The organism is Pseudonocardia sp. NPDC049635, from assembly GCF_040659795.1.
GTDB lineage: Bacteria > Actinomycetota > Actinomycetes > Mycobacteriales > Pseudonocardiaceae > Pseudonocardia.
Genome location: NZ_JBFAON010000012.1, coordinates 139,839 through 184,288, shown reverse-complemented (window position 1 = coordinate 184,288; position 44,450 = coordinate 139,839). Strand labels below are relative to the sequence as shown.

Here is a 44,450-nt window from a genome sequence, read left to right as displayed (position 1 = left end):
ATCGCCTGCACCACGGCGACCGTGATCGCGGCGTCGCTGGGCATCTCGACGCTCGACGACATCACCCCGGAGCCGACGGGACGCCCGGAGGCTGTGGCCCCCCTCGCCGCGGCAGGCCGCCGGGGTCCTGCGGGTGCCCGGCCGCGCGGCCGACGGGCGCCGGGCCGCTCGGCCGCTGCCCGGAGGTCGCACCGGGCAGCGGCTGGTGCCCACCCGCCGCGGCGCCACCCTGGGCCGGCGCGGCGCCATCCTGCGCGGCGCCACCCTGCGCGGCGCCACCCTGCGCGGCGCCACTCTGGGCCTGCGCGGCGCCACCCGGCGCGGCGCCGTCCTGGGCCGGGGCAGCCGGCCCGGGGCCGCCCGGTGCTACGGCGCCACGTGGACCGGACGCGGACACCGCGCCGCCGCCCTGAGGACCGGTGGCGGAGACCTCCGCCGACCGGCCCGGCCGGGTCCCCTCCGCCGCGGCGTCCGTACCGGTGCCGACACCGGGTGCCGGATCCGCCGGGGGCCGCCCCGGGACGTCGCGGCCGCCGGACGCCGGGGTGCCCACCGGCGGAGTGCTGTTGTCCTGCGGCACACCGTTCGGTGGGGTCGCGACCGGCTCGTCGGCGTGGCCTGCCCCGTCCTGGCCGGTGCCGGGACCGGACCGGGCCTGCCCGGAGCCCGGGCCCCCGGACGCCGCCGCGGCCCGGCCGGACGCTCCGGGACCCGGGACACCGGGCACCTGCGAACCGCGCTGACCGGGTCCGGGCTGGTCGGGTCCGGGACGCTCGGGGCCCCGCGGACGCGGGCCGGCCGGCGTGAACAGCCCACCGGGCGGCATCGCACCGGGTGGCATCGGCCCGCGGGGCCCGGCGTCGCCGCGTGGCGGGCGCCCGCCGTCCTGGCGCACCGGTTCGTCGGACCGGGAGGCCCCGTTGCGCGCAGCACCGTTGCGCGGGACCCCGTTCGGCCGGTCGCCCGGCGCGGGCCGGAACGGTGACCTGGTGCCGTGGGTGCGGGGGTCCCAACCGGTCGAGGGCAACCGGTCGGGGCCGCGGCCGCCCGGCGTCGTCTCCCGCGGCTCCGTCGCCGGCCCGTCCCCCGGCGCCCGGTCGGTGGGCACCTGCCCGTCCGGGCCGTCGGCGACGGGCCCGGACGGTGCCGGATCCCGGTCGTGTTCCACCGCGGCGGGGTCGCCGACCGGGGCCGGCTCCTCCTCCGCGCCGTCCGCGGTCCCCGGGGCGGGGGCCTCGGGGCGGACCCCGGTCTCCTGGACGACCGGGGTGTCCGGCGCCGCACGCCCGTCCGCCGGGGCGACCGGGGAGTCCGGGGTGTCCGGGACGGCGGTCGCCGGGTCGTCCGGAGCGGCCGAACCGGCCGGGGTGCCGGCCTCCCCCGCACCCCGGTCGGTGTCCTCCCCCGGCCCGGACCCGGCGCCACGCGCCGCCTCCGGGACGATCGCGAACGCCGTCGTCGGCCCGGCGGCAGGTTCCGGACCGCCGTGCGCGGCGGCGGTGTCCGGTGCGTCCGGCACGTCCGGCGCGTCCGGCGCGTCCGGGACCTCCGGCGCCGCGGCGCCGCCGGCCAGCTCGGGGCCGGACACCTCCAGTCGCACCGTCCGCCGCTCGCCCGGCGAGGGACGGACGGTGTCGTGCGGTCCCGCCCGGCCGGTCTCGCCGGGGTCACCCGTGCCGCCGGGGGGCCCGGCGACCGCACCGCCCGGTCCGCTCGGCCCGGCCTGTGCCGGACGCCCCATCGGCGGTCGCCGAAGCCGGCCGTCGGTGCCACCCGGGGCGGCCGGGTCGGCGCCGTGGCCGTCCCGGCCCGCGCCGGACCCGCCGGTGCCGCGGTTACCGCCGGTCTGATCCGTGCCCGTCACGCTCTCGTGCCCCTCGCATCGTCCGACTTCATCTGCTCCCGGCCCGCAGGAGCGTCCTCATCGTGCCCACCGGGACGACGGTCCCGGCGCCCGGTAGGGCTGGGGCAGCGGCAGCCGTAGCAGCTTCGCCACCCGGCCCTGTCCGTCCTTGCGCAGCGCGGCCACGGCCTCCGGCTCGTGCCGGGCGGCGTTGGTGAGCAGCCCGAACAGGAACATCGTCACCACCAACGAGGTCCCGCCGGAGGAGATCAACGGCAGCTGCAGCCCGGTCACCGGGAGCAGCCCCACGACGTATCCGATGTTGATCGCGGCCTGGACCACCAGGCCGGTGGTCGAGGTCGCCACGACGATCCGCAACCACGGGTCGGTGTTGCGGGCCGCGATCCGCATCCCGGTGTAGGCGAGCGTCGCGAACAGCGCCAGCACCGCGAACGCGCCGACCAGCCCGAGCTCCTCGCCGATGATCGCGAAGATGAAGTCGTTGTGCGCGTTCGGCAGGTAGTCCCACTTCGCGCGGCCCTGGCCGAGCCCGACACCGAGCAGCCCGCCGTCGGCGAGGGCGTAGAGCGCCTGCGTCGCCTGGTAGGCGGGCCCCAGCGGATCGGCGGTGGCCGGCGAGAGGAACGCGGTGATCCGGCTCGCCCGGTAGCCCGCCGTCAGGCCCAGGACGATCGCACCGACCAGCCCACCGCCCGCGATCAGCGCGAGCAGCTTCACCGGGGCGCCGCCGAAGTACAGCAGCGCCAGCATCACGACGCCGATCGAGATCGTCATGCCGAGATCGGGCTGCAGCACGAGCAGCGTGAAGATCACCAGGGTGACCGGGACGACCGGGTTCAGCGCATGCTTCCAGCGGTGGATCACCGCCCGCCGCGCGACCAGCACGTGCGCGCCCCACAGCGTCAGCGCGACCTTGATGGCCTCGGAAGGCTGCAGCGACACCGGCCCGACCGCGAACCAGGAGCGGGCGCCGCCGCGGACCACGCCGACCCCGGGGATCAGCACCGCGACCAGCGCGACGATGCCCACGATCAACAACACCGGGGCCGCGGATCGCAGCCTGGCCGGCCGGACCCGCAACCCGACGTAGAACAGCACCAGGCCGACCGCGCAGAACATGAGCTGGCGGGTGAACACCGAGTAGGACGAGCCGCCCGCCGACACCGCGGACGCCGAGAGCACCATGACCAGGCCGAACAGCGTCAGCAGGCCGAACACGCCGAGGATCAGGTGCAACGAGGTCAGCGGGCGGCGCAGCCACCGCCGCAGCCGGCGTGCTCCGCCACGGACACCGGTGACCAGTGCCGCGCCCGCCGTGCGGCGCGACCCGCGCTCCGCGACGGACGGGCTCACCGGCCACCGCCCAGCGCGGCGACGGCGGCGGCGAACGCCTCACCGCGGTGCGCGTAGTCGCGGAACTGGTCCATCGACGCGGCCGCCGGGGCGAGCAGCACGACGTCCCCCGGACGGGCGAGGCGGGCCGCCCGCCGGACCGCTTCGGGCATGGGATCGCGCTGGTCGGAGAGCACCATCGCACCATCGTGACCCTGCCCCACCTCCTCGACCGGGAGATCGGGGGTGTGTCGCGACAGGGTTTCCAGCAGGGGCGCCCGGTCCGTCCCGATCACGACGATCCCGGCCAGTCGCTCCGCGTGCGCGGCGGCCAGCTCGCCCAGCGCGTCCGGTGCGACCCCCTTGAGCAGCCCGCCGATCACCCACACCACGCGCGCGTCCGGGCGGCGGGCGGCGATCGCGGCCAGCGCGGCGGCGGCCGCGTGCGGGTTGGTGGCCTTCGAGTCGTCGAGGTAGTCGACACCGGCGTGCGTCCCGGCCGGCGCGCTGCGGTGCGGACCGGGGGTGAACGACGTCAACGCCACCCCGATCCGCTCGGCGTCGACCCCGTAGGCCCTGGCCAGCGCGGCCGCGGCGAGCGCGTCGGTGATCCCGGGCGGCCCCGGCGGGACGACCGCGTCGGCGCTCAGCAGCTCCCCGCCGCCGAACGCGCGGTCGACCAGCATCCCGCCGGACACACCCAGCTCGTCCGGTCCCGGTTCGTCCAGGGTCACCCCGACCCGGCGCGGCGCGGGCGCTGCGGCCAGCAGCCGGGCGGCGACCGGGTCGTCCACGCCGGCGACGGCCACGTCCCCGACCAGCGCGGCGGCCTTCGCGGCGGCGTAACCGTCGGCCCCGCCGTGCCAGTCGAGGTGGTCCTCGGCGACGTTCAGCACCACCCCGGCGAACGGGCGCACCGAGGGTGACCAGTGCAGCTGGAAGCTGGACAGCTCGACCGCGAGCACCTGATGCCCGGCCGTGACGGCGCTGACCACGGGATGGCCGATGTTGCCGCAGGCCACCGCGTCCAGCCCGGCGCCGTGCAGGATCGCCGCCAGCATCTCGGTCGTGGTCGTCTTGCCGTTGGTGCCGGTGACCACCAGCCAGGCCGGGGGTCTCCCGCTCAGCTCGCCGAGCCGCCAGGCCAGCTCCGGCTCACCGATCACCTCGGCACCGGCCGCGGCCGCCTCGGCGACCAGCGGATGGTCCGGACGCCGCCCGGGCGAGGTGACGACCGTGGCCACCCCGGCCGGCAGGCCGGGCCCGGTCCAGGCCAGCACGCCCTCTGGCAGCGCGGTCAGCGCCTCGGGTCGGTCGTCGGAGACGAACACGGTGGCCCCGCTGTCGCGCAACGCGAGGGCCGCGGCCGATCCGGAGACACCGGCCCCGGCGACGAGCACCGGACCTCCGGCCGCCGGCCCGCTCACGCCGAACCCGACGCCGCGAGCCACTCGCTGTAGAAGATGCCCAGACCCATCGCCGCGCAGATCGCGGCGAGCAGCCAGAACCGGATGATGACCGTCGTCTCGGCCCAGCCGGCCAGCTCGAAGTGGTGGTGGAACGGCGCCATCCGGAACAGCCGGCGGCGGGACGTGCGGAAGACCAGGATCTGCAGCGACACCGACAGCGCCTCGACCACGAACACACCACCGATGACGACCAGCAGCAGCTCGGTCCTGGTCACCATCGACAACCCGGCGAGCAGCCCGCCCAGTGCCAGCGACCCGGTGTCGCCCATGAAGATCCGGGCGGGCGCGGCGTTCCACCAGAGGAAGCCGATGCAGCCGCCCATCGCGGCGGCCGCGACCAGGCCGACGTCGAGCGGGTCGCGCACCTCGTAGCAGCCCGCGGACGCGGCGATCGCGCAGCTGTTGCGGAACTGCCAGAAGGCGATGATCACGTAGGTGCCGAGCACCATCGCCGCGGTGCCGGCGGCCAGGCCGTCCAACCCGTCGGTCAGGTTCACCGCGTTCGACCAGGCGGCGACGATCAGGTTGCACAGCAGCACGAACCCCACGACCCCGAAACTGAGGATCGTGATGTCCCGGACGAACGACAGGCTCTCCGAGGCCGGGGTGAGGTTGCGCTCGTTGGCGAACCGCACGGCCAGGACACCGAAGATCGTCGCGGTGAGGACCTGGCCGACGATCTTGGACGTCTTGTTCAGGCCCAGGTTGCGCTGGCGGCGGAGCTTGAGGAAATCGTCGATGAACCCGACCACGCCCAGCGCCGTGGTCAGGAACAGCACGAGCAGCGCGGAGGCGGTGATCGGTTCCCGGGTGAAGGCGTGCGAGCCCAGGTAACCGACCCAGATGGCGATCAGGATCGCCACGCCACCCATCGTCGGGGTGCCGCGCTTGGACTGGTGACTCTGCGGGCCGTCCTCGCGGATCTCCTGACCGAATCCCTGCTTGGCGAAGAACCGGATCAGGTACGGCGTGAGCAGGATGGACACCGCGAGCGCGAGGCCCGCGGCCAGGAAGACGCCCCTCACCGGCGCACCAGCCGGTCGGTCGACAGCAGGCCGGCGGCGACCCGCTCCAGCCCGGCGCTGCGGGAGGCCTTCACCAGCACCACGTCGCCCGGTTCGATCTCGGCGCGCAGCAGGGCCAGCGCGGCGTCGACGTCGTCGACGTGCTCGGCGTCCGGGCCGTAGTCGGGGGCGCCGACGGCGACCACCCGGTGCACGCCGGCCGCACGGGCCTGCCCGGCCGCACCCGCGTGCGCCTGCGCGGCACCGTCGCCGATCTCGGCCATCGGGCCGAGCACCGCCCAGGCCCTGCGGTCGGTCCCGGCGAGCGAGGACAGCGCGGAGATCGCGGCGGCCATCGCCTCCGGGTTGGCGTTGTAGGCGTCGTTGACGACGGTCACGCCGTCCTCCCGGTCGGTGACCTCCATCCGCCAGCGCGAGGCCGGGGTGGCCGCGGACAGCGCGGCGGCCACCTGCTCGGGGGTGCCGCCCAGCTCGAGTGCGACGGCGGCCGCGGCCAGCGCGTTGCCGACCTGGTGCTCCCCGACCAGCTGCAACCGGACTCCCGCCGAACCGGCCGGTGTGACCAGCCGGAACGACGCGCGCCCCGCGTCCAGGACCACCTGCTCGGCCCGCACGTCGGCGTCGGCGGAGCGGCCGAAGCGCACCACCCGGGCCGAGGTGCGCTCGGCCATCGCGGCGACCGCGTCGTCGTCGGCGTTGAGGACGGCGACGCCACCGCGGTGGCCGGGCAGGTCGCCCGGCGGCAGCGCCTCGACCAGCTCGCCCTTGGCGGCGGCGATCCCGGCGCGCGAGCCGAACTCGCCCAGGTGCGCCGAGCCCACGTTGAGCACCACACCGATCCGGGGCGGGGCGACCGCGCAGAGCGCGGCGATGTGCCCGATCCCGCGGGCGGAGAACTCCAGCACCAGGTGCCGGGTCGCGGCGTCGGCGCGCAGCGCCGTCCACGGGGTGCCGAGCTCGTTGTTGAACGACTCCGGCGGGGCGACGGTGCGGCCCAGCGGCGCCAGCACCGCCGCGAGCAGGTCCTTGGTGGAGGTCTTCCCGGCGCTGCCGGTGACCCCGACGACGGCGAGTCCGGGCAGCGCGCCCAGCACGTGCCGGGCGAGCCTGCCCAGCGCGGCGAGCACCGCAGCGCCGTGCCCGTCCGCGTCCACCGAACCCAGGTAGGTCTGCGCGTCACGGGCCCCGGCCGGGGGCACTACGACGGCGGGGGCGTCGACCTCGCGCCCGGCGAGGACGCTCGCGCCCCGGGCCGCCGCGGCCGCGGCGAAGTCGTGGCCGTCGGCCCGTTCCCCGGGCAGGGCCAGGAACAACCCGCCCGGCCCGACCGCCCGGGAGTCGAACTCGACCGCGTTCACCTCGGTCGCGGCGGCCTCCGCCTCGGTCAGCCGGTGCAGCCTGCCGCCGGTCACCGCGGCGACCTCGGCCAGCGTCATCTCGATCATCGCCCGCTCGCCTCCACCGGCTCGGTCCGTCCTCCTGTCGTGGCGCCCGGCGTCCTCATGTGGCCGCCCGGATCGCGGCGACCAGCTCGTCCGCGTCGTCGAACGGGTACTTGACCCCGTGCACCTCCTGCCCGGTCTCGTGCCCCTTGCCTGCGATCACCACCGCATCACCGGGACGGGCCGAGCGCACGGCGTAGACGATCGCACTCCGCCGGTCACCGATCTCGATCACGTCCCCTCTGGCGGGTTCGTGGTTGGCGCCCTCGAGCATCGCCTTCCGGATCGCGGCCGGGTCCTCGCTGCGCGGGTTGTCGTCGGTGATCACCAGCAGATCGGACCGGATGGCCGCAGCGGCCCCCATCAGCGGTCGCTTCCCGGTGTCCCGGTCGCCTCCGCAGCCGAGCACCGTCAGCACCCGGGCGTGCGGCTTGATCTGGGCGCGCAGCGCGTCGAGCAGCGCCGCGACGGCCGCCGGTTTGTGTGCGTAGTCGACCACCGCCAGCCACGGCTGCCCGGCGTCGACGCGCTGCATCCGGCCGGGCACCGACAGCTGGGCGAAACCCTCCGCGGTGATCTGCGGCGGGATCCCGTCGGCGTCCAGGCAGGCCAGCGCCACCAGCGCGTTCGCCACGTTGTAGCGGCCGGGCAGGGCGAGGGTCACCGGCTGCGCGAGACCGCCGGGCCCGATCGCGGTGAAGGTCTGCGTGCCGTCCGGGTGGGCGGCCAGGTCACGCACCGTCCAGGTGGCGTGCGGGCCGTCGGGGCCGGAGCTCACGGTCACCGCGTCCGGCCGCCGGGCGGCCAGCCGGCGCCCCCACTCGTCGTCGACGCAGACGACGCCGTGCCGGGCCGGCTCCACCCCGGCGCCGCCGCCGCCGAACAACCGGACCTTCGCCTCGAAGTAGTCGCTCATCGTCGGATGGAAGTCCAGGTGGTCCTGGGAGAGGTTGGTGAAGGCACCGGCGGCGAACCGGGTCCCGCCGACGCGTCCGAGCGCCAGCGCGTGGCTGGACACCTCCATCGCGACGTCGGTGACGCCCGCCTCGACCATCACCGCGAACAGGGCCTGCAGGTCGGGGGCCTCCGGGGTGGTGAAGGCGCTGGGCAGCGCCCGTGGCTCGTGCCCGGGCACCCGCACCCTGGTCCGGACGGTGCCGAGCAGCCCGCTCGCCCGCCCCGCAGCGGCCAGGCCGGCCTCCAGCAGGTGGCCGACGGTCGTCTTGCCCGAGGTCCCGGTGACCCCCAGCACCCGCAGCCGCGCGGTCGGCTCGCCGTACACCGCGGCCGAGACGGGGCCGAGCACCTCCCGCGGGTCCGGGTGCACCAGCACCGGCAGCCGGGAGTGCCGGATCTCGGCGCGGTCGGCACCGGCCGGGTCGGTCAGGACGGCGGCCGCACCCGCCGCGATCGCCTGCGCGGCGAAGTCGGCACCGTGCACCCGCGCGCCCGGCAGTGCCGCGAACAGGTCCCCGGGCCGGACGGAACCCGCGCGCAGGGTGACTCCGGTGACGGTGTGCGGACCGGCCGCGGCGTCGAGCAGCGGGCCGGGGCCCGCGCCCGCGGTGCGCGGGTTGAGCTCGGCCCCGGCGAGCCGCCCGAGCAGGGCGACGTCGACCGGCCGGACCCGCTCGGGACGGTCCGGGAGCGCACCGGGGTGCCCGGTCATCGTCGGGGCTCCGGTGTCGACGTTCCCGGCCGGGGAGGCGTACGCAGCGTGGACGTCGGGCACAGCGCGGGAGGTTACCGACCCTCGGGGGCCGCCCTCCGGCCGGATCCGCAGGCCGTGACCGCTCACGGGCCGGGCCGCGCCGGACGGTGGGCCGAGCGCCGCGGCACGTCCGTACGGCCCGCCGGGCACCTCCGTCCGGCGCAGCCATCCGGCCGGTCGACGGGCCACGCGCCGCTCATCCGGCGGCGACCGCCGGCCCCCGGAGGGGTGCACGGCCACCGGGACCGCCGGGCGCCGCCGGCCGGGCACCGGTCGCGCCGGGCGGTGCTCACGGGAGCTGCAGGGTCTGCACGCGCGGGGGCTCGGTCTGCACCGGGATCCGGTCCCGCTGGGCCAGGTAGGAGGCGATGTCGTGGAACAGCGGCGCCGCGCTGGTCCCGCCGCGGGGGGCGTCGAGCATGATCCCGATCACGAACCGGGGGTCCTGGGCGGGGAGCATCCCGGCGAAGGTGATCCAGTACTGGGACCGCGAGTAGGCACCCGTCTCCGGGTCGACCTGCTGGGCGGTGCCGGTCTTGCCCGCCACCTCGTACCCGGGGACGGCGGCGGCCGGGCCGGTCCCGGCCTGCCCGCGCTCGTTCTGGGTGACGGCGGTGAGCATCGTGCGCAGGGTCTGCGCGGTCTCCGGCGACATCACCCGGACCGGTTCGGCCGGCTCGGCCGGCACCCGCACGCCGTCCGGCCCCTCGGTGGCGGAGACCACCCGCGGGGGTATCCGCACGCCGTCGTTCGCGATGGCCTGGTACATGCCGGCCATCTGCAGCACCGTCATCGACAGACCCTGTCCGATCGGGAGGTTGCCGAACGTGGAGCCGGACCAGGTCGCCCGCGGCGGCACCGAGCCCGCGCTCTCACCAGGCAGCCCGACGCCGGTCCGCTGGCCGACACCCATCCTGGTCAGCATGTCGGAGAACGCGTCCTCACCGACCTTCTGGGCGGTCATCAGGGTGCCGACGTTCGAGGACTTCGCCAGCACGCCGGTGAGGGTGTAGCGGTCCACGCCGTGCGCCCAGGCGTCCCGGATCGTGCGGTCGGCGACCTTGATCTGGCCCGGGACCTCCAGCACGTCGTCGGGACGCACGACGCCGGCCTCCAGCGCGGCCGCCATCGCGACCACCTTGTTGACCGAGCCGGGTTCGAACGGCGTGGTGACGCCCTTGTTGCCCAGGGTCGCCGGATCGGCCTCCAGCAGGTTCCCCGGATCGAACGAGGTGTTGTCGGCCAGCGCCAGCACCTCGCCCGTCTCCCGGTCCAGGACGACCGCGGAACCGCTGCGGGCGCCGGACTCGGCGGCGTAGCCCGCGAGCATCCGCTGGACCTGGAACTGCAGGTCGGAGTCGATCGTCAGCTGCACGTCCGAACCGGAGACCGCAGGTTGCTCGGAGCGCACGCTGCCGGGGATCACGGTACGGCTGCCCTCGGCGGTGTCGGCGATCTGGAAGCCGTCCTGCCCGGCCAGCAGGTCGTCGTCGGCGGACTCCAGACCGATCCGGCCCACCAGCTTCTGGGCGTCGGCGCTCCAGGTCGCCGCGCCGATGATGTTCGACGCCAGGGTCCCGCCGGGATACTGGCGGGCCTCCCGGCTCTCCTCCGCGATCTCCGGGAAGCGCTCGCGCAGATCGCGCGCCGGGGCCGGGTCGACCGCGGTGGCGAGCACGACGTAGCCGCGGTCGCGGGCCAGCGCCCGCTTGAGCTCCTCCGGGTCGCCACCGGTGACCCCGGCGACCGCGTCGGCCATCGCGTTCTTGTAGTCGTGCGCCTCGGCGCCCCGGGTCCGGTCGATCAGCCTCGGGTTGGTGACGAGCGCCTTGGACTCGGTGGAGAACGCGAGCACGTTGCCGTCCCGGTCGGTGATCGAGCCGCGCTCGGCGGGGATCACGATCCGGCTCGCGCGCTGCTTCTCCGCGTCCGCCGTCAGCGACCCGGCCTGGACCGTCTGCACCACCACCAGCTTCGCGCCGGAGACGAGCAGCAGCGCGGCGAGCAGCACCCAGGCCAGACGGAGCCGGAAGCGCGGATCGTCGGCGGGCGACCGCCTGCGACGCGGTGGGCCTCCCCGGGGCGGCCCACCGCCGTACCCGGGGCGACGGCCCCGGGGTGGTGCGTAGGTCATCAGTCCTGACCGCCCGCCGCACGGGCGTCGGCCGGGACCTCGCGCTCGGCTCCCTCCTGCTGGTCGGCCTCCGCGCCCGCCTCGGCGCCGGCCGCTGCCGCGGCATCGCCGCCCTCGGCCTGCGGGTCGGAGGTACCACCGCCGGGCACCGCCGGGGGCTGCTGCGGGTCGGCCGCGTCGGCGTCGGCCGGTGCGGCCGGATCGGCCGCCGGCGGGGCGGGAGGCGCGGCGGGCACGGCGGCCCGTGGCTCACCGACCACCTCGACCTGCCCGTCCGGGCCGACGACCAGCCGGGCCGGGTCGGTGACGGGGACCATGCCCTGGGCCGACGCCCGCTCCGCCAGCGAACCGGGGCTCTGCAGCACCGTGACCTCCTTGCGGAGCGCCTCGGACCGCTCGGTCAGCGCCGCGGTCTGCTGACGGGCCTCCTGCAGCCGGTACGAGTCGGCGGCCGCGGCCGTGGACAGCCACAGCGTGGCGATCAGGCCCACCGCCAGCAGCACCATCACGACCAGCACGAACTTCGCGCGGCCGGTGTTCTCCCTGGTCGCGGCGCGGGTACGCCGCTGTTCCTGGACACGCCGGCTCTCACCGGGGCCGCGCTGTGCCGGGATCCGGGGCGGTGCCGCCGCCCGGCGGGTCTGCGGACGCGGCCGGGTGCCCGTCGTCCCCGGGCGCTCGATGACGGGTGTGCTCATCGGTTCCTGCCTCTCCGCCGTGTCCTGCCGCTGGTGGTGCCCGTCCTGCCGGTGGTCATGACGCCACCCGTTCCGCCGCCCGCAGCCGCACCGGGGCGGCCCTCGGGTTGCGTGCGATCTCGGCGTCGGTCGCCGTCTCCGAGCCGCGGGTCAGCAGGCGGAACTCCGGTTCGTGCCCGGGCAGCTCGACCGGCAGGTCGAGCGGCGTGCGCGACCGGGTCCGCTCGGCGAGCGCCCGCTTCGTCATCCGGTCCTCCAGCGAGTGGTAAGACAGGACGACGAGCCGCCCACCCGGTGCGAGCGCGTCGAGGGCTGCGGGGAGCGCGCCGCGCAGCGCCTCGAGCTCGCCGTTCACCTCGATCCGCAACGCCTGGAACGTCCGCTTCGCCGGATGCCCGCCGGTTCTGCGGGACGCGGCCGGGACGACCCCGTACAGCAGCTCGACCAGCTCGGCGCTGCGGGTGAACGGCGTCGTCGCCCGGTTCCGGACGATCGCGTTCGCGATCGGCCCGGCGAACCGTTCCTCGCCGTACTCGCGCAGGATCCGGCGCAGCTCGGGGGCCGGATAGGAGTTGAGGACATCGGCGGCGGTCGGCCCGGTCGTCGGGTCCATCCGCATGTCGAGATCCGCGTCGCGGGAGTAGGAGAAGCCGCGGGCGGTCTCATCGAGCTGCAGGGAGGAGACCCCGAGATCGAACAGGATGCCCTGCACGCCGCCGATCCCGAGCTCGGCGAGCACCTCACCGAGCTGGTCGTAGACGGCGTGCACGGGACGGAACCGGTCGGAGTAGGCGGTGAGCCTGCGGCCCGCGATCTCCAGGGCCTGCGGGTCCCGGTCGAGCCCGACCAGCGTGAGCTGCGGGTGCGCGGCGAGCAGTGCCGCAGCGTGGCCGCCCATGCCGAGGGTGGCGTCCACGTGGACCGCGCCGGGCCCGTCCAGGGCCGGGCCGAGCAGCTCGCTGACCCGGTCGAGGAGGACCGGGACGTGCCGCTCACCGGGTGCCCGGTCGGCACTGTCGGCCTCCGGGCCGGTGGCACCGGCGTGGAAGCCGTCGTCGGGAGTCCCTGCCACGTCCCACCCCCGAGTCGTGCCTGCCGTCCGTCCCCGCGATCGTCCGGTCTGCCGTCCGGTTCCGGCCCGTTCGGGCCGGAACCGGTCGGACGAGTCCCTGGGTGCACCGCTCGCACCGGTTCCCACAACCGGACCGCGATGCTCCTGTGGACCACGGCCGCCATCACGCCACCCGAACTCCCCAGTCGGGGTGGACCCGGCGCCGTCCCCACCCGGGGGCCGTGCCGGTGAGGACCTGGCACCGGGGAAGGTGTGCCAGGGCCGCCGATCACGGCACCCGGGTCGGGACGGCGACGGTGATGCCGTCCGTCGTGTTGCTTGTGACGCCGTTCCTCGTCCCGCCCGCCAGCGGGGGTCAGAACAGCCCCGGCAGAACCTCCTCCTGCGCCTTCGCGAACTCGTTCTCGTGCTGCTCCTGGTACTCCTGCCAGGCCTGCGCGTCCCAGATCTCGGCACGGGTGAACGCGCCGATCACCACGCAGTCCTTGGTCAGTCCGGCATACCGGCGCAGTTCGGACGTGATCGCGATCCGGCCCTGGCCGTCGGGGTTCTGCTCGTCGGTGCCCGAGAAGAGGTTCCGCTGGAAGACCCGTGCCGACTCGTTGGTCAGCGGAGCCGCGGCGATCTTGCGCGCCATCTCGGTGAAGGCCTCACGGGTGAACACGTAGAGGCAGTGGTCCTGCCCTTTCGTGATCATGCAGCCGCCTCGCAACTCGTCGCGGAATTTCGCAGGCAGCGTGAGCCGCCCTTTGTCGTCCAGCTTCGGGGTGTAGGTGCCGAGGAACACCGGCCCCACCTCCACCTGGAGCACCTGTTTGCCCCAGCGATCACCACACTACCCCACAACCACCCACCGTCAACCCGAGCTGACTCCCGCATCTCCTGTTCGTCGAACGTTTTCGCAGGTGAGAGGTGGTGGGGCGGAGTGGGGTGCCACCCGGTAGCGCGACGTTGCCACGGTTGCCGCGGCCGTCGGCACCCCGATCGGCCCCACCGCGCCCCGAGGGGGCATCACCGCAGGTCGGAGCCCCTTCTCCGGCCGCACCGGGCGCGCCCGGTGGGTTCGAGTGGGGGCCGGTGGGGAGCCCGGTGGGGAGCAGGCGCCGAGCCAGGTGGGGGCCCGTGGGCCGGGCCGGGCCGGGCGGTGGAACCCGGCATGCAGGCCGGGGAGCTCGTGGAGACCGACCGGGACGGCCCCGGCCCGCCGTCCGGAGCACGACCGCGCCCTGTCGGACACGACCGTCCGGCCCTCTCCTGTGGGCCGGACGGCGGTGGCCGATCACGATCGGGCGACGTTTGACAGACTGGCCGTGCCCCGTCATCCCACGAGGAGGCCCGTTGTCCTCGAGCGCACCCTCTGCGCCGTCCGTGCCGCCACCGCCGTCCCCGCAGCCCGGGTCACCGGGCCGGCACCCGGAACCGGTCGGCGGCGCCCCCGGGTACGGCGCGGACCAGCTCGACGTCGGCGGGGTCGCCGAGGTCGCAGGCCGGATCGCGGGAGCGGTCGGCCGGGTGATCGTCGGCAAGTCCGAGGCCATCCGGCTCGCGCTGGTCGCGATGCTCGCCGAGGGCCACCTGCTCGTCGAGGACGTGCCCGGCGTCGGCAAGACCTCCCTGGCCAAGGCGCTCGCGCGGTCGGTCGACGGCGCGGTCAGCCGTATCCAGTTCACCCCGGACCTGCTGCCCGGCGACATCACCGGCACCTCCGTCTACAACCGGCAGACCTCGGAGTTCGAGTTCCGACCCGGCCCGGTGTTCGCGAACGTGGTGATCGCCGACGAGATCAACCGCGCCTCACCGAAGACCCAGTCCGCGCTGCTGGAGTGCATGGCCGAGCATCAGGTGACCGTCGACGGCGGCACCTACCCCCTCGGCGACCCGTTCATGGTCGTCGCCACCCAGAACCCGGTCGAGATGGACGGCACCTACCCGCTGCCCGAGGCCCAGCGCGACCGGTTCACCATCCGGATCAGCGTCGGCTATCCCGACCCGGCCGCGGAGCTCGCCATGCTCGACGAGCACGGCACCGACCAGCCGCTGGAGCGGATGCGGGCGGTCACCGACCTGCACACGCTGCGTTCGATGGTCGCCACCACCCGCGCCCTGCACACCGCCGCCGAGGTGCGCCGGTACTGCGTGGAGATCGTCGGGGCGACCCGGCGGCTCCCCGAGGTCCGGCTCGGGGCCTCGCCCCGCGCGACCCTGCACCTGCTGCGCGCGGCCAGGGCGTGGGCGGCCACCGCCGGCCGTGGCTACGTCATCCCGGACGACGTCCGGGCCGTCGCCGTGCCGGTGCTGGCCCACCGCCTGGTCCTCGGACCGGAAGGGGTCGCCGCCCGCCGGTCGACCGCCGAGCTGGTGCGCAGCGCGGTGGGCCGGATCGCCGTGCCGTCCCCACCGCGGAACTGACGTGCCGGTCTCCCCCGGGGCCGCCCGGCCCACCGGTGGTGCCGCGCCCGCGCGCCCGCCGATGGGCTCGGTTCCCGTCCCCGCCGCCCGCGACGGGGCGGACACCCCCGCGGGTCCGCTCTCCGACGACGCAGGCGGCCCCACCCGCACGGAACGCCCGGCCGGGCTGACCGTGCGTGGACGCAGCCTGCTCGCCGGCGGGCTGGCGATGGTCGTGTGCGCCGTCGTCCTGGACGAACGCGACCTGGTACGGGTCGGGGCGTTCGTCGTGTTGCTCCCGCTGCTCGCGCTGCTCGTCGCGCTGCGCTCGCGGCGCACCCTGCTGGTCGGCCGGTCCCTGGAGCCGGTCCGGGGCCAGGCGGGCGAGCCGGGCACGGTGGTGCTCCGGATCGCCGGCGGATCCCTGCTCGGTTCGCTGCGGATCGCCGACACCGTCCCGGACGCCGCGGGCCCGTCGGACCGCAGTCCGCCGCGCTTCACGGTGCACCGGCTCGGCCGCCGCGGCGCCCGGGTCGGCTACCCGTTGCACCCTGCCGTCCGGGGCGCCTACCGGATCGGTCCGCTGCGCGCCCGCGGCACCGACGCACTCGGTCTCGCGGAGTTCCGGCACGACGTGCTCGCCGCCGACCGCTGGCTGGTGCTGCCCCGGGTCACCCCGCTCACCGGGCGCCCGACGCTGAGCTCCACCGCGGCGGGACGCGGCGCCGAGGGCGGCAGCAGACCCGGCCCCGGCACCCCGGACGTCCTCATCCGGCCCTACCGCCAGGGTGACGAGCTGCGCCGGGTGCACTGGCGCTCCAGCGCCCGGCGCGACGAGCTGATGGTCCGGCTCGACGACCGGCCCGACCCGGCCGGCGTCACCCTGCTGCTCGACCGGCGCGCCGCCGCGCACCGGGGGCACGGCGCGGACTCCAGCCTGGAGTGGGCGGTCGAGTTCGCCGCCAGCGTCACCGTGCACCTGCTGCGCCGGGGCGAGGCCGTCGTCCTGGTCGACGAGTCGGGGCGGCGGTTCGACGACGGCGGCGTCATGGACCCGGTCTCCGGGGAGGACGCCGTACCGCAGCGGCTCGAGACGCTGGCCGTGCTCCGGCCGTCGGCGACCGCCGCGCTGGGCGCCGCCGATCCGGGGCCCGGAACGCCCGCGGGGGTACTGGCCGTGCTCGGCGCGACCGCCCCGCGTGACGTCACCGCCCTGGTCACGGCGTGGCCGTCGGGCGGGCACGCGATCCTGCTCGACGTCGACGACTGGTCCGCGGGCACCTCCCCCGGACGAACCGCGGCGCACGCCGCCGCGGCGTTGCGCCGGGCCGGCTGGCAGAGCACGGTCGTGTCCGGCGGCACGAGCGTGCACCGGGCCTGGGCCGACGCCTGTGGCGCACCGGCCGCCCCGGGAGGGGCCCGGTGAGCGCTCCGACGACGCTCCCACCGGCGCCGGCCACCTCGGCATCCGCCGGGCCACCCGTCCCAGCGGGAAGCGCCCTGCTGGGCCCGGTGGCCTCCGCGCTGGCGGTCCTGCTCGCCGGGTCCGCGACCGGAGCGGTCGTGCAGGGGCTCGGCTGGCTCGGGTACGCCGCACTCGCCGTCGCGGTGACCGCTGCCACCGGTGGCCTGCTGCTGGCGGTCCGGCCGTGGCTCGCCGCACCGGGCCAGCTGCTCGCGCTGGTGCTGCTCGGTACCGGTCTGTTCACCGACAGCGGGGTGTTCGGCGTGCTGCCGGGGCCGGCGGCGCTGCGCGAGCTGTCCGCGCTGCTCGGCGGCGCGGGCGCCCAGATCGACACCGGGCTCCCTCCGGTCGCTGCGACGCCGGAGATCCTGCTGCTGGTCACGCTCGGGTTCGGCGCGCTCACGATCGCGGTGTTCGGACTCGCGGTGACCATCGGCGCCCCCGCCGCCGCCGGGGTACCGCTGCTCGTCGTGTTCGCGGTCCCCGTCGCGCTGGAGTCCGAGCTGCTGCCCTGGTGGTCGCTGGTCGCGGCCGCGGCCGGGTTCGGTGTGCTGCTGCTCCTGCGGCCCGACCGGCTGCGGCAGGCCCCGGCCGGGGCGGCCGTCGTCGCCGTCGCGGTCGCCGGAGCGCTGCTGGCCGGGTCCGCCGCGACCGCCGTCGGCACCGCAGGCCGGTTCGACGCGAGCGGAGGCGCCGCCGGCGGTGGTGCCGACGGGTCGATCGGGTTGAGCCCGTTCACGTCGCTGCGCGGCCAGCTGACCCGCAGCGAGCCGCGGCCGCTGTTCGAGGTGCGGGGCATGACCGATCCCGCCTACCTGCGTGCGCTGACCCTGCAGACCTACGTACCGCAGGAGGGCTGGACCGCAGGACGGCCGCAGCCCGGCGTCCCGCTGACCGGCCCGCTCCCGCCGTCCACCACCGGACCGGCGACCGAGCAGACCGTCCAGGTCGAGAACCTGGGCTTCCGCGACTACTGGCTGCCCGTGTTCGGTGACCCGACGGCGATCGACGCCGGCCCGGACGGCTGGGCCTACGACGCGGCCGGCGGCATCGTCTACAGCGAACGCCCGCGCGAGGAGGACGGGTGGTCGCAGTCGATGCGCCTGCCCGACCCCTCCGCCGACCAGTTGCGGGCAGCGTCCGGCCCGGTCACCGTGGACAGGGCCTACCTCGACACGACGGGCGTCGATCCCCGGGTGGTGCAGATCGCCCGAGAGGTCACCGCGGATGCCACGAACCCGTTCGACCGCGCGATGGCCATAGAGAACCACTTCACCGGCCCGGACTCCCCCTTCACCTACAGCCTCGCCACCGCACCGGGTGCCGGTGACGACGCCCTGGTCGACTTCCTGACCGTCGGACGGACCGGGTACTGCGAGCAGTACGCGTCGGCCATGGCGGTGATGCTGCGCACCGTCGGCGTGCCGGCCCGGGTCGCCGTCGGTTTCACCGCCGGGACCGAGGGGGTGGACGGACGGACCATCTCGACCGACAACGCACACGCCTGGGTCGAGGCCTGGTTCCCCGGTCACGGCTGGATGACGTTCGACCCGACACCGCTGGCGGACGGGCAGACCATCGAGCCCGGCTACGTCCAGCAGGCGCAGGAGCAGCAGGGCGGCACGCCCGCGCAGGAGCAGCCCGCCCCGGAACCCGGCCCCGCTCCCCCCGCGGACGGCGGGGACACGGCGTCCGCGCCCCCGCCCCCCGCCGAGGACCGGCCGGGGACGGACACCGGGGCGGGGACGGCGTGGGGTGTGCTGGCGGTCGCGGTGGCGCTGGCGGCCGGACTGGCGCTGCTCGCGCTGGGCCCCCGGTTCTGGCGGCGTCGTCTGTACGCCGGCCGGGTCGCGCAGGCCCGTGCCGGTGGGGCCGGCGCCGCGACCGCGGCCTGGGAGGAGATCCTGGCCGTCTCCCGGGACCACGGCGTCCCCGTGCCTGCCTCGGAGACCGTCCGGTCGGCGGCCGCCCGGATCGCCGAACGGCACGGGCTCGTCGGGCGGCCGGCCGAGGCGCTCGCCGAGCTGGCCGGACGGGTGGAGCAGAGCTGGTACGGCGGCGTGCTGCCGGGGCCGGAGATCCTCGACGGCCTGGTCGACGAGGTCCGGACGGCGATCGCCGCCGGCGGCACCTCGTTGCGTTCCCGCATGCTGCCGCCGTCGATCCGGCCGCGACCGGTCCTGCCGACCGGCCGGGGGCACGCCGCCGGGGAACCGGCCGAGGGCCCCCGGGCCTCCGGGCGCCCGGGGACAGCTCCGCACACGGAGCCGGCAGAGCGGGCGTAGCCGGCCGAGCCGGCCTAGCGGGCGTGGCCGGCCTAGCGGGCGTGGCCGGCCTAGCGGGCGTAACCGGCCGAACCGGCCTAGCGGGCGTAGCCGGCCGAGCGGGCGTAGTCGGCGGCAGCGGCCGGTCCCGGCGCTGCTGCCCCGGCCGTCCGGGACCGGGCCGCCCCGCCGACCGCCTCCTCGTCACGCCCGTCGTCGCGGCGCCCCCAGCGCGACGGATCCCGTGCCACCCCCACGACGACGGCGGGGCGGGACATCACGATGATGTCCCGCCCCGCCGTCGTGAGATCGAGGTGGAGTCACTCCTGCTCGAAGCGGCGCCGGAAGCGCTCCTCCATCCGGCCGGTGAAGCCGCCGCCCTCGCCGCCCGACTTGGGGTTCTTCGGCTCCTCGCCGCTCCCGCCGGTTGCCTCGGCATCCTTGCCCCGGGCGCCGATCGAGGTCACCGCGAGCAGTGCACCACCCAGCATGGCGAGGAATCCGACAACGCTGAGCACCGGGATGTCGCCCAGGTAGAGCGCCTGGAACGGGATCCCTGCCACGAGCAGGACTAGGCCCAGCACGAAGACCACTGCCCCCTGGATCCGGCGCCGGCGAGCAGGCTTGCTCATCCGGTTGCCGCTCACAGAAGAGGCGAACTTCGGGTCCTCCTGGTAGAGGGCCCGTTCGATCTGTTCGAGCAGGCGCTGCTCGTGCTCGGAGAGCGGCATGCCTTCACCTCCGGAACACGAAATCGGACGGTAGGTCGCCCCGACCCGGGATTCCCGGCCCCGATCGGCACGACGGGCGCCCCACCTGGGCGTCTGGCCATAAGAGTACGAGGCGAATCGTGCCGCGACCACCCGGACCGGGCAACCTGCACGGCTGATCGTCGAGCGGGCGATGCGGCGCGGCGTGCCGCCGGTCACGCGGTTCGGACCACCGGCACCCGGACGGCGGCGGATCCATCGGCGGGCGACGGACGGGCGGTCACCGTCGGCGACCGTGCGGTGGCCGTCCGGGTACCGCTCGGTGACGTGCGGGAGCCGTGCGGGGCTCGGGACGGTGTCGCGGCGCCGTGAGCCCGGGGTCAGAACCGTCGGGCGAGCAGGTGCAGCCGCGGGGCGACCTCCCCCAGGGCCGGAACCGCCGATGCGAGCATGTCCAGTTCGTCCCGCTCGTCCCGTCCGGCCGGTTCGCTCTCCTGGCCGGGCCCGGGCAACCAGGCTTCCAGGGTGCCGTCGCCCTGCAGCACCTCGACGTCGAGCCGGCCGGTGCCGGCCGCGAGCTCGCGCAGCAGGCCTGCGTCGAACCGGCGCAGCAACCGGTCGTCCGGCCCGGTCCGGCCGTCCGGGTCGGTCAGCAGCGCACGGGCCTCGGCGAGCCGGCCACCGGCGACCCGGCCGATGACGGCCCCGTAACGGCCGGCGGTCAGCACGGACACCCCACCGCCCGGTGTCGTCGCCGCCGCCAGTGCGGTCAGCACCCGGCCCGGATCGTCGACGACCTCCAGCAGGCCGTGCCCGAGCACCAGGTCGGCCCCGTCGGGGGGCACCACGTCGGCGAGTGTGTCGACGTCGCCGTTCACCGGGGTGACGCGATCGGTGACCCCCGCCTCGCGGGCCCGGCGGGCGAGGGTGGCCAGCGCGTTCGGGCTGGTGTCCACGACGGTGACGGCGCAGCCCGCAACGGCCAGCGGCACCGCCCAGGTGCCGCTCCCCCCGCCGACGTCGAGCACCCGAGGAGCAACGCCCACCTCCCGGCGGACACGCTCGATCTCCCTGTCCAGCACCCGGAACACGGCGGCACCGCGCGCTGCTCCGGCCTGCTCCCGTGTCGGCGATCCCACACCGGCAGCCTAGAGGTCCCCGGCTCGGCATCCACCCGCGCATACGTCCGGCCGGGCCGGGCACCCTCCGCGCCCCACCACCGCGGAACGGCCCTGTACGTTGGACCGGTGCAGGTCGTCGCCACTCTGAGTCTCAAGGGCGGCGTCGGCAAGACCACGGTGGCACTCGGTCTGGCCGGCGCGGCGCAGCGGCACGGCGTGTCCACCCTCGTGGTCGATCTCGATCCACAGGCGAACGCCACCACCGCGCTGGATCCCGAGCCCACCACCGCCACGGTCGCCGACGTCCTCGACGAGCCGCGCCGCGCCGTCGTCGAGCGGGCGATCGCCCCGTCGGCCTGGGGCGAGGGCCTCGACGTGCTGGTCGGCGCGGAGCAGACCGAGCGACACAACCATCCGGATCCGGGCGCCGCCCAGCTGCACCGTCTGGACCGGGCCCTGCAGCGGCTGGCCGGCGAGCTGATCACCGACGCCACCGACGACGGGGCCGGCCCCGCCATCAGCGGGAGCAGCGGAGGCAGAGGCCTGGTCGAGGAGCGCTACCGGCTCGTGATCGTGGACTGCCCGCCCTCGCTCGGCCAGCTGACCCGCAGTGCGCTGTCGGCCGCCGACCGCGCGATCCTGGTCACCGACCCGACGATGTTCTCGGTCTCGGGCGTGCAGCGGGCCTTCGACGCGGTGCAGACGGAGCGCGAGCGCTCCAACGACCGGCTCCAGCCGCTCGGTGTGTTGGTGAACCGGGTCCGTCCGCGCAACACCGAGCACGACTTCCGGATCTCCGAGCTGCGCGAGTTGTTCGGCCCGCTGGTGTTCAACAGCGTCCTGCCCGATCGGTCCGCCGTGCAGCAGGCCCAGGGCGCCTGCCTGCCGATCCAGGCCTGGGACACGCCCGGGGCCCGGGAGATCTCCGCCGTGTTCACCTCCCTGCTCGGGCGCGTGCTGCGCAGCGCCTCCCGCGACCGCCCTGCCGAGTCGGCCTGAGCATCGCTCAGCGCGGCAGCAGTTGCTGCACCCGTCCGACGAACTGCTCGGCCTGCCGGAGCAGGTCGTCGGCTCCGCGCCGGTCCACCAACCGTTCGATCCCGGCCTCGGCCGCGGCACGCACCCTCGAGCACGAGGCGAAGTACGAGGCCCACTCCTGCAGCTCCGGCGCGACCTCGGCCAGCAGCCGCCACACGTCCCGCGGCGCCCCGCGCCGCGGCCGGGGTCGCGCCCGCATCGCGAGCACCGCCGCGCCGGCCCGCAACGCCGCCAGGTAGGCGGCGGGGTAGCGGCGCATCGGATCCGGTTCACCGTGGGCCTCCGCCAACTGCTCGGCGGCCTGCCGGAGCAGGGCGAGCGCGTCCCGGGAGGGCGGCGGCACCGAGCCGTCGGCCGCACCCCCGCCGCGCGCCCGGGGCCGATGGGCCCGCGGACCCCGCTCACCCCCGCGACAGACGCCCCGGGCGGGCGGGACCGACGGTGCGGCGGGCGAGCACATCGTCCGGTCCGCCGGGACCGGCTCAGGACCGCACCCCGCGGCGTGCGGCCACAGGTCCAGCTCCATCGTCGTGCTCATCGTGGCTCCTCCATCCGTCCTGCCCGCACCCTCAGTCGTGCACCTGCACGAGGTCCCAGACCCCGGGCCCGGCCCGCATCCGGAGGACCACCTCGCGCGGCGGCTCCAGGGGCTCCTCCACCGACCGCGCCTGCACCCGCCAGCAGCTCAGCCGGTCACCGCCGATCGGCATCGGCGACGGGAACGGCCACGGCGACTCCTCGACCCACTGGTCGCGCACCCCGGTGACCAGGAACCGCTCACCACGACGCGACGGGCGCCGCTGGAACTCGACCGGCTCACCGTTCTGCCAGCGCACGTCGACGGCCGCCGGCTGCCGCGCACGGAACAATCGAGAGAAGCCACCCACTCCCACCACGCCCCTTCCCGGTCAGCGGGCCTCGGCCCCCGCTCCCCGGCATCGGTTCCGGGTCGCCCGGTGGCAGGGTGCTTCCCCCACCCTGCACCGGACGCCCGGATGTCGAACGCGCGTTCGACCTCGTCCAGTAGAACGCGTGTTCGATGCCCAGTCAAGTACGGCGGCCGGGTGGCGCGGCCGGCGGAAGCGGCCCGGCGGCGGCACGGCGGCGGCACGGCGGCGGCACGGCGGCGGCCCGGCGGCGGCACGGTCACGGCCCGGAGCTCCGGCCAGCAGCACCCGGCCCACGGCGCCGTCCGGAGCGTGATGTGATGGCTCCATGCGCCCCTGCACCCACCCCGCTGCGATCGTCGGCCCCGCGGCCCGCCGCGGTGGCCGGGGCCTGCGGTGACCGCCGCACCGGCCCGGCCACGCCTGGTCGGGCTCAGCCGCAGTGACTTCGCCGCCCGGCTGGCCGAGGCGATCGACGTCTATGTCACGGCGATGGGCTACCCGCGCTCGACCGCCCGGCAGCGGCGTTCGCTGTGGCTGGAGCACTCGTACCGCCCTGGCTGGCGTTCGGTCGGCTGGGTGGACGAGCGGGACCGGCTCGGCGGGATCGGTTACGGCTACTGGGGCGGACCCGGCCAATGGTGGTTCGAGGAGGTCCGCCGCGGGCTGCTGGCGCGCCGCGGACATCCCGATCGCGTCGGCACCGACTGGCTGACCGACTACTTCGAGCTCACCGAGCTGCACGTGCACCCGAGGGCCCAGGGGGCCGGCATCGGCGACGCGCTGCTCCGCGCGCTGGCCCGCGACGCCGGGCGCTCCCGGATGCTGCTCTCCACCCCCGAGTACGGCTCCGAGCCCCCCGGGCGGGCCTGGCGCCTGTACCGGCGGGCCGGATTCCGGGACGTACTGCGCGAACACCTGTTCACCGGTGACCCCCGTCCGTTCGCGGTGCTCGGGCGTGAGCTCCCGCTGGCCCCGTCCGCCCCGGGTCCGGCTCACCCGGGACACGGCCCGCGGTGACGCCGGGGCCACCGCGCCCGGGTGGCACGATGTCCGGCATGCCGCTCCCCCGCAGCACCACCGATCCGCGCCGGCGGCGCACGAAGGCCGCGGTCCTGCTCGCGGTGCTCACCCTGCTCGCCCTCACCGGGTGCACGCGGGTGCAGGTCGCGCTGGCCGTGCAGCCCGACGACACGGTCGACGGCACCGTCGTCATCGCGACCCCGGACGGCAGCGGCCCGGAGGTCACCGTCCCACCGGCCCTCGAGGACAAGGTCGATCTCGCCCCCTATGACGAGGACGGGTTCGTCGGCTCGAAGGCGTCGTTCGAGGGTCTGACGTTCCCCGAGGTCGCCGAACTGGCCGCGCTCGGCGGGACCGCCTCGGCCAGGGCGAACCTGGAGATGCGCCGGATCGGCGAGCGGATCGCGGTACGCGGGCGGGCCGACCTGACGACGATGCCGGTGGACCGCTCGGACGTCCGGCTCGCGATGAGCTTCCCCGGCGAGGTCGTGGAGACCGACGGCGAGGCCGACGGCGGCACGGTGACCTGGACGTTCTCCCCCGGCGAGGTCTCGCAGCTGAACGCCTCGGTGGTCTCGACCGACCCGAACGCGCCGTCCGTGCTCGGCTGGTCGCTGCTGCTCGCCGGGCTGGTGGCGGTCGCGGCGGGGGCCGTGGTGTTCCTCGCCCGGCGCGACCGCAACCCCGCGATCCGGCGCTGATCCCGGGCCGGCCCCGGACGGCGGCGGAACCGGGGACGGCTCCGCCGCCCGGCCGAGGCCTCAGGCGGTGGCCGGCAGCGCCGACCGCCCGGGGGCGGTCCGCGGGCGGGCGAGCCCGAGCCGCTCGATCAGCTCGGTGGTCGCCGTCGACCGGTTCAGCGAGTAGAAGTGGATCCCGTTCACGCCCTCGGCGATCAGCCGCTCGCAGAGCTCACCGGTCACCTCCATTCCCGCCGCGCGGAACGCCTTCGCGTCACCGCTGTACGGGGCGAGCCGCTCGACGAGCGCCTCCGGCAGCGGCGAGCCGGACAGCTCGGGCCCCTTGTGGAATGTCTTCTCCGAGGTCAGCGGCATGATCCCGGGGATGATGGGCTGATCGAACCCGGCTGCGGCGACCCGGTCGCGCAGCCGCAGGAAGCCCTCGGGCTCCAGGAACAGCTGGGTCACCGCGAACTCCGCGCCGGCCCGGAACTTCCCGACCAGACGCTCGGTGTCGGTCGCCAGGTCGGCCGAGCGGGGGTGGCCGTACGGGAAGGCGGCGACGCCGACGCAGAACGGGCCGGACCGCTTGATCAACGCCACCAGCTCGTCGGCGTACTCGAGCCCCTCCGGGTGACGGACCCACTCGCCGAGCGGGTCACCGGGCGGGTCCCCGCGCAGCGCCATGATGTTCCGCACGCCGGCCGCCGCGAGCGAGCCGATCACGTGCCGGAGCTCGTCCACCGAGTGCGACACCGCCGTCAGGTGCGCCATCGAGCACAGCGTGGTGTCGGTGGCGATCCGCTCGACGGTGCGCACGGTGCGGTCCCGGCTGGAGCCACCGGCGCCGTAGGTCACGGACACGTAGGCCGGGTCGAGGCCCTCCAGTCTGCGGATCGCCCGCCAGAGTTCCGCCTCACCCCGGTCGTCCTTGGGCGGGAAGAACTCCACCGCGAAGAAGGGGCGGTCGACGCTGATCCGTTCGGTCACCGTGGATGCAGAGGTCGTCGTCACCCGGGTGACCTTACGGTGCGATCGCCCCGCCGTGGGCCCCCGAAGCGCCGCCGGCCGCGCTGGGATCGCCCCGACGCCGTCCTCACCTGCGCTCGCCGGGTGCGTGTCGGTGGCCACCGTTAGCCTGGCGGCGTGGTCGATCCCGCTGCCCCCACGTCCGCCCCCGCCGGCTCCGGCGACATCACGACCGCCGGGCCCGCGCCGCTCGACGACGCCCTGCCCCAGCACGTCGAACGGGTGCTGGCCGGATACCTGGACCGGCGTCGCACGGACGTGCTGGGCATCGATCCGGCGGTGGCGCAGGCGGCGGACGCACTGGCCGGGTTCGTGCTCGGCGGCGGGAAGCGGCTGCGGCCCACCTTCGCCTGGTGGGGCTGGCGGGGGGCCGGGGGTGACCCGCAGGACGAGCACGCGCAGGGCGTGCTGACCGCGATCGCCGCGCTGGAGCTGGTGCAGGCCTGTGCGCTCGTGCACGACGACCTGATGGACGCCTCGTCCACCCGCCGGGGGCGACCGACGGTGCACGTCGAGTTCGCCCGCACGCACGCGTCGAACGAGTGGGCGGGGCCACCGGCCCGGTTCGGCGCCGCGGTCGCGATCCTGGTCGGCGACCTGGCGCAGGTGTGGGCCGACGACATGTTCCACTCCGCGACCCTGCCCGACGGTGCGCACGTGCGGGCCGCCGAGCCGTGGCGGGCGATGCGCACCGAGGTGCTCTCCGGCCAGTACCTCGACGTGCTGGCGCAGGCGTCGGGGGACGCGGCGGAGGCCACCGCCCTCAAGATCGACCGGTTCAAGACCGCGGCGTACACCGTGGAGCGTCCGCTGCACCTGGGTGCGGCGATCGCCGGCGCGGAGCAGGCGGTGGTGGGCTCCTACCGCCGCTACGGTGCCGACATCGGGGTCGCGTTCCAGCTGCGCGACGACCTGCTGGGCGTCTTCGGCGACCCGCGGGTGACCGGCAAACCCGCCGGTGACGACCTGCGCGAGGGCAAGCGCACCCTGTTGGTCGCCGCCGGGTTGCAGCGCGCCGAGCAGCGCGGGGACCGCGCCGCGCACGAAGTGATCACCCGCGCGCTCGGTGATCCGGGGCTCGCCGGCGAGGAGCTCGACCGGGTGCGCGCTGCCCTGTCCGAGCTGGGTGCGGTGCAGGTCGTCGAGCAGCGGATCGCCGCGCTGACCGGTTCCGCCCTGGACGCGCTGGATGCCGCCCCGGTCCTGGAGCCCGGCCGGTCCCGGCTGTTCGAGCTGGCCGAGCGGGCCACCCGGCGGGCCTGGTGAGCGGCGTGCGGACGGTGCCGGGCCGCACCGACCACGTGGTCGTCGTCGGTGCCGGGCTGGCCGGGCTCTCCACGGCGCTGCACCTGCTGGGCGCCGGACGCCGGGTGACGATCGTCGAGCGGGAGGAGTTCCCGGGCGGGCGGGCAGGCCGGCTCGACGTCACCGACGACCACGGGACGTACCTGGTCGACACCGGGCCGACCGTGCTGACGATGCCGGAGCTGCTCGAGTCCGCGTTCGCCGCGGTCGGCGAGACCATGGCCGACCGGCTCGACCTGCTGCGGCTCGACCCGGCGTACCGGGCGGAGTTCGCCGACGGGTCGGCGATCGCGGTGCACACCGACGCCGCGGCGATGGAACACGAGGTCCGCGAGACCTGCGGGCCGGATTCCGCACGGGGCTACCGGCGGCTGCGGCGCTGGCTGACCGAGCTCTACCGGGCCGAGATGGACTCGTTCATCGACGCCAACCTCGACTCACCGTTCTCCCTGGTCGGGCCGGATCTGGCCCGGCTGGTCGCACTCGGCGGGTTCGGCCGCCTCGGGCGGCGGATCGAACGCTTCCTGCCCGACGAGCGGCTCCGCCGGATCTTCTCCTTCCAGGCCCTCTACGCCGGCGTCGCGCCGCAGCGGGCGCTCGGGGCCTACGGGGTGATCGCCTACATGGACACGATCGCCGGGGTGTGGTTCCCCCGTGGCGGCATGCGCGCGATGGGCACCGCTCTGGCCGGTGCGGCGGCCGATGCGGGGGCCGAGATCCGCTACGGCCACCGGGTGACCCGCCTGGTCCGCTCCGGCGACCGCGTCACGGCGGTCCGGTCGGTGCCCGCGGGTTCCGGCGAGGAGATCGAGACCGCCTGCGACGCGGTCGTCCTCACCCCGGAGCTCCCGGTCGCCTACGACCTGCTCGGTGGTGCGCCGCGCCGTCCGGTGGGGCTGCGCTGGTCGCCGAGCGCGGTCGTCGTGCACGCCGGGATGCCCGCATCCTCCCCCGGCGTCGCACAGCACCATCACACGATCTCGTTCGGGATGTCGTGGGAGGGCACGTTCCGCGAGATCATCGACCGCGGGAACCTGATGAGCGATCCGTCGTTGCTCGTCACGCGGCCGGGGCTGAGCGACCCCGGACTGCAGCCCGCCGGCCGGGAGCTGCTCAGTGTGCTCGCCCCCTGCCCGAACACCGCCGTCGCCCCGGGCATCGACTGGGGCCGGGTCGGCCCCGCCTACGCCGAAGAACTGTTCGGTGTGCTCGTCGACCGGAACCTCGCCGACCCGGGCGTCACGCCGAGCTGGACCCGGCTGTGGACCCCGCGCGACTGGGCGGCCGCGGGGATGGCCGCCGGTACCCCGTTCTCCGCGTCGCACACGCTCGCCCAGACCGGGCCGTTCCGGCCGCGGAACCTGGTGCGTGGGGTGTCCAACGCCGTGCTCGCCGGCTGCGGCACCACCCCCGGCGTCGGGATCCCGCCGGTACTGGTCTCGGGACGGCTGGCGGCCGAACGGATCACCGGGTCGCGGCCGTCCGACCGGGCCGGTCGCGGTGCGGGGTCGCGGGTCGGCCGCTGATCGCCACGTGGGACGATTCCGGCCACGATGACCGCCCAGCCCTCGCCCCCGATCCCCCGCCCGGCGGCACCGGAGACGGTGCCCGCGGCCGCCGACCCGAGCGAGCCCCGCAGCGGGTCCCCGCGGTCCCGCCGGTCCGCGGTCGCCGCCCGCCTGGGCAGCCCGCCGCGGCCCACCGTGCTGCTCGGGCTCGCCGGCACGGTGCTCATGTTCCTCGGGGCCGCGGGCGCCGGCGGCATCCCGGTGCGCGATCCGATCCTCGGGAACTCCCCGCTCTCGTTCTGGCGGTACGGCCACGGGTCGATGATCGCCGGGATCGTCGTCTACACCGGGCTGGCGCTGATGGTGTGGGCATGGGTGCGGCTGGGCCGCGACGTCCTCGCCCACCGGGTGGGCGGACGGGCGGTGCTGACCACGGCGTGCGTCTGGATGATCCCGATGCTGGTCACACCACCGCTGTTCACCAGGGACCCGTACAGCTATCTCGCCCAGGGTGCCCTGCCGCTGGCCGGCTACGACCCGTACCGGTTCGGACCGGACACGATGGGCGGGATCTTCACCGACAACGTCCACTTCTTCTGGCAGGACACCCCGGCCCCCTACGGTCCGCTGTTCATCCTGCTGGCGCAGGGGATCGTGCTGCTGGTCGGCCAGAACGTCCTGCTCGGCGTGATCGCGATGCGGTTGATGCTCGTCAGCGGCCTGGTGCTGCTGATCGCCGTGCTGCCTGCACTGAGCCGGCGGCTGGGGGGCCGGCCCGCGCTCGCGCTGTGGATCGCGGTGGCGAACCCGGTGATGGTCGTGCACCTGGTCGGCGGCGTGCACAACGACCTGCTCGTCGTCGGCCTGCTCCCCCTCGCCGCGCTGCTCGCGCTGCGGGACCGGTTCGTGTGGGCGATCGTCGTCGCCTCGCTGGCGATGGCCGTCAAGGCCTCGGCCGGTCTGATCCTGCCGTTCCTGGTGCTGGTCTGGGCCGGGAAGCTCACCGGGCCGTTCTGGTCCCGGCTGGTGCGGGCCGGGCTGCCGTCGGTCGCCGTGTTCGTCGCGGTGTTCGGGGCGTGCACCTGGGCCACCGGCTACGGGCTGGGCTGGCTCCCGGCGCTCAGCGCGCCGTCGATGATCGTGAACTGGCTGTCCTGGTCCACCGGTGCCGGGCAGGCCGCGCACGCCGTCGCCGGGATGTTCGCGGACGGGCTCAACCAGCAGGCGTTCGTCGAGGTCTTCCGGGCGATCGGCGCAGGTGTGCTCGGGCTGCTCGTCGTGGCGCTCTGGTGGCTGGCGCGGGACGGCGGGACGGTCGCGATCCGGAACGCTGCGATCGCGCTGGCGCTGGCCGCCGTGCTCGCCCCGACGACGCTGCCGTGGTACCTGAGCTGGGGATTCTGCATCCTCGCGATGACCGCGTGGAGCGCACGCGGGCTGCAGTGGATCGTCTTCGGCTCCGTCTGGTTGATGATCGTCTACTTCCCGGACGGGGAGACGGCCCTCTACGCGCCGTTCTACCTGCTGCTGTGCGCCGCCGCCGGCGTGCTGGCCGCAGTCTCGCTGCTCCGACCGGACCCGCTCGGCCTGCGTTCCGGCCGCCGGCCGACGGCGCACGGTCCGGCGCCGACTGCCGCCGCTCCGGCCGACCTGCCCGGCTCGCCGCCGGTGCCCGACGGTGTCCGCGGCCGCGGCTGAGCGGGCGGCCCGGGCGGAACTCGACGCCGCCGGGCTGTCCGATCCGGTGCTGCGGGCCGCGTACACCGCCTGCCGCAGCCTGCACGCCGAGCACGGCCGCACCTACTACCTCGCGACCCGGTTGCTGCCGCCGGAGCGGAGGGTCGACATCCACGCCCTCTACGGGTTCGCCCGCCACGCCGACGAGATCGTCGACGATCCCGACGGCGCGGGCGGCGGCCGGCCACGGTCGCGGCTCGACGCGCTGGACGCGCAACTGGCGGCCGCGCTCGCCGGGACACCGCTGCCGGGGAGCCGGCCCGAGGTCCTCGCCGTCGCCGAGACCGCTCGCCGGCACGCGCTGGACCCGTCGTTGTTCGGTGACTTCATGGCGTCGATGCGGATGGACCTCACGGTGGACGGTTACGCCACCGACGCCGATCTGGCCGTCTACGTGCACGGTTCGGCCGCCGTGATCGGGCTGCAGACCCTGCCGGTGCTCGGGACCGTGGTGCCGCGAGCCGAGGCCGAGCCGCACGCCGCGCTGCTCGGCGTCGCCTTCCAGATGACGAACTTCCTGCGCGACGTCGGCGAGGATCTCGACCGTGGCCGCGTCTACCTCCCGGCGGACGAGCTGGCCGCGTTCGGGGTGGACCGTGATCTGCTGATCTGGTCGCGGCGCACCGGACGGGCCGACCGGCGGGTGCGGCGCGCGCTCGCCCACCTGGTCGCCCGCACCCGCGCCACCTACCGCCGCGCGGACCCCGGGATCCCGATGCTGCAGCCGGTGTCCCGCGCGTGCGTGGGCACGGCGCGCACGCTCTACTCGGGAATCCTCGACGAGATCGCCGACGCCGGCTACGACATCCTGAACCGGCGGGTCGCGGTGCCGAACCGGCGACGCGCCGCCGTCGCCCTGCCCGGCCTGGGCCGGGCGGTGCTCTCCCGGGGTGTGGAGCTCGCCCGGGAGCGGGCCGGGCGCCGGGCGCCGCTCAGAACGCCATCGCCTGGGCGCGGCGCTTGACCTCCTTGTGCCGGCCGGCGCCGATCGCCCCGATCGGCGAGCCCGGTAGCGACTCGTCCTCGGTGAACAGCCAGGTCAGGATCTCGCGGTCGTCGTAGCCGCCGTCGCGCAGCACGCTGATCGTGCCGGCGAGGCCGCGCACCACGTCGTTCCCGTCGAGGAACGCCGCGGGGACGACGATGTCGCCGCCGTCCTTCAGCGACAGGAGTTGACCTTCCCGGACCAGCTGGTGGACGCGGGACGGGGGGATCGACAGCCGGGAGGCGACCTCGGAGACGGTCAGCGTCTCCTCCGTGACGGCCGCGGGGAGGGTCTCGCTCACAGTCCGACACTGTCCCACATCGGGTCGCCACACCCCACACTCCGGCGCACGGCCCGTGTCGCGCCCGGCCCCGGCCCGCACCGGGCGGGCACGCACGGTCCCCGGGTGGGTGCCGGGCGTGCCGTACCCACCCGGACGGCGGGTAAGGGTCGCTGAAGTAGCCTTCCCGGCGTGAGCGCACCGTCCGGACCGGTCGACCCCGGCACGCCGGACGGGGCCGGCCCGGTGATGGCGGACGGCCCCGGTCCCGCCCTGCTCGACGGCCGCTACCTGGTCGGGCCGGTGCTCGCCCGAGGTGGCATGTCCACCGTCTACCACGGCACCGACACCCGTCTCGAGCGCGCGGTGGCGATCAAGGTGATGGACCCCAGGATGGCCGGGGACCACGCGTTCCGCACCCGGTTCGACCGGGAGGCGCGGCTCGCCGCCCGCATCGACCATCCGGCGGTCGTCGCGGTCTACGACCGGGGCACGGTGCCGGCCGGGCCGCTCGGTGAGCCGAGCCTGTTCGTCGTGATGGAACTGGTCGACGGCGGCACCTTGCGGGACGTGCTGCGGGCCCGCGGCGCACTCGGCCTTCCGGCGGCGGTGCGGGTGCTCGAACCGGTGCTGGCCGGTCTGGCCCGCGCGCACCGGCTCGGCATGGTGCACCGCGACGTGAAACCGGAGAACGTCCTGATCTCGTCGTCCGGTGAGGTGAAGGTCGCCGACTTCGGGCTGCTCACGGCGGCGGCCGAGGCCGGTGTCAGCCACGCCGGGATGATCCTCGGGACGATGGCCTACCTCTCTCCCGAGCAGGTCGTCTCCGGCCGCGCGGACAGCCGCAGCGACGTCTACGCCGCCGGCGTCGTGCTCTACGAGATGCTCACCGGCCGTCCGCCCTACACCGCGGACAACCCGCTGTCGGTTGCCTACCGGCACGTGAACGAGGACGTCCCGCCGCCGTCGGCGTCCACCCCCGGCCTGCCGCCCGCGGTGGACGCGCTCGTCGCGCGGGCGACCGCCCGCGACCCCGAGGACCGCCCGGTCGACGCCGAGCACTTCCGCCGGGAGCTCCTGGAGGTCGCCGAGCGGCTCGGGCTGCCCCGGGCCGGGGTGCCGCGGCCGCCGGGGCCGCCGGCGATCGACGAGGGTGCGACCCTCCCGGCCGGGCCGCGGCGGCACCGGCCGACCGGCGTGCAGCCGCGCGGCCCCGGGGGGACCCGGGCTCATGCGCTGCTCGGGGCGCACGGCACCGCTGTCGCCCCGGCGGGCGAGCCGGAGGCGCTGTCCCGGGCCGATCTGCGCGCGGACCGGCGCCGCAGCCGCCGGATCTTCACGTTGTGGATGGTGCTGCTGGTGCTGCTCGCGGCGCTGGCCGGCACCGGGGCGTGGTGGCTCGGCTCGGGCCGCTGGACGACGATGCCCGCCGTCACCGGTCTCGACCGGGACCGGGCGACCGCGCTGATCGCCGAGGCCGACCTGACCCCGTCGATCACCGAGCGGGCCGACGACGACATCGCGGCCGATCTGGTCGCCTCGGTCGACCCGGCACCGGAGACCCGGGTGCTGCGCGGGTCGGCGGTCACCCTCGTCGTGTCGACCGGGCGTCCGGCCGTGCCGGACGTGCCGGCCGGCAGCGCCGTGGAGACCGCCGAGGAGGCGGTGCGTCAGGCCGGGCTGACCCCGGTGCGGTCGACGGCTGCCGAGGAGTTCAACGCGGAGGTCCCGAGCGGGGCGGTGATCCGGACCGATCCGGCGGCCGGGGCCCGCCTCCCGGGCGGCACGGCGGTCACCCTGGTGATCAGCCGCGGCCCGGAGCCGGCGCCGCCACGTCCCCCGCCGCCGAGCGACGAGGACCAGGATGCGACCTCGGTGCCGTTCGTGATCGGCATGCGCGCCGACGACGCCGAGGAACTGCTGGAGTCGCAGGGCTTCGACGTCGACATCGACCGCAGCTTCCCGTTCGGCCGCCGGGACGGGCGCGTCGTCGGTCAGGATCCGTCGGCGGGCGACGCCGAGCCCGGTGACACCATCACCCTGACCGTCCTCTGAACCCCGCCCGGCAGCACCACCGGTGATCAGGTCAGGACGAGCACCGGCACGGCCGGTGCTCCCGCGCCGTACCCGACCGCCCCGCGCATCGCGGTGCCGCTGCTGCGACGGCTGTCCGGGCCCGCCGGTCCAGGATCGCCGCGAACGCCGCCAGCACCAGGTGGACGGTCATCCCCCAGAGAGCCCGGACGGACGGACCGGACGAGAAGGCCGGTAGGACTACGCATCCACCGGGCGTCGCGCCGCTCAGCCGCGCAGCATCTCGGCGACCAGGAAGGCCAGCTCCAGGCTCTGCTGGGTGTTGAGCCGCGGATCGCAGGCCGTCTCGTAGCGGCCCGCCAGATCGGTGTCGGAGATCCGCTGCGCACCGCCCAGGCACTCGGTGACGTCCTCCCCGGTGACCTCGACGTGGATGCCACCCGGGTGCGTACCCAGCGAGCGGTGCACCTCGAAGAAGCCCTGCACCTCGTCGACGATCCGGTCGAAGTGCCGGGTCTTGTACCCGGTGGACGCCTCGTGCGTGTTGCCGTGCATCGGGTCGCACTGCCAGATGACCTTGTGCCCGGACGCGGTGACCTTCTCGACGATCGCCGGCAGCACGTCACGGACCTTGTCGTTGCCCATCCGGGAGATCAGCGACAGCCGGCCGGCCCGGTTGTGCGGGTCGAGCCGCTCCACGTACTCGACGGCCTGGTCGGGCGTCGTCGTCGGACCGATCTTCATCCCGATGGGGTTCGCCAGGAGCTCCGCGAAGGCGACGTGGGCGCCGTCGAGCTGGCGGGTGCGCTCACCGATCCAGAGGAAGTGCGTGGACAGGTCGTAGAGCTTGGGGGCTTCCCCGCCGGTCTGGTCGCGCTCCAGGTCCAGCCGCAGCATCGCGCGCTCGTAGTCGAGCAGCAGCGCCTCGTGGCTGGCGTAGAACTCCACCTGGTGCAGGTTGTGGTCGCGCACCCCGCAGGCGTCCATGAACCGCACCGCTCGGTCGATCTCGGCCGCGACCGCCTCGTACCGGACACCGGCCGCGGAGGTGCGGACGAAGTCCTTGTTCCAGTCGTGCACCTTCGTCAGGTCCGCCATGCCGGTCGCGGTGAGCCCACGGACCAGGTTCATCGCGGCCGAGGCGTTGGCGTAGGCGCGGATCATCCGGGACGGGTCCGGGATGCGGCCCACCGGGTCCGGGGCGAGCCCGTTGACGATGTCGCCGCGGTAGGACGGCAAGCCGGCCGCGTCGACCGGGGAGCTGCGCGGCTTGGCGTACTGACCGGCGATCCGGCCGACCTTCACGACCGGCATCGATGCGCCGTAGGTGAGGACGACGGCCATCTGCAGCAGCGTCCGGATCGTCGCCCGGATGTGCGGTTCGGTGTTGTCGACGAAGGTCTCGGCGCAGTCACCGCCCTGCAGCAGGAACGCCTCCCCGTTGGCCACGTCGGCGAGCCGCGACTGCAGCCGGTCGACCTCGGGTGGGAGCACGACCGGCGGGACCGACTCCAGGACCTTCCGGACCTCGCCCACCCGCGACGGCTCGGGCCACTCGGGCTGCTGCTGGGCTGGGCGGGAGAGGGCGTCGTCCAGCGCGGAGCGCAGGTCCGCGGGCAGCGGCGGCAGCTCCGGGAGGACGTCGATCGGCGCGTCGACGGACCAGTTCACGACATCCAGACTAGGCCCGGGCGATCGGGCTCGGCGCCCCGGCCCCCGCGGCGAGCGTCTCGGCGATGACCTCCCACCGGCGCAGGTTGTGCCGGGCGTCGGCCAGCGCGTCGTGCGCATCCGGCGGCGGCGGCGGCAGGGTGGGCTTCCCCGCGTCCTCCCAGCGCTGGCGCAGCTCGCGGGTGAAGCGGGGCATGGGCCGGGGCAGTGCTGGCATCGCGCCCCAGAGCTGGCAGAGCGCGACATGGTCGTACGCGGCGATCCAGGCCCACAGCTCGATCTCACCCGGCGCGGAGGTGCAGAACTCCAGCAGCTCCTCGCGGATGCGGGCCCGCGACATCCAGGCCCGGTCGGCCGGCGACGGCAGCTTCGGCAGCACGTTCGCGCGGACCCACTTCCCGGCCCGGCCCGGATCGAACTCGGTGGACACGGCGTAGAACTCGCGTCCGTCCTCGCCGACGACACCGATCGACACCAGGTCGATCGTGGTGCCGTCCTCGATGAACTCGCAGTCGTAGAAGAATCGCATGATGTGACCTGTGTACCCGCCGCGCTCAGCTGGCGCGGGAGTCGGGCACGTTGGCCTCCGGACGGCGGGTGCCGGGCCGGGCCGGGGCCGGGGCGGCCCCGCCGGTCGCCGCCCGTTCCTTCACCGACGCGGCGTACATGTCGACGTAGGTCTGCCCGGAGAGCTCCATCAGGTTGTACATGATCTCGTCGGTCATCGAGCGCTCGATGAACCGGTCACCGGCCATGCCCTCGTAGCGGGAGAAGTCGATCGGCTCGCCGATGATGATGCGCACCTTGCGCGGCCGCCACATCTTCGAACCGATCGGGTTGACCTTGTCCGTGCCGACCATCGCGACCGGGATCACCGGGACGCCGCCCTCGAGCGCCATCCGGGCGACACCGGTCTTGCCCTTGTAGAGCTTGCCGTCCGGGGAGCGGGTGCCCTCGGGGTAGATGCCGAGCAGCTTGCCCTCACCGAGCAGCCGTACGGCGGTGTCCATCGCGGCCCGCGCGGCGGATCCGCCGGAGCGGTCCACCGGGACCTGGCCCACTCCGGTGAAGAACAGCTTCTTGAGCCAGCCCCGGATCCCGGGCTCGGTGAAGTACTCGCGCTTGGCCAGGAACGTGACCCGCCGGGGCAGCATCAGCGGCAGGAAGAACGAGTCGGCCACGGCGAGGTGGTTGCTGGCGAGGATCGCACCCCCGTGCGCCGGCACGTTCTCGGCGCCCACGATCTCGGGTCGGCAGAGGACCCGCATCAACGGGCCGAGCAGCACGAACTTGGACCACCAGTACAGCACCCTGCGCTGCCTCCCTACGACTTCCGGGCGACAGCCTACGGAGCCCCCGGTGCTCGCCACAACGGGGCCGGCGGGCCGGGGCGGCCCGGTACAACCCGGCCCCGGGGCGTGACAGGATGTCCCGGCACGCGCCGGTGCGGCCGGGAAGGACGGGCATGGACCCAGCAGGCAGCCGGGGGGACCGACCGGAGGACGATTTCGAGTCGATCGTCGCGGGCTGGCGGGACGAGGGCTCGGTCCCCGACTGGCCCGGTGAACGCACCGAGCCGGCCGGGCCCGCCGAGCCGGTGGTGCAGCCCGGTGAGCGGCCGGTGCACCGGCCGGGCCCGGCCGCCGGGGACGAGGACGACGGCCACTACCACCCGCCGGAGCCGCCGCCGCTGCCGCGGCCGGGACCGCCTGCGGTGGTCGGCGGCGGGTTGATCGGGCTGGGGCTGGTGCTGTGCATCTCGCCGGGCCTGATCGGCGCCGGCGGAAGCTGGCCCCTCCCGCTCGGTCTCGTGCTGATGGCGGCCGGTCTCGCCTGGCTGGTGCTGCGACTGTGGACCGGTGAGCCCGGCGACGAGGGCTCCGACCCGTACGACGACGGCTCCCGGCTCTAGCGCCCCCCGGCCCGGGAGATGGTCTCCCGGGCCAGCGTCGCCGCCCCCACGACGGCGGCGGCCGGACCGAGCTGCGCGGTGCGGATCCGGGCCAGCGGCCGGTTCCCCGCTCCGGTGGCGATCCGCGCGTAGTGCTCGCGGGCCACGTCCAGGAACTGCGGCGCGGAGCCGGACACCCCGCCCGCGATCACCACCAGGTCCGGGTCGAACACGTCGGCCACCAGCGACAGCCCCTCCCCCAGCCAGTGCCCCAGCTCGGCCATCGCGGCGCGGCCGATCGGGTCGCCCTCGCGGGCCGCCGCGCCGACCCGCCTGCCGGTGATCCGGCCCGGGTCCTGCGCGGCCTCCCTGGCGAGTGCCGACGGGCCGGGCGGATGGGTACCGGAGATCAGCTCCAGGGCGGTGGCGGCCAGGGCGGTGCCGCTGCAGTAGCGCTCCCAGCAACCGCGCTTGCCGCAGGGGCAGGAGCGGCCGTCCGGCACGACGCGCAGGTGCCCCAGCTCGGGCGCGACGCCGTGGGCGCCGCGGTACAGCTCGCCGTCGAGCAGCAGTGCTCCGCCGATCCCGGTGCCGAGGGCGATCAGCACCGCGGCCGAGGCGCCCGCCGCGGCCCCGTAGCGGCGCTCGGCCAGCGCGGCCGAGTTGGCGTCGTGCTCCACGACGACCGGCAGCCCGCCCAGCCGGTCCGAGATCCGCCGGGCGACCGGGGCGTCCCGCCAGGACAGGTGCGGGGCGTAGCGGACCAGCCCGCGCCCGGCGTCGACGAACCCGGCCAGCGCGAGCCCGACGGCGGACACCGGGTACCTGCGGCGCAGTTCCTCCACGGCGCCGGCGATGGCGGCCTCCAGCGCGTCGTCGGTGCCGGGCGTGGGGGCCGAGACGGTGTCGAGGACGTCGCCGTCGTCACCGACGGCACCGGCCCGCACGCTGGTCCCTCCCACGTCGACCCCGACGGTGAGGGTGCGGGTCACGTCCGGTGCACCACGATCCGCTGCACGGACCGGCCACCCCCGGTCCGGCCACCGTTCTGGCCGGCGTGCCCGGCAGGCGCGGTGTAGTGCGCGGTCTGCTGCGCCGGGCCGCTCCCACCGTCCGGGGTGCGGCCGCGCCCCGGCGGCCCGGTGTCCTGCTCCAGCAGCGCCGCCAGCGCCGCCAGCACGCCCGTCGCGTGCACCGACAGCGACTCCGCCAGCTCGGACCGCTCACCGCGCAGCAGCGCGACGACGGCACAGACGGGGCACGCCGCACAGGCGCCCGGGCTGCCCGGCTCCGGGGCCCGGCCGGCCCCGGCGGCGAGCGGCTCGATCGCGCCGCGCAGCCGTTCCAGCAGGTGCAGGGCGGTCTCGCGCAGGTCGTCCGGAATGCCCGCGGCGCCGCAGCAGCCGGCGGTCACGAGGTCATCCAGGTGCCGGGATCGGGCACGAAGGTGATCACCAGCCGGGCCTGGGCACCGGTGCCCTCCAGCCGGGCACCGGTCGCCTCGCAGCGCCGCAGCACCGACGGCAGCGACACCATCCGCCGGGAGAAGCCGATGCCGACGACCATGTCGTCGCCGACCCGGGCCAGGTCCAGCGGGGCGTCCTCGGCACCGGGGAGCGCGACGTCCAGCTCGAACTCGGTGTCGGCGGACACCCCCCGGCCCGCGGTGCGACGCAGCTCCATCAGCGGGCGCGGTGCGGTCCGCTCGGGCGAACCGGCGGGGTCCCGGTCGCCGTAGATCGAGCGGGCCAGCTCGCGCAGCGACCCCACACCGGTCGGTTCGGCCGCGGTGTAGCGGACCGCCGTCACCGGCACGTCCGCGGCGAGCTGGCCCAGTTCGCGCAGCACCGCCTGCTGCTCGGTGGCCCGCTCACGCAGCCAGCGGGCCGCCGGCCCGCGCAGCGACGGCGGCGGGCCGGGCATGACCCGGTTCGCCATCAGCGCATCTACCCGCAGTTCGTGCAGGGCGAGCGCGGTCAGGGTGCGTCGGGTCTCGGCGGCGACCACCCGCTCCGGGGTGAGAACGAGCCGGATCGAGGTCCGGGAGCGGTCGGCGAGCAGTGCCCGCAGCCCGGAGAGCTGCTCGGCCAGCGCACCCAGCGCGGCGACGGTGCGCTCCCAGTCGGCGCCGTCGTTCTTCGCGCCGGCCAGGTTCGCGACCAGGCCGCGGACGGCGCGGCGGTGCGCCGGGAACAACCGCTCCAGGTAGCCCGACAGCGCCTCGGGCAGGGTGAGCAACCGCAGGGTCTCCGCGGTCGGCCCGCAGTCGACGACGACGACGTCGTACTCCCCGGAGTCGGCGAACCGCTGCACCTCGACGAGCGCGAGCAGGTCCTCCACGCCGGGCAGCACGGTCAGCTCGTCGGCGACCAGCTCGTCCACCCCGGCACCGGCCAGCATGGTCCGCAGGTGCGCCTGCAGCTCGCCCCAGGCGCCCTCCAGGAGGTGCCGGGCCTCGATGTGGGCCGCCCACAGGTTCTCCGTGACCGGGGTGGGTTCGGAGCCCAGTTCGGCGTCGAGCGCGTCACCCAGCGAGTGCGCGGGGTCGGTGGAGACCACCAGCGCGGACCGGCCGGACCCGGCGAGCAGCGCGGCAGTGGCCGCGGCCAGGGTGGTCTTGCCGACCCCGCCCTTGCCGGTGAAGAGCACGACGCGCACGCCGCGGAGCGTAACGATCGGTGCGACACCGGCTCCGGCTGACCCGCCGAAGCGGATCTCGCCACGGCTCTCAGCCCTTCTCGACGCGCCGCTTCAGGCCTTTCAGCGCGGTGTCGATGATCACCTTCTCGGCCTTGCGGCGGAGCATCCCGATCATCGGGAAGTTGACCTCGACGGACAACTCGTAGGTGACCGTCGTCCCGTCGCCCTCGGGCTCCAGCCGGTAGGCGCCGTCCTGCGCGCGCTGGATGCCGCCCTTCACCAGCGTCCACCAGACGGACAGGTCGTCGTCGGCCCAGGTGTAGTCCAGCGTGTACGAGTCCTTGATCGCGCCTGCGTCCATCGAGAACCGCACCTGGGAGGCACGGTCGCCGCTGCCCGGGTCCAGGATCTCGACCGCGGTGATCTGGTCGGTCCACTCCGGGTACGAGGCGAAGTCCGCGATCACCGACATCACCTGGTCCGGCGGGGCGGCGATGTGGATCGAGGAGGTGGTCGCGTCGGCCATGGCGGGAGGCTATCTGCGTGCTCACAGGTGAAGCACGCAGGGCTGCTCGAGTTCGCGGAAGTGGCCGACGTTGACGCAGTCCGTACGGCCGATCCGGGCGCGCCGGTGCAACGGCTGGTGGACGTGCCCGAACAGGGCGTGCGAGGGCTGCTCGGCGCGGATCCGGGCGGTCAGCGGCGCGCTGGCGATCTCGGCGCGCCGGGTGACGACGTCGTAGGTCAGCACCGGCACGTCCGGCGGGACGTGCGTGCAGAGCAGGTCGGCCGGGCCGAGCGCGTCGAGCCGGGCGGTCCACTCGTCGTGCGGCAGGAAGTACGGCTGCCACGGCCCGCCGCGGCGCGGCGCGACCCCCGGCGGGAGCGGCACGCCGCCGAGGAAGCCGATCCGGCGCCCGCCGATCTCGATCACCTGCCGGTCGGCGTGCACCACCCCGTCCACGTCGGGCCACAGCCGCGGCACGTCGACGTTGCCGGGGATCGCCCAGACCGGCACCCCGAGGCCTGCGAGCACCGCGAAGATCTCGGCGTACTGCTCGGTGACGGCGTCGACGACGGCGGCGGCCGGATCGGCGAACCGGCTCCACGAGCGTTCGAGCAGGCCCTGTATCTGGGCGCGGGGAGCCCCGATCCGGCGCATCCGGCCGAACTCCGCGGCGATCCCGGAACCGAGCAGCCGGGCGATGATCCCGTTGTCCGGGTCCCGGTAGTCGACGAACTCCAGCAGGTCGCCGAGCACCAGCAGACCGTCCGCACCGGCCGCGGCGCGGGCCAGCGCCCGGGTGTTGCCGTGGACGTCGGAGACGACGTGCAGCCGCACTCAGCGCCCCCCGTCCGGCGCGACCCCGGCGGGCCGCCCGGCCTCCAGCCGGCGCTTCAACGCGAACGCGTGCGCCTTGAACGCGCGGTGCCGCCGGTCGGACTCACCCCGGCTCCGGCGCCGACGGTTCCGCCGGGCGGGGCGGTCGGGGGTCGCGCGCAGGAAGAAGTGCAGGACCGTGCCGTCGAGCACCTCCTCGCACCAGACCTCCATGGTCCCGGTGAGCGCGCCGGTGACGGTCCACCGGATCCCGGCGGGGCCACGGTCGTGTGCGATCTCGGGGCGCAGGTCCGGCCAGTAGCCCGGCCAGCAGGCCGGGTCGGCGAACTCGGCGGCCACCCGCTCGCGGGGGACGGCCAGGAACGTCTCGTCGACGACGTCCACCGACGGCGGCGCGGCCCGCCCTGACTGCACTGGTGACGCGCTCGGCACGAACTCAGCGTGCCACCCTCCCGCCGCGGGGCCGACAGGGGTACCGTGCCGCGGTCGACACGGCCGGACGGGTCCGATCCGCATCCGTTATGCCCGAGTCGATGCACTCCGGCCCTACTTGACGGTAGGTTCGGGTCCCAGCAGGTCGGCACGTGCGTCCGCCGGCCGCACTCTGCCTGCCGAGGCCGCCAGGAGGTCGATCCCCGTGCGTGAGTACAGCGTCCCCGCCACGGTGTCCGTGGGTGCCGACGAGTCGGTCGCCGACGCCGTCTTCGACAACGCCGCGCAGCACGCCGCGGACGTCCTCTACCGCCGCAAGGGCGCCGACGGCGCGTGGACCGACATCACGGCCGCCGAGTTCGCCGAACAGGTCACCCGGGTCGCCGCCGGCCTGATCGCGGCCGGCGTCCAGGCGGGCGACCGGATCGCACTGCTGTCCCGCACCCGGTACGAGTGGACGCTGTTCGACTACGCCGTCCTCACCGCGGGCGCGGTGACCGTCCCGATCTACGAGACGTCCGCACCGGACCAGATCTCCTGGATCCTGTCCGACTCCGGTGCGGTCGGCATCGTCGTGGAGACGGCCGAGCACACGGCGTCGGTGGAGAAGATCCGGGCCGACGCACCCGCGCTCCGCCACATCTGGCAGATCGACCCCTCGGCCGCCGCGCCGGGCAGCCCGTCCGCGATCGAGCAGCTGACCGGGCTGGGTTCGGACACCCCCGACGACGTGGTGCACGAGCGCCGCAACGCGGTGCGCGCAGCCGACCTCGCCACCCTGATCTACACCTCCGGCACGACCGGACGCCCCAAGGGCTGCGAGCTGACCCACCGCAACCTGCTGACCGAGTGCCGCACGATCGCCTCGACCATCCCGGACCTGCTCGCCCACGGTGGTTCGGTGCTGCTGTTCCTGCCGCTGGCGCACGTGTTCGGCAAGGTCATCCAGTGCGGCGCGCTGACCACCCGCACCGTGGTCGGGCACAGCCCGGACGTGAAGAACCTCCTTCCCGACCTGGCCGAGTTCAGGCCGACCTTCCTGCTCGCGGTCCCTCGGGTGTTCGAGAAGGTCTACAACGGCGCACGGCTGCGGGCGCACAACGACGGCAAGGGCAAGATCTTCGATGCCGCCGCCGACACCGCGATCGCCTACTCCGAGGCGCTCGACTCCGGCGGCCCCGGGTTGGTCCTCAAGGCCAAGCACGCACTGTTCGACAAGCTGGTCTACGGCAAGCTGCGGGCCGCCGTCGGCGGGAACGTCACCGCCGCAGTGTCCGGCTCGGCCCCGCTCGGCGCCCGGCTCGGCCACTTCTTCCGCGGTATCGGCCTGCCGGTCCTGGAGGGCTACGGCCTGACCGAGACCACCGCCGGAATCACCCTGAACACCCTCGACGCCCAGCGGGTCGGTTCGGTCGGGCGTCCGGTGCCCGGTTGTGCGGTCCGGATCGCCGAGGACGGCGAGGTCCTGCTCCGCGGCGACATCGTCTTCCAGGGGTACTGGCACAACGAGGAAGCCACGAAGGCGGCCCTGGAGGACGACGGCTGGTTCCACTCCGGCGATCTCGGCGAACTCGACGACGCCGGCTTCCTCACCATCACCGGCCGCAAGAAGGAGATCATCGTCACCGCGGGCGGCAAGAACGTCGCTCCGGCGGTGCTCGAGGACCGGCTGCGGGCGCACCCGCTGGTCGGTCAGTGCATCGTGGTCGGCGACCAGAAACCGTTCATCTCGGCGCTGGTCACCATCGACCCGGAGGCGCTGCCCGGCTGGCGTGAGCGCAACGGCAAGCCGGAGGGCGCCGGCGGCTCCGCTTCCGACCTCGTCGACGATCCCGAGCTGCGCGGGGAGATCGCCGCCGCCGTCGAGGAGGCCAACCAGGCGGTGTCCCGGGCCGAGCAGATCCGCAAGTTCCGGATCCTGCCCGTCGACTTCAGCGAGGCCGGTGGCGAGCTGACGCCGACCCTGAAGGTGAAGCGCAAGGTCGTCGTCGACACGTACTCGGACGAGATCGAGGCGCTCTACTCCGGGGCCACCGCCGAGCGGAGCTGATCCGCCCGCCCGGCCAGGTGGGCGTGCAGCCGGGCCGCCGCGGCCCGGCCGCCCCAGATCCGTCGCACCCGGTCCCGCCCGGCCCGGCCCATCGCCAGGGCCCGGGCGGGATCGGCGAGCAGCTCGGCGAGCCGGTCCACCAGGGCTGCGACCTCCCGGCCCCGGACGACGTACCCGGTGACGCCCTCCTGCACCGTCTCCGGGGCGCCCCCGGAGTCACCCGCGACCACCGGGAGGCCGGTGGCCGCCGCCTCCAGCAGTGCGATCCCGAGCCCCTCGACGTCCAGCCCGCCGAGGTGGGTCCGGCAGGGCAGTGCGAACACGTCGCCCGCCGCGTGGTGCGCGGCCAGCTCCTCCGCCGGGACCCGGCCGGTGAACACGACGTGCTCGGACACCCCGTGCCGGGCGGCCAACCGGTGCAGCCGGTCGCGGTAGGGACCACCGCCCACCAGCAGCAGCCGGGTCCCGGGGACGCGGCGGCGGAGCAGCGGCAGCGCGGCGATCAGCGTGTCCTGGCCCTTGCGCGGCATCAACCGGGACACGCAGGTGACGGTCGGGCTCGCGCCGAGGCCGTACCGGCCCCGGATCTCAGCACGGGCCGCGGGATCGGGCGCGAACCGGTCGGTGTCCACCGGCGGGGGCAGCGGTTCGAGTGCGGCGTCCGGCCCGAAGGCCGCGGCGATCCGGTCCCGGGTCCAGCGGGAGACGGTGGTGACGACGTCGGCGTCGGTCCCGATCCGACGCAGCGCGTACCGGGCCCCGGGGAGCATCGACCAGCCGACCTCGTGTCCGTGCGTGCTCGCGACCACGCGGCCGATCCCGGCCCGCCGGCGCAGGTGCGGCCCGAGCAGGCCGAGCGGGGCGGCGGCGCCGAACCAGACCGTGTCGGCACCGTGTTCACGGGCGAGCCGGACGGCGCGGCGGGCGACGTCCGGGCCGGGGAGCATCAGTGTTCCCGGATGCCGGTGCACGGGGAACGGCTGGACCGCGTCGAACGCCGCCGCACCGGGCCAGTCCGGTGCGTGGACGGCGAGCTCGCCGGGCGGCAAGGCGCGGGCCAGATCGTGCAGGTAGCTCTGGATCCCACCGGTGCGCGGCGGGAAGTCGTTGGTCACCAGCAGCGTGCGGGGCACGGCCGCGACGGTATCGGGGCGCCCGCCCGGGGCACGTGCGGCCCGGGGACAGGCCGGCCGGCGGCCCCCCCGGCGGCGGCGGGGGCGCGC

Annotated in this window: 40 protein-coding genes; 13 read left to right on the top strand and 27 right to left on the bottom strand. The window is 75.3% G+C overall.

Annotation, left to right across the window (positions count from 1 at the left end):
- Positions 1-61 precede the first annotated feature (61 nt).
- The 10 genes from AB0J24_RS16770 to mraZ all read right to left on the bottom strand — a co-directional run bounded on the left by AB0J24_RS16770 (position 62) and on the right by mraZ (position 13,534).
- A complete protein-coding gene (locus AB0J24_RS16770) occupies positions 62-1,864 on the bottom strand; it encodes a hypothetical protein (RefSeq protein WP_358681986.1) in 1,803 nt (600 codons plus the stop codon).
- Positions 1,865-1,921: 57 nt separating this feature from the next.
- Positions 1,922-3,217 carry a putative lipid II flippase FtsW gene (gene ftsW / locus AB0J24_RS16765; protein WP_358681984.1) on the bottom strand — a complete coding sequence of 432 codons (1,296 nt, stop codon included), beginning with the start codon at positions 3,215-3,217 and terminating at the stop codon, positions 1,922-1,924.
- Positions 3,214-4,623 carry a UDP-N-acetylmuramoyl-L-alanine--D-glutamate ligase gene (gene murD, locus AB0J24_RS16760; RefSeq protein WP_358681981.1) on the bottom strand — a complete coding sequence of 470 codons (1,410 nt, stop codon included), beginning with the start codon at positions 4,621-4,623 and terminating at the stop codon, positions 3,214-3,216. Before murD ends, ftsW begins: the two co-directional genes overlap by 4 nt.
- Positions 4,620-5,690: a phospho-N-acetylmuramoyl-pentapeptide-transferase gene (gene mraY / locus AB0J24_RS16755; RefSeq protein WP_358681977.1), complete on the bottom strand. Its 1,071-nt coding sequence runs from the start codon at positions 5,688-5,690 to the stop codon at positions 4,620-4,622. Before mraY ends, murD begins: the two co-directional genes overlap by 4 nt.
- The gene (murF, locus tag AB0J24_RS16750; RefSeq protein ID WP_358681974.1) at positions 5,687-7,135 is read right to left on the bottom strand and encodes a UDP-N-acetylmuramoyl-tripeptide--D-alanyl-D-alanine ligase; all 1,449 of its coding nucleotides are present in this window, start codon (positions 7,133-7,135) and stop codon (positions 5,687-5,689) included. The genes mraY and murF overlap by 4 nt, the downstream gene beginning before the upstream one ends.
- 55 nt (positions 7,136-7,190) lie before the next feature.
- Entirely contained in the window at positions 7,191-8,801 is a 1,611-nt protein-coding gene (locus AB0J24_RS16745) for a UDP-N-acetylmuramoyl-L-alanyl-D-glutamate--2,6-diaminopimelate ligase (protein ID WP_358682011.1), read from the bottom strand.
- Positions 8,802-9,132: 331 nt separating this feature from the next.
- Positions 9,133-10,977, bottom strand: coding sequence for a penicillin-binding protein 2 (locus tag AB0J24_RS16740; RefSeq protein WP_358681971.1), 1,845 nt, complete (start codon positions 10,975-10,977; stop codon positions 9,133-9,135).
- Positions 10,977-11,675, bottom strand: a complete 699-nt coding sequence (locus AB0J24_RS16735) for a hypothetical protein (protein WP_358681968.1) — start codon at positions 11,673-11,675, stop codon at positions 10,977-10,979. Before AB0J24_RS16735 ends, AB0J24_RS16740 begins: the two co-directional genes overlap by 1 nt.
- A 55-nt stretch (positions 11,676-11,730) precedes the next feature.
- Positions 11,731-12,747 (bottom strand): 16S rRNA (cytosine(1402)-N(4))-methyltransferase RsmH, encoded by a 1,017-nt coding sequence (gene rsmH / locus AB0J24_RS16730; protein WP_358681965.1) that lies wholly within the window; start codon positions 12,745-12,747, stop codon positions 11,731-11,733.
- A gap of 355 nt (positions 12,748-13,102) precedes the next feature.
- Entirely contained in the window at positions 13,103-13,534 is a 432-nt protein-coding gene (mraZ, locus tag AB0J24_RS16725) for a division/cell wall cluster transcriptional repressor MraZ (RefSeq protein ID WP_358681962.1), read from the bottom strand.
- A 551-nt stretch (positions 13,535-14,085) separates the two neighbouring features.
- Here mraZ and AB0J24_RS16720 point away from each other — a divergent pair.
- The 3 genes from AB0J24_RS16720 to AB0J24_RS16710 are packed head-to-tail and all read left to right on the top strand — an operon-like array spanning position 14,086 to position 18,885.
- Positions 14,086-15,156 (top strand): MoxR family ATPase, encoded by a 1,071-nt coding sequence (locus AB0J24_RS16720; protein ID WP_358681959.1) that lies wholly within the window; start codon positions 14,086-14,088, stop codon positions 15,154-15,156.
- Position 15,157: 1 nt separating this feature from the next.
- Positions 15,158-16,561: a DUF58 domain-containing protein gene (locus AB0J24_RS16715; RefSeq protein ID WP_358681956.1), complete on the top strand. Its 1,404-nt coding sequence runs from the start codon at positions 15,158-15,160 to the stop codon at positions 16,559-16,561.
- Positions 16,558-18,885, top strand: a complete 2,328-nt coding sequence (locus AB0J24_RS16710; RefSeq protein WP_358681954.1) for a DUF3488 and transglutaminase-like domain-containing protein — start codon at positions 16,558-16,560, stop codon at positions 18,883-18,885. Before AB0J24_RS16715 ends, AB0J24_RS16710 begins: the two co-directional genes overlap by 4 nt.
- A gap of 77 nt (positions 18,886-18,962) precedes the next feature.
- Here the strand turns inward: AB0J24_RS16710 and AB0J24_RS16705 are convergent, their stop codons facing one another.
- The 3 genes from AB0J24_RS16705 to AB0J24_RS16695 all read right to left on the bottom strand — a co-directional run bounded on the left by AB0J24_RS16705 (position 18,963) and on the right by AB0J24_RS16695 (position 20,713).
- Entirely contained in the window at positions 18,963-19,142 is a 180-nt protein-coding gene (locus AB0J24_RS16705) for a hypothetical protein (protein ID WP_358681951.1), read from the bottom strand.
- 42 nt (positions 19,143-19,184) lie between these two features.
- Positions 19,185-19,595, bottom strand: coding sequence for a DUF3040 domain-containing protein (locus AB0J24_RS16700; protein ID WP_358681948.1), 411 nt, complete (start codon positions 19,593-19,595; stop codon positions 19,185-19,187).
- A 359-nt stretch (positions 19,596-19,954) separates the two neighbouring features.
- Positions 19,955-20,713: a class I SAM-dependent methyltransferase gene (locus AB0J24_RS16695; RefSeq protein WP_358681945.1), complete on the bottom strand. Its 759-nt coding sequence runs from the start codon at positions 20,711-20,713 to the stop codon at positions 19,955-19,957.
- 108 nt (positions 20,714-20,821) lie between these two features.
- On the opposite strand from AB0J24_RS16695, the gene AB0J24_RS16690 reads away from it, so the two are divergent.
- Positions 20,822-21,694, top strand: a complete 873-nt coding sequence (locus tag AB0J24_RS16690; RefSeq protein ID WP_358681942.1) for a ParA family protein — start codon at positions 20,822-20,824, stop codon at positions 21,692-21,694.
- 7 nt (positions 21,695-21,701) lie between these two features.
- Here the strand turns inward: AB0J24_RS16690 and AB0J24_RS16685 are convergent, their stop codons facing one another.
- A complete protein-coding gene (locus AB0J24_RS16685; RefSeq protein ID WP_358681939.1) occupies positions 21,702-22,271 on the bottom strand; it encodes an SAV_6107 family HEPN domain-containing protein in 570 nt (189 codons plus the stop codon).
- Positions 22,272-22,302: 31 nt separating this feature from the next.
- The gene (locus AB0J24_RS16680) at positions 22,303-22,602 is read right to left on the bottom strand and encodes a hypothetical protein (protein WP_358681937.1); all 300 of its coding nucleotides are present in this window, start codon (positions 22,600-22,602) and stop codon (positions 22,303-22,305) included.
- Between the two features lie 414 nt (positions 22,603-23,016).
- On the opposite strand from AB0J24_RS16680, the gene AB0J24_RS16675 reads away from it, so the two are divergent.
- Complete coding sequence (locus tag AB0J24_RS16675; RefSeq protein WP_358681934.1) at positions 23,017-23,640, top strand: GNAT family N-acetyltransferase; 624 nt, start codon at positions 23,017-23,019, stop codon at positions 23,638-23,640.
- A gap of 38 nt (positions 23,641-23,678) precedes the next feature.
- A complete protein-coding gene (locus AB0J24_RS16670; protein WP_358681931.1) occupies positions 23,679-24,344 on the top strand; it encodes a DUF3153 domain-containing protein in 666 nt (221 codons plus the stop codon).
- 60 nt (positions 24,345-24,404) lie between these two features.
- On the opposite strand, the gene AB0J24_RS16665 is transcribed toward AB0J24_RS16670, so the two are convergent.
- Positions 24,405-25,337 carry a methylenetetrahydrofolate reductase gene (locus tag AB0J24_RS16665; protein WP_358681928.1) on the bottom strand — a complete coding sequence of 311 codons (933 nt, stop codon included), beginning with the start codon at positions 25,335-25,337 and terminating at the stop codon, positions 24,405-24,407.
- 252 nt (positions 25,338-25,589) lie between these two features.
- Here AB0J24_RS16665 and AB0J24_RS16660 point away from each other — a divergent pair, with 252 nt between their 5' ends.
- From AB0J24_RS16660 to AB0J24_RS16645, 4 genes are read left to right on the top strand one after another with little or no spacing between them, the layout of a single operon-like run.
- On the top strand, positions 25,590-26,618 hold the full coding sequence (locus AB0J24_RS16660; RefSeq protein WP_358682008.1) for a polyprenyl synthetase family protein: 1,029 nt from the start codon (positions 25,590-25,592) through the stop codon (positions 26,616-26,618).
- A gap of 5 nt (positions 26,619-26,623) precedes the next feature.
- On the top strand, positions 26,624-28,183 hold the full coding sequence (gene crtI / locus AB0J24_RS16655; protein WP_358682005.1) for a phytoene desaturase family protein: 1,560 nt from the start codon (positions 26,624-26,626) through the stop codon (positions 28,181-28,183).
- Between the two features lie 27 nt (positions 28,184-28,210).
- The gene (mptB, locus tag AB0J24_RS16650; RefSeq protein ID WP_358681926.1) at positions 28,211-29,863 is read left to right on the top strand and encodes a polyprenol phosphomannose-dependent alpha 1,6 mannosyltransferase MptB; all 1,653 of its coding nucleotides are present in this window, start codon (positions 28,211-28,213) and stop codon (positions 29,861-29,863) included.
- Positions 29,844-30,866, top strand: a complete 1,023-nt coding sequence (locus tag AB0J24_RS16645; protein WP_358681923.1) for a phytoene/squalene synthase family protein — start codon at positions 29,844-29,846, stop codon at positions 30,864-30,866. The genes mptB and AB0J24_RS16645 overlap by 20 nt, the downstream gene beginning before the upstream one ends.
- Here AB0J24_RS16645 and AB0J24_RS16640 read toward each other — a convergent pair.
- A complete protein-coding gene (locus AB0J24_RS16640) occupies positions 30,835-31,188 on the bottom strand; it encodes an Rv2175c family DNA-binding protein (RefSeq protein WP_358681920.1) in 354 nt (117 codons plus the stop codon). The genes AB0J24_RS16645 and AB0J24_RS16640 overlap by 32 nt on opposite strands.
- A 171-nt stretch (positions 31,189-31,359) precedes the next feature.
- Here AB0J24_RS16640 and pknB point away from each other — a divergent pair, with 171 nt between their 5' ends.
- On the top strand, positions 31,360-33,222 hold the full coding sequence (gene pknB, locus AB0J24_RS16635; RefSeq protein ID WP_358681917.1) for a Stk1 family PASTA domain-containing Ser/Thr kinase: 1,863 nt from the start codon (positions 31,360-31,362) through the stop codon (positions 33,220-33,222).
- Positions 33,223-33,468: 246 nt separating this feature from the next.
- Here the strand turns inward: pknB and AB0J24_RS16630 are convergent, their stop codons facing one another.
- Genes AB0J24_RS16630 through AB0J24_RS16620 form a run of 3 tightly spaced genes read right to left on the bottom strand, consistent with a single transcriptional unit; the run spans position 33,469 to position 36,182 of the window.
- Complete coding sequence (locus AB0J24_RS16630; RefSeq protein WP_358681914.1) at positions 33,469-34,872, bottom strand: class II 3-deoxy-7-phosphoheptulonate synthase; 1,404 nt, start codon at positions 34,870-34,872, stop codon at positions 33,469-33,471.
- 10 nt (positions 34,873-34,882) lie between these two features.
- Complete coding sequence (locus AB0J24_RS16625; RefSeq protein WP_358681911.1) at positions 34,883-35,401, bottom strand: polyadenylate-specific 3'-exoribonuclease AS; 519 nt, start codon at positions 35,399-35,401, stop codon at positions 34,883-34,885.
- A gap of 25 nt (positions 35,402-35,426) precedes the next feature.
- Positions 35,427-36,182 (bottom strand): lysophospholipid acyltransferase family protein, encoded by a 756-nt coding sequence (locus AB0J24_RS16620; protein WP_358681908.1) that lies wholly within the window; start codon positions 36,180-36,182, stop codon positions 35,427-35,429.
- A gap of 155 nt (positions 36,183-36,337) precedes the next feature.
- On the opposite strand from AB0J24_RS16620, the gene AB0J24_RS16615 reads away from it, so the two are divergent.
- Positions 36,338-36,784 carry a DUF308 domain-containing protein gene (locus tag AB0J24_RS16615; protein WP_358681905.1) on the top strand — a complete coding sequence of 149 codons (447 nt, stop codon included), beginning with the start codon at positions 36,338-36,340 and terminating at the stop codon, positions 36,782-36,784.
- On the opposite strand, the gene AB0J24_RS16610 is transcribed toward AB0J24_RS16615, so the two are convergent.
- From AB0J24_RS16610 to AB0J24_RS16585, 6 genes are all read right to left on the bottom strand, one after another.
- Complete coding sequence (locus AB0J24_RS16610; RefSeq protein ID WP_358681902.1) at positions 36,781-37,755, bottom strand: ROK family protein; 975 nt, start codon at positions 37,753-37,755, stop codon at positions 36,781-36,783. The two genes, AB0J24_RS16615 and AB0J24_RS16610, sit on opposite strands and share 4 nt — an antisense overlap.
- A complete protein-coding gene (locus AB0J24_RS16605; RefSeq protein ID WP_358681899.1) occupies positions 37,752-38,177 on the bottom strand; it encodes a hypothetical protein in 426 nt (141 codons plus the stop codon). Before AB0J24_RS16605 ends, AB0J24_RS16610 begins: the two co-directional genes overlap by 4 nt.
- Complete coding sequence (locus AB0J24_RS16600) at positions 38,174-39,421, bottom strand: ArsA family ATPase (protein ID WP_358681896.1); 1,248 nt, start codon at positions 39,419-39,421, stop codon at positions 38,174-38,176. The genes AB0J24_RS16605 and AB0J24_RS16600 overlap by 4 nt, the downstream gene beginning before the upstream one ends.
- Before the next feature lie 70 nt (positions 39,422-39,491).
- Positions 39,492-39,929 (bottom strand): SRPBCC family protein, encoded by a 438-nt coding sequence (locus AB0J24_RS16595; protein ID WP_358681894.1) that lies wholly within the window; start codon positions 39,927-39,929, stop codon positions 39,492-39,494.
- Positions 39,930-39,950: 21 nt separating this feature from the next.
- On the bottom strand, positions 39,951-40,745 hold the full coding sequence (locus tag AB0J24_RS16590; protein WP_358681891.1) for a metallophosphoesterase: 795 nt from the start codon (positions 40,743-40,745) through the stop codon (positions 39,951-39,953).
- Entirely contained in the window at positions 40,746-41,159 is a 414-nt protein-coding gene (locus AB0J24_RS16585; protein ID WP_358681888.1) for a polyketide cyclase / dehydrase and lipid transport, read from the bottom strand.
- Between the two features lie 223 nt (positions 41,160-41,382).
- Between AB0J24_RS16585 and AB0J24_RS16580 the strand changes: the two genes are divergently transcribed.
- On the top strand, positions 41,383-43,227 hold the full coding sequence (locus tag AB0J24_RS16580; protein WP_358681886.1) for an AMP-dependent synthetase/ligase: 1,845 nt from the start codon (positions 41,383-41,385) through the stop codon (positions 43,225-43,227).
- On the opposite strand, the gene AB0J24_RS16575 is transcribed toward AB0J24_RS16580, so the two are convergent.
- Positions 43,197-44,360, bottom strand: a complete 1,164-nt coding sequence (locus tag AB0J24_RS16575; protein ID WP_358681883.1) for a glycosyltransferase family 4 protein — start codon at positions 44,358-44,360, stop codon at positions 43,197-43,199. The genes AB0J24_RS16580 and AB0J24_RS16575 overlap by 31 nt on opposite strands.
- Positions 44,361-44,450 lie beyond the last annotated feature (90 nt).

Excerpts from the sequence above, each read along its gene's own strand:
- AB0J24_RS16615 (WP_358681905.1), top strand. The coding sequence starts at position 36,338 with ATGGACCCAGCAGGCAGCCGGGGGGACCGACCGGAGGACGATTTCGAG.
- mptB (WP_358681926.1), top strand. The coding sequence starts at position 28,211 with ATGACCGCCCAGCCCTCGCCCCCGATCCCCCGCCCGGCGGCACCGGAG.
- AB0J24_RS16740 (WP_358681971.1), bottom strand. The coding sequence starts at position 10,977 with ATGACCTACGCACCACCCCGGGGCCGTCGCCCCGGGTACGGCGGTGGG.
- AB0J24_RS16705 (WP_358681951.1), bottom strand. The coding sequence starts at position 19,142 with ATGTCCCGCCCCGCCGTCGTCGTGGGGGTGGCACGGGATCCGTCGCGC.
- AB0J24_RS16745 (WP_358682011.1), bottom strand. The coding sequence starts at position 8,801 with ATGACCGGGCACCCCGGTGCGCTCCCGGACCGTCCCGAGCGGGTCCGG.
- AB0J24_RS16735 (WP_358681968.1), bottom strand. The coding sequence starts at position 11,675 with ATGAGCACACCCGTCATCGAGCGCCCGGGGACGACGGGCACCCGGCCG.
- AB0J24_RS16700 (WP_358681948.1), bottom strand. The coding sequence starts at position 19,595 with ATGCCGCTCTCCGAGCACGAGCAGCGCCTGCTCGAACAGATCGAACGG.
- AB0J24_RS16595 (WP_358681894.1), bottom strand. The coding sequence starts at position 39,929 with ATGGCCGACGCGACCACCTCCTCGATCCACATCGCCGCCCCGCCGGAC.
- AB0J24_RS16625 (WP_358681911.1), bottom strand. The coding sequence starts at position 35,401 with ATGCGATTCTTCTACGACTGCGAGTTCATCGAGGACGGCACCACGATC.
- AB0J24_RS16670 (WP_358681931.1), top strand. The coding sequence starts at position 23,679 with ATGCCGCTCCCCCGCAGCACCACCGATCCGCGCCGGCGGCGCACGAAG.
- murF (WP_358681974.1), bottom strand. The coding sequence starts at position 7,135 with ATGATCGAGATGACGCTGGCCGAGGTCGCCGCGGTGACCGGCGGCAGG.
- AB0J24_RS16685 (WP_358681939.1), bottom strand. The coding sequence starts at position 22,271 with ATGAGCACGACGATGGAGCTGGACCTGTGGCCGCACGCCGCGGGGTGC.